The following is a 56417-nucleotide window of genomic DNA, read 5'->3' as shown; positions in this document are numbered from 1 at the left end:
TCAGCGAGATCAGGTCCTTGTTGGCGGCGGCGAAATCGCGCGCGGCGCTGCCGGTCAGGCCCGCGCCTTCGCCTGCCTTGCGCGCCGACTGCGGATCGATCCCGATCGCGGTCAGGTCGCGTTCGATCGCATCGGCTGTGCGCCCCTTCATGTCATAGCCCGGCCCCAGCGTCACGCCGCTGCCGGCCTTGGGCCAGTGCAGGCGGTTGCTGACACCGGCCTGCGCTTCATGGTCGTAGATGAAATCCATGCCGTTCTGCGACAGGCCGGACGCGGACGGGGCGTTGCCCTGCGTAGTGACGCCCTGCGCGGTGGCAGGGCGCGCCTGCGTCGGCGCCGCCGCTGCGGCCTCGCCGCCCAGCGTCAGCACCTGCCCGATCGACAACCTGTCGGGATTGGACAGGCCATTGGTCCGCGCCAGTTCCTCCACCGAATGGCCGGTCCGCGTCGCGATCGCGCCCAGCGTATCGCCTTTCTTGACGGTATAGCTTTCCGGCGCGACGGGGGCTTTCGCCCGCTCCTGCGGCGGGGCGAAACTGTCCAGCACGGACGGCGCAGCCAGCAGCCTGTCAAAATCGGACACCAGCCCGTCGATGCCCAGCTTTTCGGCAATGGCGCCCAAGCCTTCCTGAATGTCCTTACCCAGCGTTTCCAGCCAGTTCTGACCACCTGCATTCAGGTCGCTTCCGCTTTCGATCGTACCGGCCATGCCCATTCTCCTGCACCGTCTGTCGCAAAGAGATTAGGGCGGGGGGCGACGGGACGCGCTAAGCGATCCGACTATCCGCCTCAGCGATCCGATTAGGATCGGCGGCCGATACGGTGGCGACCATGCCGCGCGCGCGCAGCCGGGCCTCCAGTTCGTTCAGGCTTTCATGATGCGCGTCCCCCTGTCCGCCGATATCGACGGTCACGGACAGGCCGCCCGCCTGTTGGTCGATCATCACCTGATCGGCGCGCCACAGATCGCCGGGCAAGGCGAGGTGGGACAGCGCAGACGGCGGCAATCCGCTGTCGAGCCGCGCGACAAGCGTCGCAAAGGCGGCGACATCTATTGCAGGCGCGGCCGGAGGTAGGGCGGAAACGACGGTCGCATCACGGGGGGCTGGCGCCGACGATCCTGTCGCCCCCTCGGCGCATTCGTCCGACATATAGCCTTTGTCTTGCTTCGGCCGATCATGCGTCAACACAGGAACCAGGGAAGGCTGAGCGCCCGCCTGCGGCAGCGGCGACAGCCGATCCGCGCCAACGCGTTCCTCCTTCTCATCCTGCTTCGACGCCCCCGCCTTGCCGCTCTTGCGGTCCAGCGCCTCGCGAAACCGGTCCACCGTTTCCCGGTCGGGCTTCTCCTTTGGCCTGACGCCCTCCGTCGTCCGGGGCGCGGCCATTTCCGTCTGGGGAATGGGCGTCATCACGCGACGACCATCGGCATCGGTCGCAGGTCCGCATCGGCCCGGCGGCTCAACTGCCGCTTCCATTCGCGCACGGCACGATCCAGTTCGCCGACGATCGCGTCGTGACGCACCTGCGCCCGCATCCATTCGCGCTTCAGTCGATCGGCCAGCTTATGCGCTTCGTCCAGCGCCGCCCGCGCCTGCGCTCGCAACTGCCGCGCCGCCTCCGCCTTGGCCGCGCTCGCCCGGCAATGGAGCTGCACCAGCGGATCGCAGGGCTGGCGCGCTTGCTGCGCCATCGCCTTTTCGCTGGTCGCCAATGCGCGCGTGCAAGCCTGGGCCGCCGCGCTGGCCTCGGCTTCCGCCACCGCCATCTGCTGGCGCGCAGTTGCCACTTCGCGCTCATACCGGTCGAGGTCGCGACGGCGCAGGCGCACGATCGTCTTTAGCTGGTCGATCCTGTCGGTCATCCTTCAAATCCCCTCAATATCGTGCGCGTCATCAGCAACGGCTGCGCATCATGGGTGGGCTGCCGCAGAAACGCGGTCATTTCGTCCCGCCGGGCGATGGCGCGATCGGCCAGCGCATCCTGCCCCGGCTTATAATCGCCGACCTGCAACAGCAGTTCGATCTCGTCGAGCTTCGCCAGCATCGCGCGGAATGACAAGGCGGCGCGCCGCTCGCCATCCTCTACCAATTGCCCCATCAACCGGCTCTGGCTGGTGAGGATGTCGATCGCAGGATAATGGCCCCGCGCCGCCAGCTTACGCGACAGGATGACATGACCGTCGAGCAGCGATCGCACTTCCTCGCCCACCGGATCATCCTCCTCATCCTCCAGCAGCACGGTGTAGATGCCGGTAATCGCGCCTTGCGCGTCGCAGCCAGCCCGTTCGAACAGGCGTGGCAGTTCGGCGAAGACCGACGGCGGAAAGCCGCGCCGGACCGGAGGTTCACCCGCCGACAGGCCGATCTCCCGCAGGGCGCGGGCAAAGCGCGTCACCGAATCCATCAGCAGCAACACATGCTTGCCCTCGGCGCGGAACCCCTCCGCGATCGCGGTCGCCGCATGGGCGGCGCGCGCGCGTTCCAGCGCGGGCCGGTCGGATGTGGAGGCGATGACGACCGATCGCATAAGGCCGTCCGAGCCCAGATTATCCTCCACGAACTCGCGTACCTCGCGCCCGCGTTCGCCGATCAGGGCGATGACGATCACGTCCGCTTGCGCCTGCCGCGCGAGCGTACCTAGCAGCGTGCTCTTCCCGCCGCCCGCCGCCGCGAACACGCCGATGCGCTGTCCCCGGCCCAGCGGGATCAGGCCGTCGATCGCCCGAACCCCGGTTTCGACCTGGGTGTCGATCCGCTGGCGCTCCATCGGATTGGGCGCGGCGGCGTAGAGCGGCTGGGTCGATGGCGAATCCACCGGCGGCAATCCGTCCAGCGGCTGGAGCCGGGCGTCGAGAACCCGGCCGAGCAATGCGCCCGATACCGGCACGCGATCCTCGCCGACGCGCACCAGCACTTCCGTCTCGCTCGACAGGCCGCGCAGGTCGCCCAGCGGCGATAATATCGCCTCATGTTCCGACAGGCCGACCACTTCGGCCAGCAGCGAATGACGTCCCGCCGGACTGGCCAGTTCGCAGATATCGCCGATCCGCACGGTGACGCCACTCACGCGGATAGCGGTGCCGATCGCGCCGCGCACCTTGCCCCGCTGCTCGAAGGCCGGGCCGGCCTCCAGCGTATCGAACAGCGCGCCCAGCCGCGTTTCAACCCGCATCGCCCACCTCCCAGCGCCGCGCGAAGGACGCGATCTGCACGCCGACATCGGCCACGATCCGCCCGTCCGGCGCGGTCAGCCTGCACTGGTCGTCGGTCAGGCCCTCTTCGGCTCGCAGGCTTACCTCGACCGTCGATGGCCGATCGACAAAGGCCCGCTCGACATGGGGCAGCATGGCGGGCGACAGTTCCACCACCACCGGCCCACGCGCCCCTTGCGCCTCGACCGCGCGACGGGCCACGCCCGCCATCAATTCCTCATCGGGCAGGCCGCCGATCATCTGCCGCAGGGCCGCGAGCGCGAGCGCCGCGATGTCCGCGTCGCGCCGTTCGGCATCGGCCTGCGCCTGATCGGTGAGATCGGCGATGGCGGCGGCAAAGGCCGCGCGGCCTTCCTCCTCGCCAACTCGCCGCCCTTCGATCGCGGCCTGCGTCCGGGCCTGCGCCAGCGCCTGATCCTGCCGCTCATGCAGGTCGCGCACCGTGCCCAGCAGCGCCACCGCCTCTTCGATCGGGGGGCGCTCGCTCCCACGCAACCATGGCCGGTCGCTCGCCAGCAGGGCGCGCCCATCAGCGTGGATTAGATGGAAGGCCATGCGCCCATCTCCCGCAGCAGAGTTTCGGCGCGCATCAGCGCTGGCGCGCCATCGGCGCTGGCCAGCAGGACAGCCGCACGCTCCGGTAGCGCCTCTACCGATGGCAAGGGATCGCGCCCGCCATCCGCGCTCATCAATATCCGTTCGAGCACCGGCGCACCCACCCGTCCGGCATAGCCGCGCAGTTGCGTGCCATCGATGACCCGGCCCAGCGCAGATCGCCCGTTGATCAGCAGCGCGACCATCGCCACGCTTTGCTGTCCGTCGGCGTCCAGCACCGGCCAGCGCGGAAGGATATGGAGTGCGGCAAAACCGGGCCGCCCGCTGCGCCCCGCCATAAACCGCGCACCGCGCGATACCGCCCAGCCACCTTTGCGGGCGACGCGCGCCAGTTCATGTCGGGCCGCCGAACCGGTCATGACGACTCCCTCTGCGCTGGCAAGGCGATGGGCCTGCCCCGTCGCCAGAACAGCATGGCCAAGCCGCCGATCCCGGCCAGCGCCAAGACGATCCGGGTCGCCCAGCTATCGAAACTCGCCTCCAATATCGATGTTTCGGGCGGCGGCGCGGCCTGGCTCGGCACCATCACCACCGATACTTTTTCATAGGCCAGCCCTTCGATGCTGTTCGTCACCAGCGACTTGATCGCCCCGGTCTGGCCGCGCAGGTCGTAACCCGGCTGATATTTGACGAAGATCGCGGCGGAAGCAGGCTTCACCTTGTCCGACAGCGGATCGGCTTCGGGCATGGCGAGGTGGACCCGCGCCTGCACCACGCCGTCAATCTCGCTCACCGTATGGCTCAACTCCTGGCTCAGGCCATATATCAGCCGCGCCCGCTCCTCGGTGGGGGAGGAAACCAGCCCCTTCTTCTCGAACAAGGTGCCCAGATTGGCATAATCCTCGCGCGGCAGCCCCTTTGCGCGCAGCACTTGGATGGCCTTGGAGAAGCTGGCGGGTTCCACCGCCACGCTCCATTGCCCGTCCTTGTCCGACGATTTGCTGGCGTCGATCTGCGCGTCGCGCAGCGCGGCGATCATGTCGTTGGCCTGCGCTTCCTTCAGATGCCCGTAGATTTCCTGGCTGCCACAGCCTGCCAGCATCAGTGCCGCCAGCAGGCCGATCCCGGTCTTGCGCAATTTCGTCATTGTCGCTCTCCTTGTCGGCCGTTCCGTCAGCCCTGCTGACGGAACAGTTGCTGCACGCCTTCCGAACTGCGGTTGGCGATGTTGGACGTCAGCTGGCAGTGGAACATGAATTCCTGGCATTTCATGGTCAGCTGCACGATCTCGCCGGGCGTCATTTCACCGCCCGACGCCTGGACCGACTTGGCATAGTCGGCCACCGACTTCGCTTCGCCATTCACCTTGTCCAGCGTGCCGAGCATGTCGCGGACGGCAGGATTCATGTCCGCCCCGCCCATATGCTCGGTCGCGGCCGCCTTGAGCGACGCCTGAAATTCGGCGGCGCTGTCCTGTCCCACCTGCTGCGGCATGGCGGGATTGAGGTCGGTGAGGCGCGCAGGGGCGGCGGCGGTCGACGCCTGTGCCATGATGGATTCGATCATGTCACTGCTTCCGCGCCATGGTTTCGAGCGACTTGGACACGCTGTCGATCGAACTGTGCGAACTGTTCGACAGGAAGCTCATCTTCATCGCTTCGGCGGTCAGCATGGTGATCTGCGACGGATTGTCGCCGCCTTCATTGGCGATCATGTCGGACTTCTGCTCGATGCGCGCGGCCTGCTGGTCCAGTGCCTTGCCCCAGGCAGAAGCGAACGCCTCGAACCAGTTGCCCGATGTGTCATCCTGCCGCATCCGTGCGCCGGTCAGCGGGGTGTTGGCCAGCGTCGTCATGTTCGCGTTGGAAATGCTGTCGGTCATGTCAGTCTCCTTCTCTCTACAGTGACAGTTCAGGGGGCGATGCGTTCGGTGCGACCGTCCTTCTCGAAGGTTACGGCGCCCGGCTCCACGGACAGCAGATGATGCCCGGTCGGCAGGGTCGACCCGGGGAACCAGCGGGAGCCGTCGGCGGTCAGGATATGCGGCGGATCGGTGACGATCGTGGCGAGGCCAGCGCCGCTCTGGGTAAAGAAAGCCTGCAACGGGCTGGCGTCCAGGCTATCGTCCACCTTGAAACCCACCGATGCGACAGCGGGCAAGTCCTTGCGCAGTTCATCGCGCAGGTCCTCCTGCCGGTCGGCGGGCATATAGCCTGCACGCACTACCAAGGCGCCGGGTTGCGCCGGGGTCACGCGCGCCGACACGCCCTTCTGTTGCAACAGGTCGGTCGCCGCGTCGGCCAGTGCCGGGCCGGTCTGCGCATCGACGACAACATTGTCGCTGCGCTGCTGCGCCAGCGCACGCAGCCGCCCCAATTCGTCCTCATCCCGCACCACGCCGCTGAAAGTCAGCGCGCCATCCGCCGTCTTGTCCACCTTCACCGCGCCAAAACCGGCCTGCCGCACCTCGCGCGTCAGCTTGGCCGGATCGCTGCGATCGCCGATCACCAGTGTGCCGAGCGGCTGCGCCGCCGCCATACCGAGCAGGGCGACGCAGCCTGTGACGGCCACCAGTCGCACGGTGCGCCGATCGATCCGCCCCAGCTGCGTCCGGCCCATGTCCAGCAACCGGTCCACGATGCGCGGCGCCTGCAATGGGCCGACCGCCGTGCCGACGGGCGTATCGGCAATTGCGCCTGCATCCTCCCAGCGGGCCGACACTGGCGCGCCATGGGCGACCAGATATTCCCCCAACCGGATCGGCAGATAGGCAGGCAACACCGCCTGCTCGCCTGCCTCCAGCATTCGGCCGAGCAGTTCCACCTGTCCCTGCAACACGCGCAACTGCGCCGCATCGGGTGTCAGGTTCAGCTCCACCGCGCAGTCACGTGTTCCCGTCCCACGCAGCACCACGTCATTGGCCAGCCCATGGCCGATGCTCACCCGGTCCCGTCCGTCGAGCGGGAAGGCCTTTCCCGACAGGCGACCCGACAGGATCTTCAACACGCGCCGACTGACGACGGCGGTGCGCGGATTATCGACCATGGACAGGGTGGCGGCGTTCATTGCACGCTCTCCACGATGACTTGCGGCGGTTTAACCCGGGCGACGCCCAGTTTCGTGGGCGCGGGCGCTGGCGCACTGGGGGTGTCCAGGCGTGTGATGCGCGGCGAAATCAGGAACAGTCGCTCGGTATGCTGGCGGCGCTTGGAGCGCGTCTTGAACAATTCGCCCAATACGGGGATTTGCCCCAGCACGGGGATCGCGCTTTCCGCATCCATGTCGCTGTTGACGGTCAGACCGCCCAGCAACAGGCTTTCGCCTTCGGCGATCAGTGCCTGCGTATTGACGCTGGCCCGCTCGACCACTGGGATGCGGTCTACCGTGCCGTCCAGCAGCGCGCCGTCCTCGACATTCACGACCATGCGGATGCGCGGCTGGCCATTGTCGACCAGCACATGCGGATTGACGCGCAGGGTGGTGCCCGCCGTCACGTTGAACAAATCCACCTGCCGATCGCCTGCCACCCGGACATAGAAGGTGCGGGTGCGATCGAACACTGCCTCGACATTGGACAGGGTGACCAGCTGCGGACGGGACACGATCTTGGCCGCGCCCTTTTCCTCCAGCGCGTTGATCCGGCCGATAAACTGGTTGTTCGATCCGATGATACCGGACAGGGACAGGCCGCGATTGGCCTGGCCGCTGCCCGAAATCACTGCGTCAGTCAGCGGATTGCCGGTGCGGCGCACCACGTCGCCACCGAACAGCGCGCTGAAATCGCCATTGCCGATCCGCCAGTTGATCCCCAATTCCCTCAACTTGTCGACATTGATGTCGATGATCGTTGCTTCCAGCTCCACGATCTGCGGCGCGACGTCCAGCGACCGGACCAGCCCTTCATAAGCGGGCATATTTTCCGGCCGGTCGCGCACGATCACGGCGTTCAGCGACGGATCGGTGGTGATACGCGGCCCCGTCTGCGGCAGCGGCTGGGCCGCCTGCGCCGAACCACCACCCGGCGGCAGGCCCAGATAATCCTCTTCGTCATTATCATAGGGCGTCGATCGCGACGCATCGGGGCGCACGCTGTCCAGCCCCTTGCCCATCAGCCGCGGCACCGACTGCCGCACCTGCTGCTCGCCATAGCTGCCGCCGACCGTGCCGATCGGCATGCCGTCGCCCATGATCCGCGACACCGTGGTGCCCACGCCCGGCACCCGGACCTGCCGATCGCCGGTGCTGAGCGTCGTATCGTCCGCCCGCGCATAGCGCAGGTAGAAGACGCGCAATTCATAGGGGTCGATGCCACCCGGGGTCAGCGGCTGGGCCTGCCCCGGCGCGATGGCGACCGCACCCGGCTGCTCGCGCACCGCGGTGCGGGGCAAGGCGGTCGCGATCTGCTGCACCTGGTCCAGGAAGCGTGGCACGCCCGTCGCCAGCACCGCTTCGGCGGACGTAATCCGCACCCGGTTGTTGGCGTCGCTCAGCCGCCCCCGCGCCACTGCGCTCGACAGGTCGGATGCACGGCCCGGTGCGACGGTCATCGTCCGGCTTTCCACGTCGTTGGCGTTATACACGGTCACGACCACGCCGTCATAATAGGCGATCAGGTTGAAGGCGCTGGACACTTGTTGCCAAATGTCGGCGGGCACGCCGGAAAAGCGCCCGTTGATCTTGCCCGCGACCGATCCGTTGACCGCCACTTTCAGGCCGGATGCGGCGAAGAACTGGTTCAGGAAATCGGCGGCCGGCTGATCGCGCGCGCTGATATTCACCTTCTTGTCGCCAAAGGGCGGCTCGGCGGCGTGGAGCGGTGTCGTGGCAAGCGCCAGCGCCATCACGCCCAGGGACAGGGCGCGCTTCATGCGGCGGCCTCCATCGGCTGTTCCTCGATCGCGTCGGGGGTCCGGTCCAGCGTGCCGACGACATCCAGCGGCAAGGCGGGCGTCAATTCATTATAGCACAGCACCGGCAGGCCGAAGAGGTCGCCCGCCGTCAACTGGCGCAGCGGACGGCGCAGATCATAGGCGGTGACGATAGCGCGCGCACCGCATTTGCCGCATTCCTGGCGGATCATGTCGATCAGCGCGCGGGCATGGTCCGGTGCCATCGCCAGATGAGGCACGCCCTCGACAGATTGCAGGCTGTCGCGGAAGAAGCGCTCCAGCCGTCCACCCACGACCAGTACGGGGAAGCGGCCATCGGCCATATGCGGCGCGGAGATATAGCGGCGCAACGCAACGCGGGTCCGGTCGGCGATCGGCACGGCATTGCGTTCCGACTGGCCGATTTCGGCGATGGCTTCCAAGACGTCACGCATATTCCGCAAACAGACCTCCTCTTCGGCAAGCAATCTCAGCACTTCGGCGATACGGGGGCTGGACACCGCGCGGACGACTTCCTTGACCAGGTCGGGATAGTCCGCGCCCAGGCGGTTGAGCATCGCAGTGGTTTCCTGAAGCCCCAGGAAGCGCGCGGCGTGGCGGCGCAGCAACGCATCGACTGCGGTCGCCATGGCATCCTCCAGCGACCCGCCGCTTTCGACGATCCCCGATCCGACCGGCGCTTCGAAGGCGAACAGCGCCCAGCGCGCGGACTCGCCTTCGGGCAACAGCCGCGTCGTCATTTCGCCCGCAGGCATGGGCAGGCCCAGCCGATCCTGCACCTGCTCCAGCACGCCGGTGAAGCGCAGCCGCAACCGTTCGGCCATCTCCACGTCCATCGTCGGCGCAGCGATATCCAGCACCAGCGGGCGCACCGGGCGCGGCGCGGCGGGCGTGGCTGTCATCGCGGCGGGCAGGGGCTTTTCGCTCGTGTCGAACCGCGCGGTCTTGCCCAAAATCCAGGCCTTCGACACCGGATGCTGCCAGGCGGCCGATGCGCCCAGCGCAATGGCGATGCCGATGAACACGGCGGCGGGAAAGCCGGGGATCAGCGCCATCAACAGGCACAGGAAGGCGGCGGGGACCAGCACCTTGGGCTTGCTGCCGATCTGATGGACGATGGCGGGACCAAGGCTGCCGTCGCGGCTTTCATCGGTCGTGCGCGTCACCAGCAGGCCGGCCGCCATGGCGCTGAACAGAGCGGGAATCTGCGCGACCAATCCGTCGCCGATGGTCAGGATGGAAAAGACCTGCATGGCCTGCCCGGCTTCCATCCCATGGCTGAACACACCGACGGCCAGGCCGCCGATCAGGTTGATCAGCACGATGACGATAGAGGCGATGGCGTCGCCCTTCACGAACTTCATCGCGCCGTCCAGGCTGCCGTGCAGCTTGCTTTCCTGCTCCAGCACGCGGCGGCGCTCGCGCGCTTCGTCCTTGCCCACCAGCCCCGATCGCAGGTCGCTGTCGATCGACAATTGCTTGCCGGGCATCGCGTCCAGGCTGAACCGGGCGGCGACTTCGGCCACGCGTTCGGCGCCCTTGGATATGACGATGAACTGCACGACGGTAATGATCAGGAACACGACCAGCCCGACGATCAGATTGCCGCCCGCCACCATCTCGCCGAACTGCTGGATGATGTGGCCGCCTTCGGCCGTGGTCAGGATCATCCGCGTCGTCGCGATCGACAGCGACAGCCGGAACAGCGTCGTCAGCAACAGGACCGTCGGAAAAGTCGAAAAATCCAGCGGCTTGGAAATATGCAGCGTCGATAGCAGCAGCAGCAGGCCAATGGCGATATTGGTCGCGACCAACATGTCGATCACCAATGTCGGCAACGGCAGGATCAACAGTGCGACGATCGCGACGACGCCTGCGATCAGCATCAGGTCGGCTGGGCGGATCGCGGCCAGCGGCAGCCGGGCGAACAGGGTGCGGGCGGTCATGTTCAGATCCCCGGCGCGGCGCGCAGCGCGGCGTAGCGGTTCATGACCTTGACGACATAATCCTGCGTTTCGCGATAGGGTGGAATGGCGTTGCCATAGCGCGCCACGGCGCCTTCGCCCGCATTATAGGCGGCCAGGATCAGGTTGAAATCCTTGCCATAGCGCTTCTGGAGCGACTTGATCAGCCGCGCGCCAGTCTCGATATTGGTGGCTGGATCATAAAGGGCGTCCGTCGCGACGCCGAAACGCGCGCCGGTGCCCGGCATGATCTGCATCAGCCCGCGCGCGCCGACATGGGACACGGCGCTTGGCATATAGGTCGATTCCGTCCCGATGATCGCATGCAGGAACAGCGGATCGATCCGATGCGCCCGTGCGCTCGCCAGGATATGCGGGTCGAACGTGCTGACGGTCCGCCCGTTCATCCGGCCGATGCGGACGGGGCGGTCCAGCATCGCGCTGATCCGCACCGTGCCCGGCGGCGGCTCCGCCAGTTTGCCGTCACGGCTTTTGGCCCGCTTTTTGGGCTTGTCTTCCTTCACGCCGATGATGCGCGCCACATCGGGCGCCCCCTGTATCGGGGCGCGGGGCGCCACGACGATACGCGCTGCGCAGCCCTGCAACGCCATGGAATCGACCATGCTGCTGCCTTGCGCAACGCGCAGCGTGCTGTTGAGCGGGCAGGACTTGAAATCGATGTCCCGCCAGCTGACGCCTCCAGCAACGGCTGGATTCGCAATAGCAGTAGCTGCAAATAATATTGGTAAACTAACTATTATATTCGAACGGATACGCATGATGACGATCTCCCATCTGGTGACGTCCACACACCAAATTCTCGATTCGTCCTGGGCAGTACAGTTTCAAAGTAATATTTAGATATATTGCGAGTGCCGATCCGCAAGAAGGCGCATCGGCGGAGGCGTTGTTGCCGCGGAAATTTTCTCAAACCATCTTTGCGAGACGGATCGTGTCAGCAAGGCGACGAGGCGAGCCGAGATAAAATTTCTTATGGAACCGTGACATTTCCGTCATCACGAAATGACATTTTCATGAAAGTCCGTATCGACATCGTAACATCGCCTGATGCAAACGGTTCATCCCGATTCCGATCTGAAGGGTTGACGATGCGGGAATAGATCGGGACTTTTACTTCCGTCCACACACGTATTTCATAACTGTGCTTTGGCTCTTATTGCCAGCATTTATCGCCCAGTTTCAATCACATCATATCTGTCATCGACGGCCGCATGGCGGCCTGCGACCGTGTGGAGCGACATATGGCCGAAAAGAACGACGGCGGCGACAAGACCGAGAAGCCAACGCCCAAGCGACTGCGCGATGCCCGGCGCAAGGGCGACGTCGCACGATCAAAGGATGTCGGCCCCGCTGTCGGCATGATCCTGTGGTTCCTGTTGCTGCTATTTGCGGCAGGCTATGCCGGGAATCAGATCACGGCGCTGATGACCGACACGGTCGGCACCGCGACATCCATGCCGTTCGATCGCGCCGCGCCGATGCTCGGCTGGGCCGCGTTTCTGGTCCTGATAACGGTCAGTCTGCTGATCCTGGGTCCGGCCGCCATCATCGGTGTGCTCGCTGAATTTCTTCAGGTCGGCGCGGTGATGACGACCGAAAAGCTCAAGCCCTCGCTCGACAAGCTGAACCCGGTCGAAGGGTTCAAGAAGATGTTCAGCATCGACAATCTGGTCGAGCTGGCCAAGACGGTAGCGAAGGCCGCCCTCATCCTCATCATTGCGACGGTCATTCTCTGGCGATCGGCCGACGCTTTCATCAGCCTCATCCAGACCGCGGGCTGGTCCCCTGTGGCCCATCATGGCGACAAGGTCGCGGGCGCAATGCTGGAACTCATCCGCTCGCTGTCGATCCAGCTCTTCGCCTGGACCTGCGGGGTCTTCCTACTCGTCGCCGGGGTCGATCGCGCCTGGCAGCATCACCGCTTCATCAAGAAGCTGCGCATGAGCCGCCGCGACATCAAGCAGGAATATAAGGATAATGAGGGCGATCCCATGGTTCGCGCCCAACGCCGGCAGTTGCATGAGGAATGGGCGAACCAGAACGCCATCGGCGCGGCGGGCAAGGCCAATGTGCTGCTCACCAACCCGACCCATCTCGCCATCGCGCTCGATTATGATCCCGAAGACTGCCCCGTTCCGATGATCGCGGCAAAGGGGAAGGACCACTGGCCGCCGCGATGCGCGCCGAAGCCGAAGCGCAGGGCGTGCCGATCGTCCGCAACATCGGTCTGGCGCGCGGCATCTGGGCCGAAAGCGAAGTCGGCGGCCCCATCCCCCGCGACAGTTTCGACGCGATTGCGGAAATCATCCTGTGGGCGCGTCGCGCGCGCGACGGACTGGAAACGCCTTTGCGAGAGGATAGCATGACGGAGACTATGGCATGAACGCAGGCACTTTCTTCCTCAGCCTCCTGTCGGTGGTGCTGGCGCTGGCCGTGGTGCTGGGCCTGGCCTGGGTCGCGATCAAATTGCTGCGCCGCTGGAACGACCGCTTCCAGGGCGGCGAAGTGGGCGAACAGCCGATCCGCTTCCTGCGCGCCATGGCGGTGGGCCAGCGCGAACGCATCGCCCTGGTCGAAGTGCGCGGCGAAGTGATGCTGGTCGGCGTCACGGCAGGCGGCATCAGCCTGCTTGCCCGGTGGCCGGAAGGCAAGGCGCCCGCCAACCCGCTGGGTCACCCCCTGTCATGACCGCCCATACCAAGCCTCGCTTCCCCGCCATCTCGGTCGATGAAGCCCATCTGCGGCAGGCGCTGCCGATGGCGCTGTGCGGCCGGGTCGTTGATGGCGCAACCCTGATCGCCGCCTTTCCTGCTGATCCGGCAGGGGGCGGGGACTGGTTCCACTGCGACGAAGCCTTCGCCTTCCGCATCCTGCGCCTCGATGGCCGAGCCGTCCACATGGACGCTACGGACGGTCCGGCCATGGCCGATCTGCTCGACCGGGCCGATCCGCTGCTCAGCGCAATCGAGAGCGCGCTCGGTCTGACGCTCGTCCCGTCCGCCATGGGCGCGCGCGCCGATCCTGCCACGCTGGTGGCGCGGATAGACGCAGGCGCGACCGCGAGGATCGAACTGGCCTTGGCCCCTAATACCCCCTTTCTGCCGACGGCCGCGCCGCTCGCGCCCACGCTGGTGAGCCATATACCCTTACCGGTCCGCATGATCCTGGACGGCCCCCGCCTGTCACCCACCGATGCCGCCGCGCTGGCCCCCGGGGACCTTCTGCTGATCGGCGCCGCGCCTTTGTCCGCGAGCCTCATCCGGCCCGGCGCCCCACCGATGCGCGGCCGGATAAGCCCGCAGGACCGCCAATTCCGGTCCGATCACCGATCATCATCACAATAGAGGACGAAGCCATGGACAGCCTAGCCGACGCCCCGATTGCCGCACCATCCAACGCCCCCTTCGCGCAGGATGCCTTCGCCGTACCACTGCGCTTCGAACTGGACCCGGCGGACGTGCCGCTCGCCCGGCTTCAGGCGATGCAGGACGGCGCGTTCCTGCCGCTCCAGGATCGCGACGGCGCGCTCGCCGTCCGCATTCTGGCGGGCAACCGCGCCATCGCCACCGGGCAGATCGTGTCCGTGGGCGACAGCTATGGCGTCCTCATCGAAACCATCCTGAAGGAGGGTTAAGTCGCATGGACGTATCCGCCTTCACGCCTGGCAGCGCCCTTGTCGTCGTCGTTCTCATCGCGCTTGCGCCTTTTTTCGCGGTGATGGTGACCAGTTTCACCAAGATCGTCGTGGTCCTGAGCCTGCTGCGCAATGCGCTGGGCTTGCAACAGGTGCCGCCCAACGTCGTCCTGAACGGCATGGCGCTCGTTCTGTCCGTCTATGTCATGTATCCCACGATGCAGCAGATGGCGCAGGCATCGGGTCAGCAGACCATGCCGTCCCAGACCAGCGAAATCTTCTCCGCCGCCGACCGCGCGAAGGAGCCTTTGCGGGCCTTCCTCATCAAACATAGCGCGGCCGACGAGCGCGCCTTCTTCCTGCGCACGCAACAGCGCGTGTCGAAGCAGACTAACACGACCGCCGCCAGCGCCACCGACTTCATCGTCGTCGTCCCCGCCTTCATCGTGCGGGAACTGACTGTCGCCTTCCAGATCGGCTTCCTGATCTTCCTGCCGTTCCTGGTGATCGACCTCGTCATCTCCAACATATTGCTGGCGATGGGCATGATGATGCTGTCCCCCGTCACCATATCCCTGCCGTTCAAGATATTGTTGTTCGTGCTGATCGACGGCTGGGTGAAGCTGTCCCACGGTCTGGTGCTGTCTTATGTCTGACAGCATCGTGCGCATGACCATCGACGCGCTATGGCTCGTCCTGCTGATGTCCGCCCCGCCGATCGTCGCGGCGTCGGCGGTCGGCCTGCTCGTCGCGCTGGTGCAGGCGGCGACGCAGCTTCAGGAACAGACGCTGCAATATACGCTTAAATTCTTTGCGATCGTGGCGACCATCTTCCTGACCGCCTCGCTGCTCGCGGGCAGCCTCTATCGCTATGGCGACACCATCTTCACCAATTTTCCCGCGATGGTCCGGCAATAGTGGCCGCGGATATGCAGGGTGTACCGGGATGGATGGGCGAATTGCTGCTGGTCGGCATCGCGTCCGCCCGCTTCGGCTTCGCCTTCGCCATCATGCCGCTGTTCGCGCAATCGATCATCCCCGCGACCGTGCGCAACGGCATCATCCTGACCTTCGGCGGCGTCGCCTTCGCGCTCCAGCCCAATTTCATGGTGCAGAATATCGGCACCTTCGGCTGGGCGATGATGTTGTTTCGGGAGGCCGGGATCGGCATTGCCATCGGCTTCTTCTTCGGCACTGTCCTCTGGGCGATGGAGGCGGCGGGCGAGATCGTGGATGCGAAAGTCGGCGCGACTATCGGCCAGATCCTTGAGCCCAATGGCGGCACGCAAACTTCGCTCACCGGCGCGCTGATGCAGCGTCTCGCTCATGTGCTGTTCGCGGCGTCCGGCGGGCTGCTGCTGCTGGTCGGTACGATCATGGAAAGTTTCGCCATCTGGCCGATCGCACAGACATGGCCAAATCTGGACCCGCGCAGCCTGTTGCTGTTCGAAGGGGAGTTTGGCCGCCTGATGACCCTGGCGCTGGTCTTCGCCGCACCGATCCTGGTCATGCTCTATCTGGTGGACGCGGCGCTGGGCCTGCTCAATCGCTTCGCCCAGCAACTCAACGTCTTCTCCCTCTCGCTCTCGATCAAAAGCTGGGCGGCGACCGCGCTGCTCCTCGTGCTCGTGCCCTTGCTGGCGCAGGCGGTCATCATGGACCTTAGCACCCGCACCGATGTCGTGCGCGCGGTCGCAAGGACGCTGGCCCGATGACCGAGGAAGAAAGCGAAGAAGCCCGCCTGCGCGAACTGATGCGCCTGCTGCGGCAGGCGGACGCCCGCGCGGCTGACGAAGATGTGCCGGTCGGCGAATTTCGCATCCCGCGCTCGCGCGTGCCCGAACGGCATCTGGGCGGCGTCGGCACGCTGACGAAGACGGAAGTGGCGGTGATGCGCTTCCTGGGCTGGGGCCGGGCCAATGCCGACATCGCGACCTTGCTCGTCATCAGCGAAAATACGGTGCGCGTCCACCTCAACAATATGTGCCGCAAGCTGGAACTGGACGGGGTGCGCGAACTCAATGCGCTCGCTGGCTTGCTCTTTCATCCCCTTACCTAGTCGGATCGCTTAGCCGCTTAGTCGGATCGGTGAGGGCGGACGGCGCACGGACCGGTCATACAGGATGGCGACACGGCGGTCGGTTCCCGCGCCGCCGTCCCGAAAGCCCCGGCAGGGCCAGAGATTCACGACAGGAGAAATATGATGTTCGGTCTTGGTTCCTTCAATCCCGTTTCGCTCCTTGCCACCTCCATGCTCGGCCCGATCGGCGGCGTTGTGGCCCAACTGGCGCAGCAGGTTTTTTCGCAGATCGGCCAGCAGCTGATCCAGAATCTGGGCCAGAATCTGGGCCTGCCCCAGGGCGTCATCGATATGGCGCAGGCCTCTTTCGCCGGCTCGACCGGCGACTTCCAGAGCGCGTTCGGCAATGTCGACGAAGCCATCGACGCCTTTGGCCAGGCGACGGGCGCCAGCCCCGCCGACATTGGCAGCGCCCAAAGTGGCATTCAGGACATCCTGCGCAACTTCGTCGAGGACATGAGCCAGAGCGAAGAGTTCAAGGAAGCCAAAAATAGCGGCGGCAAGGGCAAGGGCGGCGCAGGCTCGACCGGCGCGCCGGGCTGGCTGATGGCGATGGCGCAGGCTCTGGGCGAGGAACTGGATCGCCTGGGCGAAGATATGCAGCAGCGCGCCGAATCGCTGAAGGGCGACGACGCCAGCGCATCGGCCGAATTTGGTGTCGTGTCGCAGCAGTTCAGCATGCTGATGAACGCCACCAACAATGCGATCAAGACGATCGGCGAAGCGATGGCGAACACCGCCCGCAAGCAGTAACCGCTCGCCCCGCAAAGCCAACGGATGGAGGCCCTTTCCTTGGAAGGGGCCTCCATCTGTTTTATCGGGGGGCACCGACGTGAGAGGAGGTCACCATGTACCGTACCGCACTGTTCGTTCTCGCTCTGGCGCTACCCGCCAGCGCCACCGCCCAGGATATCGCCCCGGTCATCAGTCCAGGCCAGGCTGCAGAAGGCATATTCCACCGTTCCGTGGCGGAAGGTCAGGCGAGACGTATCCGCGAAGGCCGCTCGACCGGCAGCAGCGGCTATGCCGTCCGCCCCGGCACCACCGCGCAACAGGCCCGCGCCTGCTACAGCCGCCCCAACCTGCGCGCTAAATATGGCGCGGATCATCCCAAGGTGCTGAAGCTAGACTCGCTCTGTGAGCAGGCGGGCTACTGACTTGGCGCTAATCGCATCGATTAGGCGCCTAGTCGGATAGCGGAGTGTGCACGCCCATTCCACGCTTCATTCTGTCGTCGATCATCGCGATACAGGAGAAGCGCCATGTCCCTCGGCTATCTGACCAACAAGATCGGCGACGCGGTTCCTTTGCTGGATCGCCCCTTCAATAGCATGGCCTGGTATCTGCCGCCCAAAAGCGCAGCGAACCGCACCGCCAACACCACCAGTCAGCAGATGGGACCGGGTATCTACGGCACCTTCGGCAGCGAGATCCATGGTGGCAGCGCAGCTTTCACCCGCATCGCCCGCCACTATGAAGCCGTGGGCGGTGCGCTCGCCGATCCGGAGGCCGCACCCAACCTGACCCTCACGCCGGGCGGTGGCCTCGCGAGCATCGATCTCAGCGCCGATTATAACCTGCTGCTCAATGGTGACACCGGCCGGATTCTGGTGGACCACCGTCCCAGCGACACGCAAACCCCGATATGGGGGCAACAAACGCCCCAGGGCGTCCCGCAATTATGGGAAGACAGCTGGTTCGGCCTGGACGATGGCACTGCGATCGCGATCGAAACCGCGCCAGCATCCGACCATGCCGACGCCTTCATCCCCGCCCGCATCGACCTCACTCGCGACGGACGGACCCTTACGCTCCAAGCCGCAGGACCGGACGCATGAAGCGTCTGCTATGCATGGCGTTAGCGCTGGTTCCTATCCCAGCGCATAGCCACGCCACGAACGCCGCGATCTTTGGACAGGTCAAAACAGGCAATAATTTCAACCCTGAGCAGCTACCCAGCATCACCCTCAATGCCCCACCCGGCAAGGGCGGCAACGCCACGCTGACCGCGACCTACAGCCCCGACCCCGCCGTCCGTCGCAAACTCGCCGACATCATGGCGGAAGCTGCGGCAAAGCAGGGACCGGGACCGGCCGCCGACATGCGCAGCCTCGTCCTGTCGGGCGAAGGCGTCGCCCAATATCGCAAGGTCGCGCCGATGCTCGGCTACAGCGCCAATGATGCGATCGACGCCCTGGCCTTCTACCTGCTCGCCCAATGGGGCGTCGCCAACGACCATCGCCCCGACATCACCCGCGCGCAGGCCGCAGGCGTGCGCCGCCAGGCCGCCAACGCCTTCGCCGCTGTCGCCAGTCAGGTCAACACGGACGCGCTGCGTCAGGAGTTTGGCGAAATGCTGATGATCCAGGGCGCGATCATGGCGGGCACCCACGAACATGCGGTGCGCAGTGGCGATACGGAAACCCTCGCCCGCTATGCGCAAATGGCGCGTGACGGCGGCCGTCCGCTGTTCCAGGCCGACCCCATCGACGTCATCCTGACAGACGATGGTTTCCGCCGCAGATAGCCGCGCTAGTCGATCCGACTAGCCGCCTAGTCGGATCGCGGAGCGCATCGCCACCCCCGATCTGCTCTTATGCTTTCAGACAAGGCGGCACCCCGCCGCCCCGGAAAAGAGACAGGCCATGACCATCGATCCCAGCATCAGCGGCGCCAGCCCCCTCGGCGCGATCGGCGCCACGGGCGCAGGCGAAGCGAGCGGCGCGGGCATCGCGGACGGCGTTCGTACCCTGGCCTGTCATGTCGTCTCGCAGGTCGCGGGCAGCTTCGGCCTGATCCCGCTCTCAGCGCCCGGGCAGGGCGATGTTTATGGCCTGCGCGCCATGGCCGACGGCATCGGTGCAGCCTTTGGTGGCGGGTCGGCCGCCGACATGGGGGCGCTGACCCGCGCGATAGAGGATTTCGCGGGCGCCGTCGCAACGGACATGGCCGCCTATGCCGACGGCCGCACGCTGGATCTGGTGGATGGTGCGATCGGCGCGTCCACATTGTCGAGCGCCCGGGACATTTCTGCCGTCATCGATGGCCTGGATCAGGCCCGAACAGCGCTGGAGGGCGCACGCCCGACATCATTGTCGGCCTGACACCGGCTTGCGACACAAGAGGGAACGGACATGACCACGATCATCAACAACACGTTCAATCTCAATTTCAATCCCGGCTTCAATGCTGCTGAGGCCAACTCGCTGATGGCCGGTGTTTCGACCCAGCTCGCCGCCGGGATCATGGCCAGCTATTTCCAGCCCCTGCTGGCCAGCGCCTTTGCCTCCGCCACCCTGCCGATGCTGTTCCAGATGCAGGGCGGCACGATGCAGCAGGCCACCGATAGCGCGACGTCCAGCTTCGTGCCTACCGATGGCGCGCAATGGAGCGCCTCCATGCAGAATGAGAGCGAGGGCTCGATCGATCTGGGTGATGGCTATTCGCTCGAACTGGACGAACGTAATTCGGAAATCCGCATCTACAACGACAATACGGGCGAAACGACCCGCATCTGGGGCGATCCCCATGTCGATATCGATGGGACCCATGCTTTCGATTTCTGGGGCAAGACGACATTCCAGCTGGAAAACGGCACGAAGATTACGATCGACACCGAACAGTTTGCCGAAAACCCCAATGAATATGTCGCAAGCCAGCTGACGATTACGAAGGGCGATCAGGCGATCGTCGTCGATGGCATCAGCCAGAACCGGATCGGCGATCTCAACATCGCCATGTCGAACGATGGCCAGATGCTCGATGCGCTGAAAGGTGATGGCTTCGTATTACAGGAAAATGCGACCGGCGCTGGCTGGCGGTCGGAACTGACCGGCGACATCGCGACGCAGGCGGACCTCAACATGACCCGCGTCGGCGCGATCTACGGTCCCGGCAGCGACACGCCTAGCCTGGGCGAGGTCAGCCAGCAGGTCAGCAGCTTCCTGCTGTTCGGCTTCGTCAACGCACTCACCAATGCGGCGTTCGCTCAAGGCCTTTCGGCCTGACGTCGCATGGGGCGGCCGATCCCCCAATTCCCCGCCGGTCGCCCCATCCCCAATCACCAGGTATCGAGGGTGTAGATCATGGGTACGCAAGCTGCAGACAGCATAGGCCAGGGCTCGTCGGCCACAGGCTCGAACACGTCCACTTCGAACAATGTCGCCGCCGACATGGTGAACGAGCATCGCACCGCTGGCACCCTCGATACAACCGCGCTGGCGGCCGATGTGCAATCCCGCGCGGCGGGCGACCCGCAGGCGCAGGCCGCGCTCGCCGCCGCTGTCGAGGCGCAGATGACGCCGGTCGAACGGGGTCAGTTCACTGCCGCGATGCAGGCCGCGAACGACAATGCCGCCTTTGGCGCGACGATCGAGGGGCAGGAATTTGCCGTCGGCGATTTCCCCGATGCGCCCGCGGTCGCAACATGGGGTACGCAGCCCGCTGGCCTTGGCTACAAGGAAGCATGGGACGCCACCGCCGCGCGGCTCGGCACCACCGATCCCGCTGCCATCACGGCAGAGATCGAAGCGCAACTAACGCCGCCGACGCAATTGGAAACGATCACCGTCACGGGCAATGCGCCGTCCACCACGCCAGCCGAACCGACACAGAAGGCGTCGGAAGAGGGTGTGGGGTCTTTCTTCGAAGGCTTGGTGAAGGGCGATTTCGCTGACAATGACAGCTGGTCCGCCACGGCGGGACAGGTCGTCGGCGGCTTCATCCCCTTCGTCGGCCAGGCGGCTGACGCCCGCGACACCGTCGCCGCGATCGGTGGCGTGATAGAAGGCAAGGACGGCGCCTGGGGCAATCTGGGCCTTACCGCGATCGGCTGGGTGCCGGGCATCGGCGATCTGGCAAAGGGTGCGCTGCGGGGCGGCGAAAAGGTCGTGGATGCAGGCACCGATATCGCCAGCCAGGCCACCCGCCATGCCGACGATGTCGCCGACGCCGCGCGACCGCGCATAGAGATGGACGGCGGCAGCAAGGGCGACTGGTCTCCCGAGCTTAACGCCCGCAATCTCAAACCGGACGCCGACTATGTGGTCAACGGTTACACCTATCGCACCGATGGGCAGGGGCGCGTCACCGATGTGGAGGGGCAACTGGACCTCAAGACCGCCGATCGCAACAGCTATCAGCAGGGCGTGTCGGGCCGGGAGGATCGTCTGTCCGACGATCAGGGCGGCCATCTGATCGCGTCGATCTTCAATGGTCCCGGCGACCGGGTGAACATGGTCCCCATGAATGGCAACTTCAACATGGGCGCGTGGCGCGACATGGAGAAGACCTTCCAGACCGCCCTGAACGAAGGCAAGACGGTTGATGTCAAAATCGAGGTGAAATATGGATCGGACGGGCAACGCCCCGACAATTTCCGTGTAACCTATGAAATTGACGGCGTGCCGCGCACGCGCATGTTCGACAACGTGCCCGGAGGGAAGAAGTGACCGTGACCGACGCCGATCCGAACCTGACCATCGCGCGCCATCTGGTGCAGGCGGCCCCCGCCGGATGGCAGAAGCTGTGGACCGAAGGCGAGGTGGGCGATGGCTATAGCGATCTGCTCTTCGCCTATGCGTCCCCCGGTAAGGCCCGCAATTATTTCACGCCTTCTTACGAGGATAATGAGGCGATCCATGCCGGTCTGGTGGCGCTGCGCAATCGGATGCAGCAGGACGGCAAGGGCAAATGGTCCCGCTGCGTCTTCACCCTGCAACCCGACGGCAAGTTCAACCTGCACGTGGAATATGACGACTGACGTACCGCGTCTGTCCTACCGATCCGCCCCTTGATATTTTCAGCTATCGAACCGCAGCCGCGCAATATCCTGCAGGGTAGCTGCTGGGTGACATGATGTTGGAAATATAATGTCCGACTTTTGACCGTAAATGTCGCAATGCGCGGGAAATGTGTGAAGTTAAGCGCGCGGTTTCCAACAGTGGTATGGCTGCTATCCGGCCCGGCACCGGCATAATCGGTCGGATCGACTATCCTTGTTAATCGATCCGTGGAGCCACCGATCGCATAATACCAAGATGCATTTATAGGAACTTATAGCCAGTTGTTCCCCGGCGAAGGCCGGGGCCCAGTCCCGCGCCCAGAACTGGACCCCGGCCTTCGCCGGGGAGCTGCCCTATGGGTCAGCATCATCGCATCTGGTATAAACTCTCCAACACCGTTAACAATGGAGCGCCCGTCATGACCGATCCCGTCGGCGATGCCGTCAACACCGTTCATGAAAAGCTCGATACGTCGGGCTGGTTCGATACCGTCACCAATGGCGAGACCAAGGACATTGTCGGCGCGCTGACGGCGCTGCCCGCCGATCAGGCCGATCAGGTGGTCGATCGTCTCCAGCAGTCGGGCGAACTGGACCAGGTCGCGCATGAGGTGATGGACGGCGACTGGTTCTGCAATGGCGGCCTGTCGGGCGATGAGCGCCGTGCCTTCTTCGCCGACATGGCAGGCAAGCTGGACGGTCAGAGCCTCGCTGCGCTCAGCGACAGCTTCCCGGCCAGTGGCACGCAGGAGGATCCCGCCCGCAGTCATCTGATGGAGCGCGTGCGCGCGGCGAACGCGGTTCGCCACTATATCCATGTACAGGTGCTGGGGCGGGCCACCTGCGCGCTAATGGGGCATCAGTTGACCCTTCTCCATTCTGCACCAGCCCGACCTATTGCGCGCTCGCCAAGCGCTTGGCGAATGAGGGCTCGTTATCGAACAGCCCATGCGGGAGGCGACATCTCTAGAATGCGCCTATAATCTGTAAGTACGATGATAATGCTTACATTGAGCCGAACTGCTTGAACAGGAAAGAGCGGCCACGCTCGATCGGCTCAGGCGGCTGGTAGCGAATTTGCGTAGCGAGGAAATGTCGGCGTGCACGGGCCGCGTCGCCGAATTCCTGGTCTTGGCCGAGCGCAGGCTAGCCTACGCGCGATGGCGCTTTCGGCTGATGGTGTCGAGCAGCGTTCAGGAAAGCAAGCGGTTCGGCGACGATGATTATCATGGAGAAGCTTTCGCCACCATAGTCGCTGGGCTATAGGGTTTCGTTGACGCGCTTTATTCAGCAGCTAATCCATAAGATCGAGCATGTCGCTAATCGGCACGAAGGAAAAGGCCACCGAACTGTCGGCAATACCGTAAGGCAGGAAGATATTGGCGCCGTGCCGCATCGCGCCGCAGGTATAGACGACGTTGGGAACATAGCCCTCGCGCTCGTCGCCGGAGGCGGTCAGAACAGGCTCGCGCGAACGCGCGATGACCTTGCGGGGGTCGTCCTTATCGAGCAGGACCGCGCCGATGGAATATTGCCGCATGGCGCCGACGCCATGAGTGAGGAGCAGCCAACCTTCATCGATTTCGATGGGCGCGCCGCAATTGCCGATCTGCACCAATTCCCACGGATAGCGCGGGGTCAGGAGCAATTCGCCTTCATCCCAGTGGGTCAGGCTGTCTGAGCTGATCAGGAACAGGTTTTCGCCATCCTGCCGACCGATCATCATATATTGGCCGCCGACCTTGCGCGGAAACAGCGCCATGCCCTTGTTGCGAGCGGCGCTGCCCCCCATCGGCACGAGGTCGAACGTGCGGAAGTCGCGCGTGCGCATCAGTTCGGACTGAATTGCTCGGCCATTATAGGCGGTGTAGGTGCCGAGCCACTCCGGCGCCGCATCGTCATGATGAAATTTGACGAGCCTTAGATCCTCCAGTCCATTGGCCTGCGCTTCCGTGATCGGAAAGATGACCGTGCCCGACAATGTGCTGTCGGGGTGCCGAAAGATGGTGACCGCGCCGTCGACCGGATGATCCTCATCGCGATGCGCGTCGGCTGCGGTCGCGAAGGGCGGTTCGGGCGCCAGATATAATTCGCCGCTATGGGTTATGATGCCCTCGCGAAAGGCGATGGAGCTGATATGACCTTCGCCGACGGCGCGCAGCGAAATGAGGATACGACAATTATCGGGACTCATGCCCGACTGGTCGGGATGCGGCACGACGCTGGGGTTCATCAGCGCGGCGGCGCAATAGCTATATTCGTGGCAAAAATAGGCGCCAAGCAACTGCCGCCGCGCTTCGCTCAGGCCTGTGCAATCCAGGTCCAGCAGGCCCACAATTTCGTCATAACGGGTCATGAACACGCGGCGGGTGTGCCAATGCCGCATCTCGAAATCGCGCAACACCGACCTCAGCTGTCGCTCGACGGAAATCTCATCCATCGCCAGCACGGCGTCGACGATACGTCGGGTTCGACTGGGTGCGCCGCCTTGCGATTGCCAGGCAAGATGGAATGGCCGGACGACCACCCGAGCTGGGTTGGCCGTCAGGTGGAGCGGCAATACGTCGATTTCAGACAAGAACGCTCTATCCCATGTTGCGATAATCAGGCCGAGAGCATCTCTATATCGGCATTCGTCCCTTTTGGAACGATAGACTCTCGCTTGGACAGGGCATTCATCGCGCAGGATGCCAGTTGCAGCGCCAATATCGATTCAGCGCCCTGATTTTCGTTCACACCATGGGGTGTCAGGCCATCATAACAGCCGCCATCGCTCACCGTAGCCAACGGCACATGATTGTCATTCTGCCCCAGGAACCAACGATAGGCATTTTCCGCAACGCCACGCCAATGCGAATCACCGGTGACTGTATAAGCCGCCGTGGCAGCATCGACGCTGGCCTGCGCTTCGAGCGGTTGCTGATCGAAAGGGAGCGGATGGCCGAAGGGGCGGCCGAAGCTTTCGGTGCCAACCGCGCGAAAATGCCCCTCCGGCGCGGTTTGCTTGGCCGTCAACCATTCGAGCGTCGCCAGGCCGCGATCGATCAGGCGCCGGTCGCCCAGATGCTGCCCCGCCAGCAGCAGGGCTTGTGGCAGGCGGGCATTGTCATAGGCAAGCACATCCTCAAACCATGTCCATTCCGAACGGGTGGCGTGCAGCGCCATCAAGTCAGCCGACAGGGTTTCGATCATGCCGCGCGCCAGATCATGGCCAGGCAGCGCATCCAGCAAAGCGCTCGCACCCAGGATCAGGAAAGCCTTCGCGCGCGGCGACTCGATCGCGGCGTGCGCGCCTGCGGTCTGTTCGAACAGGGAGATCGCCCAACGCCGGTGCTTTTCGAATTGCGCATCGCGCGCGGTGACGCCCAGCGACCAGATGGCGCGCCCGCCGCTGTCTTCCGATCCCTTATCTTCGCACCAGCTGCGGTCGAAAGCCATGAAGTTACGGAAGCGGCTCCGGTCCGGGTTCCAGGCATATTGGACGAACGCGGCGTAGGTCGTCATCCATCGGTCGCGTTCCGCATCTTCCAGGGTCGGCATTTGACTCAGGAGGATGAGGGCGCGGGCATTGTCATCGATGCAATAACCATGGCGACGGTCCGGCACGGACAGGATACTGTGCTGGAACATGCCTGTCGAATCGCTCATGCGCAGGACGGCGGTCATGTCGGGCGCGAGTATGTCGTAGCTTCGGCGCGGCACCAGGCGCGCGGGCTGCATGGCGCGTGCTTCGCTCAGCAGCCGTTCGACATTGCGGGCCAGTTCGCTCCAGATCATGGTGCGGCCATAGGCATAGGCGCGACTGGCGTGCGTCTCGCTCAGCACCTTGTCGTCAAGCAGTGCATTGAGGGCATGCGCCATCGCCTGCGGGTCGCGAAAGGGGACCAGGCAGCCGACGTCGCCGCCCAGCACTTCGCGTGCCTGGACATAAGGCGTGGAAACGATCGGCTTGCCCATGCCCACCGCGTAGCTAAGCGTTCCCGATGTCACCTGCGCTGGATTGATGTAAGGGGTGACGTAAATGTCGGCGGCCTGAAGCTGATCGAGCAACTCCTCCTGCTCGACATAGCGATCGACGAAGGCGACGTTGCGTTCGACGCCGAGCGCACTGGCAAGCGCCTTCAGTTCGTTACGCAGCACCTCACCGCCCTGTTCACGCACGATATTGGGATGGGTCGCGCCCAACACGACATAAAGCGCATCGGGATGGCGATCGACCACGTCCGGCATGGCGCGGATCATGACGTCGATGCCCTTGTCCGGGGCGAGCAGGCCGAAGGTCAAGATGACGGGGCGGTCCTGCCAGCCAAGGGGGGCCTTCATCGTGGCCGGGTCGACATGCGGTCGGTCCGGCACGCCATGGGGGATCACGGCGATCTTGCTGTCTGGCACATCATAGTGGGACAACAGGATATCGCGACCGCGCTGTGCCATGACCATGATCTGGCTGGAACGGGCGATAAGCGCCTCGGCGACGCGGCGTTCCTGAGGGTTGGGGTTTTCCAAAATGGTGTGGAACGTGCTGACGAGCGGCAAGCCGGTGCGCTCGATCAGGCTCAGGATCATATCGCCGGCAGGGCCGCCGAAAATCCCGAATTCATGCTGGAGCCAGATGGTCTCCGCGCCGCTCTCTTCGATGCGTCGCGCCGCTTCGGAATAGGCGATCGGATCGAACTGGGGCACACGGATGACATCGGCAGGATAGTCGATCGCGCCTTGTCCGTCATCCATGGCATAATGATCGACGATGAGATCAGGGAAAGCCTCTGCCATGGCGTCGCGGCAATGAGTCGTGAAAGTCGCTATGCCGCAGCGCCTGGGCATCGAATTGCCGATCAGCGCAATATGGCGAAGGGGCGCAGGCACAATTTCCTTGTTGAAAGGCTTATGCAACATGGGCGATCTTTCTGAGGAGGTAACGATCTTCCTGATGCCTGTAACAGCCAGAAAGGCGCGGTACCGCTGAATGTAAAAACTCAACGTGCGAACAGGTAAAAAGTTGCTGCTCTATTACACGTAATGAAATTTCGCGATCTGTGTAATACCGCGCAACTTCGCGAGCAGCGGAGGATTACAGCGACACGCCTGCAACGATGAGGACGCCGCATGACAGATATAGCCGACGCCCATACCGATCAGCCGAAACTTTCCGGCAAACGCGCGATCATCACCGGCGGCACCACAGGCATCGGCCGCGCCATCGCGGTTCTATTGGCGAGCGAGGGTGTGGATATATTCATCTGCGGCCGCACGCCTGAGCATCTGGACGATGCGCTCGCGCGCATCCGGGAAGTGGGAAAAGGCGATGGCATCGCGATCGACCTTGCCGACGAAGGCGCGGTGCGCAAGTTCATGGCGGCAGCGCGGGACTATCTGGGCGGGGCGGACATTGTCGTCATCAACGCCGCCGTCCCGGCGCAAGGCTTGAGCGATATGAGCGAGGCGGACCTGCGTTACGCGCTGGCGGTCGATTTTACTGCCTATGTCATGAGCGCGCATGCGACCATGGAGGCTTTAGGCGACGAAGGCGACATCGTACTGATCGGATCGATGAGCGCCCATGTGTTGGGGCCGGGGTCGACGGTCTATGCCGGGATCAAGGCAGGCATCGCCGGTTTTTCCGAAGCCTTGCGACGCGAGCTTGGTCCCAAGGGCATCAGGGTATCGCTGGTCGAACCGGGGAAGACCGGCGCCGATTTCCAATATCCCGACATCCCTGCTGACAAGCAGCGCGCAATGATCGCCGAGGAAACGATGCTGCGCGCCGAGGATATCGCGGTCGGCGTCCATTATCTGTTGAGCCAGCCGCGCCGCGTCGTCGTCCAGCAACTGACCATCGTGCCGCGCATGCTGGATCAGGAATGAGCCACGCAATCGATAAACTGGTCTTCGTGCCCGACGACGTCGATCTGGCGCGGTCGCCGATGGCGGGCAAGGTCGACGCGAAAACCTATGTTCTGGGCGCGTTCAATCCTGGACTGACGCGGCTCGCCAGCGGCAACCTCCTGTTGATGGTTCGCGTGGCGGAAGCGCTGCGCACGCCGGTCTGGGATGGCCATATCCACGCGATACGGTGGGAAGATGGACGCTATCATCTCGATGCCTGGCCGTTGCACCAGGTTGAAACTTCCGATCCTCGCACCTTCTCGGTCAAGGGGCAGGGATGGGATGTCCTGGCGCTGACCTCTCTGTCCTGGCTGTTGCCGGTGGAACTAACGCCCGACGGCCTGTCCGTCGTTGCGGTCCATTATGATCGCGCGATCGCACCGGAGCATGATTTCCAATGCTACGGCATCGAAGACCCGCGTATCAGCCGGGTGGGGGACGAATGGCTCATGACGACCTGCTCGGTCAGTCCGGAGCGACATTGCACGACGCTTTATGTGTCGGACAACGGACTGGACTGGCGGTTCGAGGATATCGTCCTGGATCACCAGAATAAGGATATGCTCATCTTCGAAGGGACCATCGACGGGCGCTACTGGGCGCAGACGCGGCCCCTGGGCGATCTCTACTTTGCCTATCCCCCCGGCAATGCATGGCGGGCGGGACCGTCGATCAATCTGGCCACCTCGCCCGACGGGCGCTTCTGGAAGCCCTATCGCAAGCCGGGCATCCGCCCCCAGGCCGCAACCACCGCAACGGTTAGAATAGGGGGTGGGGCACCACCGATCCTGACCGACGAAGGCTGGCTGACCTTGTGGCACGGCGTGGAACCGGGCGGAATCGCCGGGATATACCGGACCTATTGGTCATTGCTCGACCGTGACGATCCCGCAATCGTGCTGCGGACCCATTACAAACCGCTGCTGGAAGCGAATGCTAAGCTGACGGAGCCGCTGGAGCATCAACTTTACTTGCGCGACATCGTATTTACCACGGGCATTGTCGCTGCGGGCGATCATTATATAGTGGCGTCTGGAGAGGCTGATCTGGCCTGCAGAATAACGCTTATAAACAAGCGCATATTTTAGCATTCGACAAACAGCTGAACCGCCAGGCCCTTCGCACGCCTATCGCTCGAGGGATGTCAGACGGTGCCGACCCATCGGACCGTGGCCTTCACGTCAGGATCAGGATTCCGGCCCGATGCGTATCGCGTTCATCGGGAAACCGCATGGCGCGACGGGCGCGCGAAACCTACCCGAACGGCGATTTGTATCCTTAGTAAACATTTCGCTGGATGCGCGGCTTCGCCAAATGTAAAAGGCGACAGAGCCGGTTCAATTCGGTCGTAAAAACAGGGAGAAAGAGGATGCCGAAATTGCGGAAGCATATGCGCCTGTCTGCGTCTGTCATGGCGCTCGCCATGGCGCATCCGGCGCTGGCCCAGGACAATGGCAGCACCGACAAGGGCTATGACGAAATCATTGTAACGGCACAAAAGCGCGCCCAGTCGTTGCAGGATGTCAGCGTCGCGGTGTCGGCGGTCAGCGCCGATGCGCTGGTCAATGCCGGGATCAGCAACCTGCAGGACATGCAGCAACTGGTGCCCGCCGTCACGTTCGGCAACGACTTCAACCAGGCGAAGATCTTCATCCGCGGCGTCGGCGCCAACACCTCCACGACCGGCAGCAGCACCGGCGTCGCCCTGCATGTCGACGGCGCCTATGTCGCACGGGCCGAAGCGCAATTGACGTCGCTGTTCGATGTCGAGCGGGTCGAAGTGCTGCGCGGGCCGCAGGGCAGCCTGTACGGTCGTAACGCCGTGGGCGGCTCGATCAACATCATCACGGCCAAACCCACCGAAAGGCTGAGCGGCTATGTCCGCTTGGGCTATGGCAATTATCAGGCGCTCAACGCCGAAGCCGCCGTGGCCGGCCCGATCGCCGACTGGCTGCGTCTGCGCATCGCGGCGAAGAGCGAACTGCGCAACGGCTATGGCAAAGACCCGTTCAACGGCTGGGACGTCGACGACCTCAATCGCAAGATGGTGCGCGGCCAGGCGCAGATACTCTTCTCCGAAAAGGCCGATCTGCTCCTTTCGGCGGAATATTTCCGTCAGGACGACAATAGCGGCGCAGTCCATTATTATGGGGACGCCTTTCCCGGCGTTAGACGCCTCGCGCCCCTCGGCCCGGCCGGCATCGCCCGGAAGCCCCGCGACCTGGGCAGCGATGAGCCGCCTTCGGTCAATAGCAAGAGCCAGTCCTACACGGCGACCTTCAACTGGGAATTGAGCGACGCCTTCTCCATCACCAACGTCGCCAATTACCGCGATTTCAAGACCCAGTTGATCCAGGATCTCGATATTTCGGCGGTGGTGAACCAACTGCCGACCGCGACCACGGTGCAGACGCGCACCATCAATTCCAAGCAGTGGAGCAACGAATTTCAGGTCAAATATGACAGCGACATCCTGAACGGCGTCGTCGGCCTCTATTATTTCGGCGAGCATCAACGCCCGCGCGACCAGGTCGGCCTGACATCGTCCAGGGGCATGGCCAGCAACATCGGCTTCCTCGCGACCCGGCCTACCATCATCAATGGCAGGGCAGTGGCGCCCGGCTCGATCAGCCTGGCCTATGCCGACTATCTGTGCGATTTTCCGACCGGCGTCTCGCCCAACCGCGTCTGCCTGCGCTCGCGGCTCAACACCGAAGCCTGGGCGGCGTTCGGCCAGCTCAATTTCGATCTCGAAAAGGCGATGGGACTGAATAATTTCACGCTCAAGCTGGGCGGGCGTTTCAGCCATGAAAAAGTATCGACCGCCAATATGTCGGTCGTCCTGACAGCCAATGCCAATCCGGCCGCCGGGTCGGTGCTGGCCTTCAACGATGCGCCCTTTGCGCAGGGCGGCACCTACCGGCAGAAGACGTTCAAGGACTTCACTCCGGAAATCGGCCTGAACTGGCAGCCGAATGGCAACACCTTGCTCTATTACACCTATTCGGAGGGCTTCAAGGCCGGGTCGGGTGAGAATGCGGCGGGCAGTTCGACGATCGTGAAGCCCGAAAAGATGAAGAACCATGAAATCGGCGCGAAACTCGACCTGTTCGATCGTGCGCTGACCCTCAACCTCGCGGGCTATTGGTACAAGCTCAAGGATCTTCAGATCAACAAGACGATCGGCGGCGGTCCCACCGGCTATACCACGATCTTCGAAAACGCCGCCCGGACGGAGGCGAAGGGCATCGAACTGGAATGGATGCTCCGGCCGATGCAGCGGGTTCGCCTGTCGGGCGGCGTCTCCTATACCGACAGTAAATATAAGGATTTCCTGACGCTCGATCCGCTCGACCCGCGCAACGTCGCACAGCCGGGGCAACCGGCGTACAATCCCGTCACCAATCCCGATCCCACCGCCTTCGGCGCGCCCTGCGTCGATGGTCGTCCCAATGTGGGCGGCTGCCAGATTCAGTTGGCAGGCTTCCGCACCCGCAACTCGCCCAAATGGTCGTACAACGTCCATGGCGAACTGGATCTGGTGGATCGCAGCGCTATCGGCACCGTCACCCTGTCGGGCGACATGTCCGGCAAGAGCACCATCTACTTCACGGAGTTCAATCGCCTGAGCGAGGGGGCCAAATCCTTCACGCTGTTCGACGCGGCGCTGCGCTGGACCTCCAGCAAGGAGGATCTGACCGCCTCATTCTGGATCAAGAATATCGCCGATACGCTCCGGGCCAGCTCGACCTTCGCGATTTCCACGGGCCGCGTCATCGGCGCGACCTGGCTGCCGCCGCGGACCTACGGATTCACGATCGGCTATCGCTACTGACGATATCGGGGGCGGACGAAAGGGAGTGGGACCGAGTGCCCGCTCCCTTTTTCAGTCCATGTCCCATACGGGTGGTGTCGCAAAAGCCGGAAGCCACAATAGGGAAAACAGAGGGTTAACAAAAGACTGCCCGGCTCCGACGGCTTCCGGAATGACTTGCGCCCGCGTCCTCAGCCGCTAGGGTCGGCGGCGACGGGGGTAGGCAGCGATGGCCGGACCAGGACCAATGTCGGACGAACAACTGGCGGCCGCGCATAGCGCGCTGCGGGCGGGCGGCGACGTGCAGTTCGACATGATGCCCGCCCCGGGCCGCCAGCCGCCGCCCGCCTGGCTGAAGGCGCTGGGCGAATGGCTGGAAAAGATACTCGAACCGGTCGGCCGTTTCCTGCGTTGGATCGGCGGCTTCATGCCCGACGCACCCTATGCCCGCATCTTCCTATGGACGATGATCGCGCTGCTGGCGGCGCTCATCCTGTGGATCGTGGTCGATCGCGTGCGCCATGGCGTGTGGCGGCTGCCGCGCTGGCGTCGCCGCCGCACGGCCACGCCGGTCGAAGGCGGGGAAGAGGATTGGACGCCCGACGCCGCGCCCGCCCGCGCCTGGCTGGAGGAAGCCGACGCGCTGGCCGGGCAGGGGCGCTATGCGGAGGCCGTGCATCATCTCCTGCTGCGCAGCGTGGAGGATCTCGCCCGCCGCCGCCCGCAGATCGTCCGGCCCGCGCTCACCAGCCGCGACTTGGCCAGCGCCGACGCGATCCCGTCCGCACCGCGCCGCCTGTTTGCCGAAATCGCCGCTACGGTCGAACGCAGCCTGTTCGGCGGCCGCCCGATCGATGCGGACGAATGGGGGCGCTGTCGCCTCGCCTATGCCGATTTTGCGCAGACGCGGAGCTGGGCGGCATGAGCGATATCGGCGTAGCGCGCCAACCCAATGATGGCGGCCTGTTCCGGGCGCGCACCGTCGCGCTGATGCTGGCGATCGGCATTGCCGGTTTCGTCGGCATGCTGGTGCTGGGCGCCTATGCGCCGGATCTGCGATCGGGCCGCAATGGCGGCGCGCATGCGCTGTCCAATGCGGTCACCGGCTATGCGGGCCTGGTGAAACTGGCCGATGCGACCGGTCGCAACCCCCGGATCGTGCGCAATGCACAGGCCTTCGATACGGAGGATCTGCTGGTCGTCACGCCGGAAAGCGGCGCGACCGATATCAGCACGGCGCTGATCGAACGGTCGACGCGGCCGACCCTGTTCGTCCTGCCCAAATGGCGCACCGTGCCCGACGAAGACCATGCCGGCTGGGCGCGCTATCAGGGGTTGCTGCCACTCTACGAGCCGGTCGGCGTTCTCGCGCCCGGCGTTCGCTTCATCATGCGCCAGTATCGCAGCGGCGGCGGCCTGCTTCGGTCGCACGCTGTGCCGGGCCTCTTCTGGGCGCCACGCCCGATCCAGGTCATCACCGGCATCGATCCCGACAACAAGCGGCAGCAGGATCGCTGGCGCAAGCTCACGCCGCTGCTTACCGACGGCAGGGGCGGCATCATATTGGCGCAGGTGGGGGAAGGGCCGCTCTATGTGCTGGCCGATCCCGACCTGCTCAACAATCGCGGGATGAAGGATCTGTCGCAGGCCCGCGCCGCCTTGGCCCTGCTCGACTGGATGAACAGCACCGACGCCGAAGGCATCGCCTTTGATGTATCGTTCAACGGCCTCGGCCATTCGCGCAGCCCGTTGAAACTACTGTTCGAACCGCCCTTCCTGGCGATGACCCTGGCGATCGTCGCGACGCTGCTGCTGGCGGGCTTCCACGCATTCGGTCGCTTCGGCCCGCCGCGCGCGCGGACCCGCGCCGTGGCCTTCGGCAAGACCGCACTGGTCGACAATAGCGCGCTGCTGATCCGCAAGGCACGGCGTGAATCGCGGCTCGGGGGGCGCTATGCTGTCGCCATGCGCGATCGTGCGGCGCGCGCCTTCGGCGTGCCTGCGCGTCTGAAAGACGAGGCGCTCGACCACTATCTCGATAGTTTGAAGGGCGCCCGCCGCTTCACCGACCTCGCACAGGCGGCGCAAACGGCGGACAACCGGCATAGCCTGCTCGACGCAGCGCAGGCCCTCCATGATTGGCAAGGGGACAAAGCCCGATGAATGTAGAAACGGTTCAGGCCCTGGGCCAGGCCATCAAGCAACAGGTCGCCCGCGCGGTCGTGGGGCAGGGGACGACCATCGACCTGATGCTCGTCGCGCTCTTTTCGGGCGGGCATATCCTGCTGGAAGGCCCGCCGGGCACCGCCAAGACGCTGATCGCGCACAGCTTCGCCCGCGCGCTCGGCCTCGACTTCGGCCGCATCCAGTTCACCCCCGACCTGATGCCCGGCGACATCATCGGCGCGAACCTCTTCAATTTCCAGACCAGCCAGTTCACCCTGACGCGCGGTCCGATCTTCACCGAATTGCTGCTGGCCGATGAAATCAACCGCACCCCGCCCAAGACGCAGGCGGCGTTGCTGGAAGCGATGCAGGAACGCACCGTCACCATCGACGGCGAAAGCCTGGCCTTGAGCGACCGCTTCATGGTCGTCGCCACCCAGAACCCGATCGAGCAGCAGGGCGTCTATCCCCTGCCCGAAGCCCAGCTCGACCGCTTCCTCTTCAAGCAGAGCGTCGATTATCCGAGCGCCGTGGAAGAACGCAAGATCGTCGCCACCCATGGCGCGCGCACCCATGCGATGACGCCCGAGGCATGGGGCGTGACCCCCGTCGCCGACGCCGCCCGCATCGCGGAGGCGATCGAGGTCGTGAACGGCGTACGGCTGGTGGACGAGGTGATCGACTATATCCTCGCCCTCATTCGCGGCACCCGCGGCGTCGCCGACCTGGAAAGCGGCGCATCCCCGCGCGCCGGTGCGATGCTGGCAGGCGCGGCCCGGGCGCGCGCCGCGCTCGACGGGCGCGACTTCGTCATCCCCGACGACGTCAAGGCGCTGGCCCCGGCCTTGCTGCGCCATCGCCTGATCCTGTCCCCCGCCGCCGAAATCGACGGCCGCCGGGTCGAGGATGTCGTGACCGGCATCATCGACACGATCGAGGCCCCACGCTGAGCGATCGGGCATGATCTATCCCACCCGCACCGCGATCTGGACGGCGGCAGCCGGCGTGCCCGTGACCTTGCTGGTCGCGTTGCTGCTGCCCGGCCGCTGGTACGCCGCGCTCGCCTGGCCGGTCGCGGTGTTGCTTGCATGTCTGGTCGACGCGTTGCAGGGACCGCGCCCCGGCCAGGCACGACTACGCCTTGACTTGCCAAAAAGCGCCAGCGTCGGCGCGACGGTCGAGGGCAGGGCGACGATCGGCGTTTCCGGCATCCCGCGCGCGCAACTGATGCTCGATGTCGGTGCGCTGCTGGCGCAGGACGAAGAGGGCCTCTGGATCGATCTCATGGACGGCAAGGGGACAGCGGCGATCCCGCTGCGCACCACCCGCCGCGGCACGGCGCGGATCGCGCGCGGCTGGCTGCGCTGGAAGGGGGCGCTGCGCCTCGTCTGGAAACAGCATAGCCTTCCCCTCGACGCGACGATGGCGATCCTGCCCGACATCCGTCCGGTGCGCGATCGCGGCGCGCAGATTTTCCAGCGCCACGCGCTGCAAGGCTTGATGGCGCAGGTCGATCGCGGCGACGGCGCGGATTTCGACGCGCTGGTGGAATTTCGTTCCGGCATGGACCGGCGCGCGATCGACTGGAAACAGTCCGCCCGCCATAGCAAGCTTCACGCCAAGGAATTCCGCTCCGAACGCAACAATCAGATCGTCTTCGCGATCGACGCCGGCCGCCAGATGAGCGAGCCGGTGGCCGGTCTCAGCCGCCTCGATCGCGTCGTGTCGGCGATGCTGCTGACCGCCTGGGTCGCGCTCAAGCTGGGGGACAGGGTGTCGCTCCACGCTTTCGATTCGCGCCCGCGCATCGCCAGTGGCCTCGTGTCGGGTGCGGCGGCCTTCGGCGAACTTCAGCGGCTCGCCGCGCAGATCGACTATAGCGGCGAGGAAAGCAATTATACCCACGCCCTGACCACGCTCGCCACCCGGCTGACGCGCCGGTCGATGATCGTCCTCTTCACCGAATTTACCGACCTCACCTCCGCCGAATTTCTGGTCCGCGCGGCAGGCCGCCTGGTCGAAACCCATCTGCTGCTGGTCGTCGTCCTGCGTGACGAGGAACTGGAATCGATCCTCGACCGCCGCCCGCAAAGCGCCGACGATGTGACCCGCGCGGTCACCGCCGCCGCGTTACTCAAGGATCGATTGATGGTGCTCACCCGCCTGCGGCATCTGGGCGCCCATGTCATAGAGGCGGAGCATGATCGCGTCGCCGACCGCCTCGTCCAGACCTATGTCGATCTCAAGCGGAGGAACCTGCTATGAGCGCCCACGTCCAGGGCGGCGCAAGCCCCCCGCTCGTCAACGCCAGCCGCTTCCGCGCCGCGCATGAAGGCGAATGGGACCGGCTCGACCAGCTTGTCACCCGCATGGAAAAACGCTCGGTCCGCGCCCTGTCGGAAGACGATATCCTCGCCCTGCCGCTGCTCTACCGCTCGGCCCTGTCCTCTCTGTCGGTGGCCCGCGAAACCTCGCTCGACCGCGCGCTTGTCACTTATCTCGAACAGCTCTGCACGCGCGCCTATTTTCAGCTCTACGGCGTCCCCGACACTGCCGCGCGTCAGCTTGGCAACTTCCTCGCGCGCGACTGGCCGCTCGCGGTACAGGGCCTGTGGCGCGAAACCCTTGCCTGCCTCGTCCTCACCCTCGTCGGAGTCATCGCGGGCTGGTGGCTCGTAGCCACCGACCCTGTCTGGTATTACAGCATCATTCCCGATGCGATGGCGGGCGGGCGCGATCCCGCCGCCAGCGCAGCGACATTGCGCGCCACCATCTACGGATCGAAAGAGGGGGGTGGCCTCGCCACCTTCGCCGCCTATCTCTTCACCCATAACAGCCAGGTCGCGATCTTCGCCTTCGCGCTCGGTTTCGCCTTCACCGTGCCCACCGTGTTGCTGCTCGTCTATAATGGCCTGTCGCTCGGCGCGATGCTGTGCCTGTTCGCCAGTAAGGGGCTGGGCCTCAATTTCCTGGGCTGGCTCACAATCCACGGTTCGACCGAGATGTTCGCCATCATCCTGGCGGGCGCAGCGGGCATGAAGATCGGCACGGCGGTCGCCTTCCCCGGCCGCTATGAGCGGACCGAAGCCGCCGTCATCGCCGGGCGCAGCGCCGCCATCGCCATGGCGGGCGTCGTCCTCATGCTGCTGGTCGCGGGCCTGCTCGAAGGGATCGGGCGGCAGACGGTGCAGTCGGACGCCATGCGCTACGGCATCGGCCTCGCCGCGCTGGTCGGCTGGCTGACCTACTATTACCTCCCTCGCCGGGAGGATCGCGATGCGCTGGCGGCCTGACCGCACCCCCAACGCGCCCGCCTCGCTGCGGCGCAGCTTCGTCACGCCCGAAGGCGTCGATCTGCGCCTTGAACTTGCGAGCGCCGGATCGCGGGCCGGGGCCTTCCTGCTCGACATCCTGATCCTCTTCCTCAGCCTCATGACGATCGGCATCGGCCTGCTCGGCATCGCGAAGGCGCGGGCCGAAATCTTCATGATCCTCTGGCTGATCGGCGCCTTCATCCTGCGCAACGGATGGTTCATCCTGTTCGAAATGAGTGGGCGCGGCGCGACGCCGGGCAAGCGGCTGCTCGGCCTGCGGGTCGTGGCGCGCGACGGCGGGCGGCTGACCGGCGGCGCGGTGATCGCCCGCAACGCCCTGCGAGAGATCGAGATATTCCTGCCGCTCTCCTTTCTGGGCATGCAGGCGTCGCAGGGCGCGGCGGACGGCTTCCTCACCCTCTTCGCCTTCTGCTGGACCGGCATCTTCCTCTTCTTCCCGCTGTTCAACCGCGACCGGCTGCGGGTGGGGGATCTGCTGGCGGGCACCTGGGTCGTGAACACTGTTCGGGCCAAGCTCGGCACGGATCTGGTCGCCGCCCGCGCGCAGCAGCCCCGCCGCGTCTTCACCGACGCCGCGCTCGATCTCTACGGCATCTATGAACTGCAGATGCTGGAAAATGTGCTGCGGGGCGATCAGTGGGATGCGATCGTCACCGTCGCCGCGACGATCCGGCACAAGGCGGGCCTGGCCGACGACGGCGACGACCATGGCTTCCTTCACGATTATTATGCCGCGCTTTGCGCCCGGCTGGAACGCGGCATGCTGGTCGGCCGCCGCCGCGCGGACAAGCATGCGACGGTGCGACGTTAATATGGATTATCCTGCCAGCCCGATCATCGAAATCTGCCGTCCATAATCGGGCTCGCCTCTGTGGCAGGACCGGCGATAGCTGTAGAAGCGCTCGGGCTGGCTATAGGTGTCCTCGTCCAGCATCGCGATCCGCCCGACCCCCGCACCCGCCAGCCGCGCCGCGACATAGGCGACGATGTCGAACTGATGATGACCCGGCTTCCCGGGCGTGAAGAACCGCTCATTGGCCGCATCGTCATCAGCGAAGCGCGCGGCGAAATCGTCCCCCACCTCATAGGAGGCGCGCCCGATGCAGGGTCCGATGGCGCAGGCGATCTGCGTGCGATCGGCGCCCAGCGCCACCATCGCGTCGATCGTCCGGTCGGTGACGCCGCCGATCGCGCCCTTCCACCCGGCATGGGCCGCGCCCACGACGCCCGCAGCCCTGTCGGCGAACAGCACCGGCACGCAGTCGGCGGTCAATATGCCCAGCACCAGCCCCGGCCGATCCGTCACCAGCGCATCGGCCGCCGGGCGATCCGCCTCTGCGATTGCATTGGTCACGGTCACGACATCGGGCGAATGCACCTGCCGCACCGTTACCAGAGTCGCGCCCGGCAGCAGCGCATCGCGCGCCAGATCGCGATTGCGCAGCACCGCGTCGCGATCATCGTCCGATCCCAGCCCGACATTCAATCCCGCATGCACGCCCGTCGACACTCCGCCGCGCCGCCCGGCGAAGCCATGGGGCACGCCGTCCAGCCCCTGCGCGCGCAGCAATTCGATCATCGGGTCGGTTCCTTGTCGGGTCCATATCGGTACGCGCCGCTAAAGCATTTTCGAAGCAGACGGAAACGTCTGCTGGCTTGGAAAATGCGAAAACGAAAGACACGTAGCGCATGATCTGATCCAACGTGATCGGATTATGCGCTAGTGGACGAGAATGTCGCATGAACGCAACATACTTGCGCATGGCGGATTAGACGATAGTCTCCCGTTCAATAGCTCAAGGGGGGCGGCGTTCGCGCTGCCCGGGCAAAACAAATGAGTGTGAAGGGCATCATGCATGATTTTCGGGCGCGTTAAGCCTCTCGACGCCATTTTGGCGACCGCAGAGAAGAAATCGCTGCACCGGTCGCTGGGCGCGTTCCAGCTGACCATGTTGGGTATCGGCGCCGTCATCGGCACCGGCATCTTTGTATTGACGGCGGAGGCCGCGCAAAAGGCGGGACCGGGCATGATGCTCGCCTTCGTCATTGCCGGTTTCGTCTGCGCGGTCGCCGCGCTCTGCTACGCGGAAATGGCGGCCATGGTGCCGGTGTCCGGCTCCGCTTACACCTATAGCTATGCGGTCATGGGCGAACTCATCGCCTGGATGGTCGGCTGGGCGCTGATCCTGGAATATGCGGTCGCGGCGGGCGCGGTGTCGGTCGGCTGGTCCGGCTATGTCGTGGGCCTCATCGAACATACGTTCCATCTCGACATACCGGACCTTTTGACGCGCGGGCCATTCGATGGCGGCATGATCAACCTGCCCGCGATGCTGATCGCCGCGCTCGTCACCTGGTTGCTGGTCATCGGGACGAAGGAGAGCGCGACCGTCAACGCCGTGCTGGTCCTGATCAAGGTCGCCGCGCTCACCCTGTTCATCGTCCTGGCCCTGCCGGTCATCAATATGGAGAAGTTCACGCCCTTCGCCCCGCTCGGCTTTTCGGGCATTTCGGCGGCGGCCGCCTCGATCTTCTTCGCCTATGTCGGCTTCGACGCGGTTTCGACCGCGGCTGAAGAAACCAAGAACCCGCAACGCAACATGCCGATCGGCCTCATCGGTTCGCTCGGCATCTGCACCATCTTCTATATGCTGGTCGCCGCAGGTGTCATCGGCACCGTGGGCGCGCAGCCGGTCGCGGGTCCGGCTGGCGAAGTGCTGGCGCCTGGCTCCACCGCCCTGTCGCAGCAATGCGTTGCGCTGGCCGCCGCCGGCACCGAAGCCGTCACCTGCTCGAAGGAAGCGCTGGCCTGGACCCTGCGCGAAATCGGCTGGCCCCAGATTGGCAACCTGCTCGGCCTCGCCGCCGGCCTGGCGCTGCCCTCGGTCATCCTGATGATGATGTTCGGCCAGACCCGCATCTTCTTCGTCATGAGCCGCGACGGCCTGCTTCCCGCGATGTTCTCGAAGGTGCATCCGACCTACAAGACGCCCTATGTCATCACCATCCTGACCGGCATCTTCGTGGCCCTGTTCGCCGCCTTCTTCCCGGTCGGCATCCTCGCGGACATCTCCAACTCGGGCACGCTCTTCGCCTTCGCCGCCGTGTCGATCGCGGTGATGCGCCTGCGCAAGACCGATCCCAGCCGCAAGCGTCCCTTCCGCACACCGGCGATCATGGTGACGGCGCCGATCGCGATCGCGGGCTGCGTCTATCTCTTCTGGAGCCTGGGCGTCGAGACCAAGCTGATGTTCGTCGGCTGGGCGGCGATCGGCCTGTTGGTCTATTTCGGTTATAGCCGCAGCCGCAGCCATGTCGGCCGGGGTGTGGTGGACGTGGGGGAAGATGACGTCGGCATCCCGCCGCAGCCGGTGCCGCCCTTCCCGGGCGCACCGACGCCGGGCGGCAAGGACGCCTGACACGACACACAAAAAAGGGGGCGGTCATCCGCCCCCTTTTTACGACCCTTTCACCGTTCGTGCTGCGCCTGTCGAGGCCCCCCGCTTCTCTTCCGATCAGTGAAAATCGACCTCGACATCCCGCAGAGCGCCATGATGGGGCCGGGTGAACAGCTTGCCGCGCTCGGCCCAGATCACGATCAGGAACGATCCGATGCCGAACACTAGCAGTCCGATGGTGAAGGGCAGGGTGGTGCCGTTGAAAGCGCGCCCCACGATGCTGCCCAGCGCGCTCGACAAGGCGGTCGTCAGGAACGCCTGAAAGGAGGAGGCGACCCCCGCGCCCTTGTGGAACGGCTCCATCGAAATCGCGCTGAAATTGGATGCGGTGAAGGACACGGTCAGCATCGTCATCGCCTGCAACACCATGAACGTGACCAGCGTCTCCAGGCCCGTCAGGATCACTGCCAGGTGGACCGCCGCGATCAGGATGAAGGCGACCAGCGCGCTCTGACTCATCCGCCGCGCGCCGAATCGCTGGACCAGCCTGCTGTTGATCAGGCTGCCGATGCCCATGCATCCTGCGATCACCGCAAAACCGATCGGGAAAAAGGCCTGCGCATCGAACACGTCGAAGAAAATCTGCTGGACCGACAGGATGAACCCGATCAGCCCACCCATCACCACGCCGCTCGCCAGCATATAGCCGATCGAACTGCGCGTGCGTATGACCATGGCGACCGTCTGCCACAGCGACCGGGCCGTGATCCGCATCCGGTTCTCCACCGCCAGCGTCTCGGGCAGGCGCACCAGCATCCATGTCAGGATCATGCTCGCCAAAATCACCAGCACCCAGAATATCCAGCGCCACGGTGCGACCAGCAGGATCGCCTGGCCGAAACTGGGCGCGACGACGGGGATCAGCATGAAAACGGCGAAGATCAGCGACATGACCCGCGCCATGGCGTCGCCGCGAAACCGGTCGCGCACGATGCCGACGGTGATGACGCGGCTTGCCCCCGCAAAGAATCCGGCGCAGCCCCGGCCTGCCAGCATCATGACAAAGCTCTGCGCGCTGGCGCAGGCCACCGACGACAGGATGAACAGCGCCATCGCCCAGCCCAGCACGCGTTTGCGGCCATATCGGTCGGACAACACGCCGAACAGCAGCGACCCGAAGCCCAGTCCCAGGAAATAGACGCTGATGATCAGCTGGCGGTCGTTGGGATGCGGGATGGCCAGGTCACGACCGATCTCCGGCAGTGCAGGCAGCATCGGGTCGATCGACAGCGCGTTCATCGCCATCAGGCACGCGCACAGCAGCACGAATTCGCGAAAGTGGATGTCCTTGCGCGCGGGAACCGGCGAAACGGGGGGACGTGACTCATGCCGGGCGCTATGCGGGCATCGGCCCGGTGATGCCAGTCCCAATCCGCCACTGGTCGCAGGAAGTCGTGCCAGCGATCGGTCGAGAACAGGGCAAGCGCACTTCAAGTCCGGCACATATAGCAAAAACGACGTTAACCATTTTTTATCGCTTCCCGGTCAAACCTGCTGTTCGTGGAAAAGGGGGTCCAGATCCATTGAATTAGATTGAGGAACAGGGGAAATCACATGGGCAACAGCATCAAGAGCGCAGAATTTTTAATGGAAGCCCGCCTGTCGCGGGGGGCATATGCATCGGCGGAAGATTGCTTTGACCTGGGCGTGGCCTATAGCTGCGGCACGGGCGACCTGCCGATTGATCTGGTCGAAGCGCATAAGTGGTTCAACCTCGCCGCATCGCGCGGCAGCGAACAGGGTCAATCCATGCGCGCCGAAATCGCCGAGGAAATGACCGCGCGCGAAATCGCCGAGGCGCAGCGCCAGGCCCGTGCCGTCATCGCCGCCAGCCAGTTGCGCGCCGCCTGATCAGTCGCCTTTTTTGAACGGCGTCCGTTCGGCCAGCCACATCCGGTCCTGCTGCACGCCTGCGCGTTCGGCCGTCAGGAAATCGGCGACAGCCCTGCGGAACCCTGCATCGGGCAGATAATGCGCGGAAAAGGTCGGCTCGGGCGCATAGCCCCGCGCCAGCTTGTGTCCGCCCTGTGCGCCCGCCTCCACCTTGTGGAGGCCGCGCGCGATCGCCGCGTCGATCGCCTGATAATAGCATAGTTCGAAATGCAGGTTGGGCACGTCCTGCGTGCAACCCCAATAACGGCCGTATAGCGTATCCCCGCCGATCAGGTTGAGCGCGCCCGCGATCGGCTGTCCGTCGCGCAGCGCCAGGATCAACAGCACCCTGTCGGCCATCGTTTCGCCCAATATCGAGAAGAAAGCGCGGGTGAGATAAGGCTGCCCCCATTTGCGCGCGCCCGTATCCTGATAGAATTGCCAGAAAATATCCCAATGCGCCTCGGTCAGGTCGCTGCCCGTCAGGTGGACGATCTCCAGCCCCTCGACCGCGCGGGCGCGTTCCTTGCGGATATTCTTGCGCTTCTCGCTCGACAGGTCGGCCAGAAAGTCCGTGAAACTGCCATAGCCCCTGTTGGTCCAGTGGAACTGGCTGTCCTCCCGGATCAGCCACCCCGCCGCCTCGAAAAGAGACACCTCCGCCGGGTCGATGAAGGTCGCATGGGCTGACGACAGGTCGTGGCGCTCCACCAGCATTTCGATCCCGACGATCAGCGCGGGCGCCTGGGCCACATCGCGTAGCAACAGACGGGGACCGGGTACGGGGGAGAAAGGCGCGGCGATCTGGATCTTGGGATAATAGCGCCGACCCGCCCGTTCCCACGCATCGGCCCAGCTGTGGTCGAACACATATTCGCCTTGGCTGTGACTCTTGCCATAGGCAGGCGCGGCCGCCGCGATCCGCCCGTCCGGCCCGTCGATCACGATCGGCAGTGGCTGCCAGCCCGTTCCGTCGCCCACGCTGCCGGATCGCTCCAGTGCAACCAGAAAATCCCAGTTTATAAATGGGTTAGCTGAACAAGCGCAGGCGTTCCACTGGTCGCGATCGAAGTCTGCGACCCCCGATCCGATGCGCGCCACCACGTCAGTCATGGCTGATCTCGAAGATGATCTGGTCGGCATGGATCGCCGCCCGCGCGCGATCGGCGGCGCTGCGCACGGTCCATGTCAGCACGGGGCGCCCTTGCATGCGGGCGCGGCGGGACAGGCGGGATGGCAGGTCGCGAATATCACAGGCCAGAAAATCGGGTGCCGACAGCCAAAGTGCAAGGGCGCGTTCGATCGCGCCGCCTATTCTACCCTTGCCTTGCTGGGTCACGACAAGCCCGCGATACTGTCCAACTCGCTGTCTCACGAACCAGCGTATCGCCCATGGATTGAACGACATGACCGCCACCGGCGCATCGGGCCAGCCCGCCAGGTCGCGCGCCACGGCGGCGCAAACAGGATCGACGTCGCGACCCTCGGTCTTGATCTCGACCAACAAAGGCACGCGCCCGCCGCATCGCGCCAGCAGGGCCGAAAGGCGCGGCACCACGCCGCCATCGGGCAGCATCATGCCGTCCAGCGCCGTCGCATCCAGGGCCGCGAGAGCCTCGTCGCTTGCCCCCATCCGTCCCAATGTCGCATCGTGAAAGACGAAGGCGACGCCATCGCGGCTCGCCCGGACATCGCATTCGATGCCATATCCGGCGGCGATGGCGGCATCGAACGCCGCCATCCCGTTCTCGCTCGCCCGCACCCCATGCAACCCACGATGGGCGAAGGGGCGGTCGATCGGAAAATCAGGCCTCGGGCCGGACAAGCACGACCGCATCGATTTCGACCACTGCGCCGAGCGGCAACACCGGTACGCCCACCGCGCTGCGCGCATGCTTGCCCGCCTCGCCGAAGACCTCGACCATCAGTTCCGACGCGCCGTTGGCGACCTTGGGCTGGTCGGTGAAGGACGGGGCGCTGGCGATGAACGCGCCCAGCTTCACGACGCGCTCGACCCGGTCCAGCGATCCCAATGCCGCCTTCATCTGCGCGATGAGGTTGAGGCCGCACACCCGCGCGGCGGCGACGCCATAGTCCAGGTCGCGGTCCTCGCCCAACCGGCCGGTCATCAGCCCGTCGGGGGCGAGTGCGATCTGCCCGCTGATGTGTAGCAGGCCATTGGCCTCGACCCCCGCGACATAGGCGGCGACCGGGGCGGCGGCCTGGGGCAGGGTGATACCCAGTTCGGTCAGGCGGGCTTCGATGCTCATGAAAGGACTCCGTGGGTTGTGGGAATGTCGATCGGGGCTGGCCCCTGCGCCAGCCTGTCGGTGATCCATGTTTCGGCGGCCGCCCAGTCGTCGATCCGGGCATGGGCATGGGGGGCGTCGGCCACATGGGCGGCGATTTCCGGTTCGCCCACCATGTGCAGCCGCCAGACATGGGGCGCATGCGCTGCAACGGACCGATGATGTTCGGCCAGATCGTCGATGAACAGGACAGCGCCGGGCTGGCGCTCCGCCACGATCTTCGCGAGCGGCGGTCCCTTGCCACCCTGATTCCAATAGACCGGCGCGGTCAGGCCATGGGACGCCAGTTGCTCCGCCCGCGCCTGCTGGTGCCGTTCCGTGATATTGGTCAGCACCACGATATCGGCGACTTGCGCCAGCCGCGCCAGCGCTTCCATCGCGCCGCTGATCGGCATCTGCCGGTGCATCTCCGTCTCGAAAAAACCCAGCAGCAATTCCCAAACCCGTTCGCGTTCCACCACTAGGCCGCTATCCTTGTGGCGCAGCGCTTCGGCAAAGCCGCGGTCGCGCATGTCGAAATGCACGGCGTGCGTCTCGTCCAGCCACTGGCGGAACGGGACGACCATGTGCAGCAGCACCTCGTCGCAGTCGGTGACGATCAGGGGGCGGGTCATCGGTTCAATCTCTCCTGCGCCGCGATCAGCGCGGCGGGGCTGGTGTCGATCGCCTCGGCGCAGGCGATCAGGTCCGGCTCATGATCCGCCAGGAACGCCAGCACCGCGCCCAATATCGCGGGATTGTCGATCCCCGCGCGCAACGCATTGGCGTCCAGGCCCGTCAGCGACAGCAGCCGATCGGCCCGCCCGCCATCGCTCAGCGTCCATCCCAGCGCCATCAGCGCCAGCGTCGCGGCATCCGGACTGCTATCCTGCTTGCCATTCTCTGTGTCGGGTCGCATGATTGGTTCTCGGGGTGGGGGCGGCTATAGGCGCGCTCCAAAGGCATTTTTGGACCGCGGGTGACTGGTGGCAAAGCGCGTGCTCGTTGTCGAGGACAACGAACTCAATCTCAAACTTTTTTGCGACCTGCTGCGCGCGCACGGGCATGAGGTGTTGCCGCTGCGCGACGGGCGCGACGTTCTGGCGCAGGCGCGCGACTTCCTGCCCGACCTCGTCATTACCGACATTCACCTGCCCCATGTCAGCGGCCTCGACCTCATCGTGTCGCTCAAGGCCGACGATCGCCTGTCCGCCGTCCCGATCATGGCCGTCACCGCCTATGCCGGCCATGGCGACGAGGACCGGATTCGCGCCGCCGGAGCGCAGGCCTATGTGTCGAAGCCGATCTCTGTCCTGCGTTTCGTGGAGCAGGTGAACGCCCTGCTGTAACCGGACTGCAACAGGCTTCACGCGATCGTCATCATCCTTTCACGCGGCCTACATCAATCAGCCCTCCGCCCGTCATTCTTCTCTGCCAACCCCCGTTTCGCAAGGGCGCGACCGCCGGTCGACAGCCTGACACTGCACAGGGGTAATTCCACCATGTCTCATCTGACCGACGAAGCGCGCGCGCCCTATCGCGATGCGCAGCCCACCATCGATATGGGCGACCAGAGCCTGGAAGCCATCATCGCCGCCAATCCCGGCCGCCGTTCCGTCCTGAAGAACGGTCTGCTCGGCCTCGCCACCCTGCCGATGCTGGGCGCGCTGGGCGCTTGCGGCGACGACAATGATTCGGATGGCGGCACCCCGACACCCACGCCGACCCCAACCCCGACGCCCGCGCCCAGCTTCGGCATCAATTTCGCGTCGGTGGCGATCAACGGCAACGATACCGTCACCGTGCCTGCGGGCTACACCGTGGACGTGCTGCTCAAGGCCGGCGACCTGGTCGAAGCGGGCACCGCCTTCGTCAACGGCACCTTCCCCACCAGCGTCACGCAGACGGCGGCCTGGGCCGGCGGCAACCATGACGGCATGGAATTTTTCGAACTGTCGGGCACCAACCCCAACAGCGGCGGCCTGCTCGCCATCAACTTCGAACTGCCCGACTATAATATCCTGTTCGCCAGCGGCAGCTACAACGCCGCGACCGCCACGACCGCGCAAAAGGAAATCGCGCTGTCGGCCGTCGGCATCGCCGTGGTCGAAGTCGCCAAGGGCACGGACGGCAAGTTCGCGGTGAAGGCCGGTTCGCGCTTCAACAAGCGCTACAGCGGCAACACCGACTATCGTGTCGGCGGCCCGGCCGCAGGCGTGATCGGCAGCACCGTGCGCGGCATGCTGAACAACTGCTCCAGCGGTCGCACGCCCTGGGGCACCTACCTCACCTGCGAAGAAACCACGAACAACTATATCGACACGACCCGCCCCAACAACCATTATGGCTGGGTGGTCGAAATCGACCCCTATCAGGAACTCGCGCCCGCGACCAAGCGCACCGCGCTCGGCCGTTTCAGCCACGAAAACACGGCCTATATGAACGACGCCAACAACCGCGTCGCCTTCTACATGGGTGACGATTCGACGCCGGGCTGCATCTACAAATTCGTGCCCGATCAGGCCTACAGCACCACCAATCGCGCCGCGAACACCAACCTGCTCGACTATGGTACGCTCTATGTCGCGCGCTTCAACGCGAACGGCACGGGCGAATGGCGCGCGCTGGTCCAAGGGCAGAACGGCCTGGTCCCCGGCGCGTCCGATCCGGGCAATGTCAGCCAGTCGACCACGCCCGCCGCGCCGACCGTCGTCAATTTCGCGACCCAGTCCGACGTTCTCATCAACACCGCATCGGCCGCGCGCGTGGCGGGCGGTACGATCATGGACCGTCCGGAATGGATCACGGTCGCGCCCAACCGCCAGTCGATCTTCGTGACGCTGACCAACAATAGCGGCCGCCGCGTCACCGACAATCCCAACCCGCGCGTCACCAACCTGCACGGCCACATCCTCAAATTCCGGGAAAATGGCGACTCGCCGCTGGCGACCGCCTTCACTTGGGAAGTGTTCCTGCTGGCCGGCAATCCTTCGCTCGCCGAAGCCAATCTCAAGGGCAACATCAACGGCGATTATTTCTCCAGCCCCGATGGCCTGCGCATCGACCCGCAGGGTCGCCTGTGGGTTCAGACCGATCATAATCTGACCGGCAATGCGGGCACGCTGAACGGTGCGGCGGTCAACATGGTCCAGGCGTTCGGCAACAATTCGATGTATTATGTCGATCAGGCGACCAAGGCGTCGAAGCGCTTCCTGGTCGGCCCCGTGGGCTGCGAAATCACCGGCATCGCCTATACGCCGGACCTCAGCAGCTTCTTCATCAACATCCAGCATCCGACTGGCAACTGGCCGGTATCGGGTCAGCAGCCGCGCTCCTCGACCATCGTGGTGCGCCGCACGGACGGCCAGCCCGTCGGCAACTAAACATCTTCTTCAGGAGAGGGTTGGGGAGGGGGCGTTCCGAAAGGAGCGCCCCCTCTCGTTCAGCGCTGCACTGTTCCCCGGCGCAGGCCGGGGCCCAGTCCCGCACGCGCATTTGCAGCAACCATCAGGGACAACAGGAAAAGGCCCGCTCCCACAAAGGGACGGGCCTTCCTGTTCGACAGAACGAAGATCAAGCGCGCGGGCGCAAAGCCCGCAACGGCTTACTTGATCTTGGCTTCCTTGAACTCGACATGCTTGCGCACGACCGGGTCATACTTGTTGAAGCTGAACTTCTCGGTCTTGGTACGCGGGTTCTTCTTCGTGACGTAGAAGAAACCCGTGTCAGCCGTGCTGACGAGACGGATCTTGACGGTTGCCGGCTTGGCCATGGCCCTATTCCCTGGTCGTAAAAAGCGTAAAAAGAAAAGCGGCCCACAGCGGACCGCCCCGTTTCAGCCGTGGCCCATGGGGCAGATTCGGTTTGCTGTCAAGACTTGGCGCGCCAGGACGCAGGGGTGTCAGGCAGGCTTTACGCGCCTTTAACCCCATTGCATGCATGATCCGTTCGGGGCGAAAAACGGGGGACTTTCCCATGCGACATGATCCGATGCTGGCCATATTGACCGACCTGATGCGCCGGGTGGAGGGGCTGGCGATCCAGCGCGGCCATATGTCCGTGCCCCGCCTCCAGGACGAACTCGACCAGATTCGCCATATCGCCCGCGCCTTTCATCTCGACACGGTCGAAGGCTTGGCCGGTACGCTCGAATCGGCGTTGTCGCTCCATGGCCTGGGTCCGATCGTGCTGTCCTATCTCGACCTGATGCGTGATGCGATCGCGCAGGAGGCGACGGGGGCCGTGGTCGTTCCGTTCGTCCCGCGCATGCCCGCCGCGCCCGTCAACGCTTTGCGCGCCTGATTCGCGCCGCCTGTGGACGCCCTGCTCCTCGCCCTGCTCGGCTGCCTGCTGGGCGAGATCGGCGACAAGGGCCAATGGCTCGTCCTGGCGCTCGCGACCCGCTATGATCGCAATGGCGCGATCATCGCCGGGATCATCCTGGCCGCCATCGCCAATGCTGCCATCTCGGCTTTTGCCGGGGCATGGATCGGGCCGATGCTGGGGGCGGACGCCCGGCTGCTCTTCATGGCGCTCTCTGTCCTCTTCCTTGGCGCAGGCCTGTTCTGGCCCGTCTCCGCGCCCGATCCGCTGGCGGGATGGCCGACGGGCGCCTTTCTGACCACTACCCTGGGCCTGCTCATCCTGGGCTTTGGCGACGGTCCGCAATTTCTGGTGCTGGGTATTGCGACCCGCACCGCCGATCCGTTGCTAGCAGGCGTGGGCGGCGCGATCGGCGTCATCGCGGCGCTCGTGCCCGTCGTGCTGCTGCGCGGCCGCATCCTGTCGGTGCTGCCGCTACGGGCGATCCGCTGGATCGGCGGCGCGCTCTTGCTGCTCAGCGGCGCGATCATGGCGCTGTCCGCGACCAGCCTGCTCTGATCGATACGATCCATCAGCCTGATCGGGAATTTACGTCGGCGGATATGGCACCATATGCGCAGCGGATCATTATATGTCCGAAATCATTTCTGCGAACAGGAGGACATTGCATGACCGCCCCCGATCTCAAGACCCCGACCGACCTCAAGAGCAACGCGACCAAGTCCGTGGCCGACGCGCTCAACGGCGCATTGGCGGACAGCTATGCCCTGTATCTGAAGACCAAGAATTTCCATTGGCATGTGTCAGGCCCGCATTTTCGCGACTACCACCTGATGTTCGATGAACAGGCGACCGAAATCCTCGGCACCACCGACCTCATCGCCGAACGCGTACGCAAGACCGGCAACACCAGCCTCCGCTCGATCGGCGACATTTCTCGTCATCAAACGATCAAGGACAATGACGCGGAATTCGTCAGCCCCGCCGACATGCTCAAGGAACTGCGCGACGACAATCTGTCGCTGGTCGAAACCTTCCGCGCGGTAAAGGCCGCCGCGACTGAGGCAGGCGATAACGCCACTGAAGGCATCGTCGACGACTGGACCGACCAAGCCGAACAGCGCGCCTGGTTCCTGTTCGAGGCCGCGCGCGGGGCGTAAACGAATTCAATCGTGCGGAGGCGCGGAGACGCGGAGGGGTTACGCAACCTCTCTACGTCTTCGCGCCTCCGCACGATTCAAAAAAGGCTCAGTGCCGACAGACAGACGTAAAACATAACTCGGCGTCCTCTGCGCCTCTGCGCGCAAAATAATAAGGCTGCTAGCCGGTTCGAGAACCGGGCCCGAATGGCGAGATATTATACCTCGCCAACCGCTGCGATAGCCACAATCTCCACCGCGTCCTTCTTCCCGGAGAAATCCACCGTCTCGCCGACCTCCGCATCCATCATCGCGCGGGCGAGGGGGAGGAAAAGCTGATCCGCCCCTCATTGGGGTTCGCTTCATCGTCACCAACCAGCGCCACCGTCTTTTCATGGCCTTTCAGCCGATAGGTCACGCGCGTCCCGAACGCGACCACGTCACCCGCCGCCTCGGCCTTCAACTCCGCCGTCGCCAGCCGCGTGCGCCAATAGCGCAGTACGCGCTTATGCTTCTTGGCCGCCTCTTCCTCTTGTGTCTCGGTATCGACGGCTTCCAGCGCCGCGACCTGCGTCCGGATCAGCCGTAGCCCCCGCGCCGTCACCCAGTTGGGACCGGGCGGGATCGGCAGCTCGAACTTCGGCTCCATATGCTCGTCATCGCTCTCGCGACGAAAGGCGACGCTCATGTCATCACTCTCCCGAAATTCATGTGCCGTTCCCCGGCGAAGGCCGGGGTCCAGTGCGACGCTGGAGCTTGGACCCCGGCCTTCGCCGGGGAACAGCCAGTCGTCTCAATCCTCGTCGAACAACCCGGCCAGCTGCTCGACCATCGTGCCGCCCAATTGCTCGGCATCCATGATCGTCACCGCCCGCCTGTAATAGCGCGTCACGTCATGGCCGATGCCGATCGCGACCAGCTGCACCGGCGACTTGTTCTCGATCCAGTCGATCACCTGGCGCAGATGCCGCTCCAGATAGGTGCCGCTGTTCACCGACAGCGTCGAATCGTCCACCGGCGCGCCGTCGGAAATCACCATCAATATGCGGCGTTCCTCCTGCCGCGCGATCAGGCGGCTATGCGCCCACAGCAGCGCCTCGCCGTCGATATTCTCCTTCAGCAGCCCTTCGCGCATCATCAGGCCCAGATTTTTGCGCGCCCGCCGCCACGGATCGTCCGCTTTCTTGTAGACGATGTGGCGCAGGTCATTGAGCCGGCCCGGCATCGGCGGCCGCCCGGCGGCCAGCCATTCCTCGCGGCTCTGCCCGCCCTTCCATGCGCGCGTGGTAAAGCCCAATATCTCGGTCTTGACCCCGCACCGCTCCAGCGTGCGCGCCATGATGTCGGCGCTGATCGCCGCGATGCTGATCGGCCGTCCGCGCATCGATCCGCTATTGTCGATCAGCAGCGTGACCACCGTGTCGCGAAACTCGGTATCCCGCTCGATCTTGTAGGACAGCGAATGGGTGGGATCGATCACGATCCGCGCCAGCCGCGCCGCGTCCAGCATCCCCTCTTCCTGATCGAAGTCCCACGACCGCGACTGCTGCGCCATCAAGCGCCGCTGCAAGCGGTTGGCGAGCTTCGTCACCGCCCCCTGCAAACTGACGAGCTGCTGGTCCAGGAAGCCGCGCAGCCGCACCAGTTCATCCTCGTCGCACAGTTCTTCCGGACTGACGACCTCGTCATATTTCAGCGTATAGGCTTTATAGTCGAAGCCCGGCGGCAGGTCGGACATCGGCCGGTTGGGCCGGACCGGCATCATGCCTTCCTCGCCCATATCGTCCGCGCCTTCATCGCTGTCGGCGTCGAACTCGTCGCTATAGTCGGTGTCGCCCTCTTCGGTGTCGCCGCCCTGGTCCTCGGCGCGCGCCTCGGCGTTCATGTCGCTGTCGCCGGACTCGTCCTCGCCGCTGTCGCCTTCGTCCTGCTGCTCTTCCTCGTCCTCGCCCTCATCCTGGGATTCGGGTTCGTCGGTATCGGGCGGCACGTCGGCGTCGATCAGTTGCAGATGCTCCAGCATCGCCGTGGTCAGCCGCTGGAACGCGCGCTGGTCGTCGATCGCCATCGCCAGCGCGTCGAGATCGCTGCCCGCCTTGTCCTCGATCCACTGGTCGACCATGGCGACGCCCGCCGCCACATCCTTGGGGATCGCCTGGCCCGTCAGCCGCTCGCGCACCTTGAGCGCCAACGCGGTCGACAAGGGCACCTCATCGGCCGACCGCGCCCGGCGGATGGCATCGGACTTCAACCGCAGGTCCAGCGCATGGTTGAGGTTGGCGCGCACGCCTTCCATCGCCCGCGACCCGATCGCCTCGATCCGCGCCTGCTCGACCGCGTCGAACACCGCCCGCGCGACCGCTTCGCCCGGCGCGGAGGACGCGTGAATCCTGGGGTTATGATGCCGCAGCTTGAGCGCGGACGAATCCGCAAAGCCACGCGCCAGCGCGACCTGATCGGCGGGCAGGGCGCGGCTGGGCGTCGGCACCTTGATCGCCTTGCCGGCCAGATGGGGGGTGTCGGCGGTAAAGCCGACCTCCACCTCCGCATCGCGCGTGACCGCGCGCGCCACGCCGGACAGCACATCCTTGAAGGCGTCGAGAGGGGAACGGTCGGTCATGATTCCAGCAACGCCTCGCGCAGGACCGCGCGCGCTGATGCATCGACGCCCAGTGCCTGTTCCAAATAGCCCTCGATCCCGCCATAGCTGGCGTTCAGTTCGGCCATCAGGCTGTCGAGATAGGCCGTATCGGCGCGCAGCAACGGGGCGATGGCGTCTCCCATGTCGCGCCGCGCGCGCGCCAGGGGACTGTCGTCCCGCGCCAGCAGCCGATCCCAGTCGGCCTGGCTGTTGGTCAGCAGATAATCCTCCACGATCGACGCATGGGGCACGCCGATCGCGGCCAGGATCAACATGGCCCCGACGCCGGTGCGGTCCTTGCCCGCCGCGCAGTTGATCAGGATCGGCACCCGCCCCGCAATGATCTGCGCGAACATCATACGATAGGATTCGGCGTGGTTCGCCGCTATGGTGCGATAGACGGCGATGATGGCGTCGCGCATTTCCGCCGCCGTCACCGCCGGGCTATGAATGAGCGCGCTCAGGATACCACTCGTCTCTTCATAGTCGCGGCAGATATAGGCGGTATCCGCGCCATGCCAGGATGTCGGTTCGGCGACCCGTTCCTTTTCCCGCCGAAAATCGCAGATCGCCCGGATGCCAAGCGAGCGCATATGGGCGGCGGCGTCCTCGCTCAGCAGCGCCATCGTGCCCGACCGGTACAGCACCCCCCGCCGCACCCTGCGGCCGTCGGTCGTAACCTGACCGCCGAAGTCGCGCAGGTTGAACGCGCTGTCCAGCGGCCATGTCGTGCGATCCAGTGTTATGGCTGTCATGGGCGCTCCGGTTCGCCCGTACGGGGCACGGCGATCGTCTCGATCTGCGTTTCGACTTCGCTCATCAACTTGTGGATCGGGCATTTGGCGGCGACGGCGATCAGCCTGTCATGCTGCTCGTCGGTCATCGGTCCCGTCACTGCGATGCGCGTCGTCAGCTTGTAGATGCCCTTGCGCTCCTGGCTCGCATCGCGAACCACGCCGACATGGATGTCCTCCACCGGAATAGCGTTGCGCTGCGCATACCAGAGCATGGTCATCGCCTTGCAGGCCCCAAGCGCCGCGTCATAGAGGTCATGCGGGTCCGCCCCGGCGTCATGGCCGTCGGGCGCAGACATGTCCGCGACGATCTCATGCCCCCGAATGCTGATCCGGTGCGCCGTGCCGCCTGCTGGGTCGATCCGTTCGACGACGATCATGGGAAACTCCCGCCTAAAAGGCCGACGCGAACGGTCAGTTCGCCCGGCTCGCCACGCTTTCGGGCAAGTCCTTGCCGAACACGCGCTGATAATATTCGGCGACCAGCGCCCGTTCGGCCTCGTCGCATTTGTTGAGGAAGGACAGGCGGAAGGCGAAGCCGACATTCTTGAAGATCAACGCATTCTGCGCCCAGCTGATGACGGTGCGGGGCGACATGACGGTCGAAATATCGCCGTTGATGAAGCCCTGCCGCGTCAGCTCGGCGACCTTGATCATATTCTCGACTTCCTTGCGGCCGCCTTCATGATCATATTCGCCCGACTTGGCCAGCACCACCTGCGCCTCGGTCGCGGCGGGCAGGTAATTCAGCGCCACCACCAGATTCCACCGGTCCATCTGTCCCTGGTTGATCTGCTGCGTGCCGTGATACAGGCCCGTCGTGTCGCCCAGACCCACCGTATTGGCGGTCGCGAACAGGCGGAAATGCGGGTTGGGGCGGATCACGCGATTCTGGTCGAGCAGGGTCATCTTCCCGTCCGTCTCCAGCACGCGCTGGATCACGAACATCACGTCGGGGCGACCGGCGTCATATTCATCGAACACCAGCGCGACAGGCCGCTGTAACGCCCAGGGGAGCAGGCCTTCCTTGAACTGCGTCACCTGCTGCCCGTCCTGCAACACAATCGCGTCGCGCCCGACCAGGTCGATACGGCTGATATGCGCGTCCAGGTTGATGCGGATGCACGGCCATTTCAGGCGCGCGGCGATCTGTTCGATATGGCTCGACTTGCCGGTGCCATGATAGCCCTGCACCATGACGCGGCGGTTGTACGCAAAGCCCGCCAGGATCGCCAGCGTGGTGTCGGGATCGAACACATAGGCGGGGTCGAGGTCGGGCACGCGCTCGTCGGCCTGGCTGAACGCCGGGATCTTCATATCGACGTCGATGCCGAAAATGTCGCGCGCATCCACTTCGCGGTCGGGCGCTTCCAGCAGCGTTTCGGCGCGGGTGTCGGGCTGCACGTTGGAAATATCAGTCATCGGGTCATCATCTTCCTGCGAGTCACTCTAGCCCCTAACCGATCCACAAAGGGCCTGTCGATAGAGTGGGGTAACGCGCGATGGCGATCAAGCGGCCCATTCGGCCAGATTGGCTTCCTCGCCGATCAGCGCCAGCCCATGGGCGATCGACGTCAGCTCACCGCCTGTCGCCAGCCTGTCCTGCCCGAAACGCTGGCGAAAAATATCGCGGATCGCTGGGATCAGCGACGATCCGCCGGTCAGGAACACGCGGTCGATGGCGTCGGGCGCGACATTGGCCTTGGCGAGCGCTTTGTCCACCGTCGCCTCGATTTGGGCGATGTCGGGCGCGATCCATCCTTCGAAATCGGCGCGCGTGACCGGCTGCTCGATATCCAGCCCGCCCCCGAAAAGCGGAAGGTCGCCGCCTCCTGCTGCGACAGCGCGCGCTTGAGCGCGCCGACCGCATCATAGAGTGGATAGCCCAGTTCCTTCTCGATCACGGTCATCATCCGCCCGATCGCCGCCGGCTCCTTCGCCGTTTTTTGCAACCGCGCCAGTTCGTCCATCGTGCGCCGGTTGCGCATCAGGGCAAGGCGCGACCAGTCGGCGAAATCGGCGAAATAGCTGCGCGGTATCTCCAATTCCTTGCCGAAACTCTGATAGCTGCCGCCCTTGCCCAGCATCGGCAGCACCAGATTGTCGAGGATGCGATAGTCGAACCGATCGCCCGCCAACCCGATACCGGTCGATCCCAGCGGAACGCAGCGCCGCGCCGCGCCCGGCGCTTCGACCCGGACCAGCGAAAAGTCGCTGGTGCCGCCGCCGAAATCCGCGACCAATATGGTCGCCGCCTCGGTCAACCGGCTGGCATAGCTGAACGCCGCGCCCAGCGGCTCATAGACATAATGAACTTCCGTGCCGAACCCCTCGAACATCGCGTCATAGCGTTTGCGGGCCAGCGCTTCATCGGGCCGCGATCCGGCATATTCGACCGGCCGCCCGACGACGATCCGCTCCGGCCTCCTGTCCAGTGCGCCGCCCGCATGACCGATCATCCGCTTCAGGAACATCTGTCCCAGTTCCTCGAAACGGAACCGCTTCTCGAACACATTGGCCGTCTCGAAAATCGGGCTGGCCGCCACCGACTTGAACGATTGC

At 64.6% G+C, this 56417-nt stretch carries 58 protein-coding genes and 4 pseudogenes (2 of these 62 cut by a window edge); 33 read left to right on the top strand and 29 right to left on the bottom strand.

What is annotated here, in order from left to right; all coding sequences use genetic code 11:
* The 13 genes in view from U5A82_RS19535 to U5A82_RS19475 are tightly spaced (at most 58 nt apart) and all read right to left on the bottom strand, a layout consistent with a single transcriptional unit that may run on beyond the window.
* Window positions 1–709, bottom strand: the start of a protein-coding gene (locus U5A82_RS19535; protein WP_326292524.1) for a glycoside hydrolase family protein. The gene continues 971 nt to the left of window position 1, outside the view; 709 of the gene's 1680 nt are visible here — the first part of the coding sequence; the start codon lies at window positions 707–709; the stop codon falls past the left edge of the window.
* A 58-nt stretch (window positions 710–767) separates the two neighbouring features.
* Window positions 768–1412: a hypothetical protein gene (locus U5A82_RS19530; RefSeq protein ID WP_326292523.1), complete on the bottom strand. Its 645-nt coding sequence runs from the start codon at window positions 1410–1412 to the stop codon at window positions 768–770.
* Entirely contained in the window at window positions 1412–1864 is a 453-nt protein-coding gene (locus U5A82_RS19525; protein WP_326292522.1) for a hypothetical protein, read from the bottom strand. Before U5A82_RS19525 ends, U5A82_RS19530 begins: the two co-directional genes overlap by 1 nt.
* Window positions 1861–3174 (bottom strand): FliI/YscN family ATPase, encoded by a 1314-nt coding sequence (locus tag U5A82_RS19520; RefSeq protein WP_326292521.1) that lies wholly within the window; start codon window positions 3172–3174, stop codon window positions 1861–1863. Before U5A82_RS19520 ends, U5A82_RS19525 begins: the two co-directional genes overlap by 4 nt.
* Complete coding sequence (locus U5A82_RS19515; RefSeq protein WP_326292520.1) at window positions 3164–3769, bottom strand: FliH/SctL family protein; 606 nt, start codon at window positions 3767–3769, stop codon at window positions 3164–3166. Before U5A82_RS19515 ends, U5A82_RS19520 begins: the two co-directional genes overlap by 11 nt.
* Window positions 3754–4188 carry a hypothetical protein gene (locus tag U5A82_RS19510; RefSeq protein WP_326292519.1) on the bottom strand — a complete coding sequence of 145 codons (435 nt, stop codon included), beginning with the start codon at window positions 4186–4188 and terminating at the stop codon, window positions 3754–3756. The genes U5A82_RS19515 and U5A82_RS19510 overlap by 16 nt, the downstream gene beginning before the upstream one ends.
* A complete protein-coding gene (sctJ, locus tag U5A82_RS19505; protein ID WP_326292518.1) occupies window positions 4185–4916 on the bottom strand; it encodes a type III secretion system inner membrane ring lipoprotein SctJ in 732 nt (243 codons plus the stop codon). Before sctJ ends, U5A82_RS19510 begins: the two co-directional genes overlap by 4 nt.
* Before the next feature lie 26 nt (window positions 4917–4942).
* A complete protein-coding gene (locus tag U5A82_RS19500; RefSeq protein ID WP_326292517.1) occupies window positions 4943–5335 on the bottom strand; it encodes a hypothetical protein in 393 nt (130 codons plus the stop codon).
* Window position 5336: 1 nt separating this feature from the next.
* Window positions 5337–5651: a hypothetical protein gene (locus tag U5A82_RS19495; protein ID WP_326292516.1), complete on the bottom strand. Its 315-nt coding sequence runs from the start codon at window positions 5649–5651 to the stop codon at window positions 5337–5339.
* 29 nt (window positions 5652–5680) lie between these two features.
* Window positions 5681–6835 carry a hypothetical protein gene (locus U5A82_RS19490; protein WP_326292515.1) on the bottom strand — a complete coding sequence of 385 codons (1155 nt, stop codon included), beginning with the start codon at window positions 6833–6835 and terminating at the stop codon, window positions 5681–5683.
* Window positions 6832–8637: a type III secretion system outer membrane ring subunit SctC gene (sctC, locus tag U5A82_RS19485; RefSeq protein WP_326292514.1), complete on the bottom strand. Its 1806-nt coding sequence runs from the start codon at window positions 8635–8637 to the stop codon at window positions 6832–6834. The genes U5A82_RS19490 and sctC overlap by 4 nt, the downstream gene beginning before the upstream one ends.
* Window positions 8634–10604, bottom strand: coding sequence for a flagellar biosynthesis protein FlhA (locus tag U5A82_RS19480; RefSeq protein ID WP_326292513.1), 1971 nt, complete (start codon window positions 10602–10604; stop codon window positions 8634–8636). The genes sctC and U5A82_RS19480 overlap by 4 nt, the downstream gene beginning before the upstream one ends.
* 2 nt (window positions 10605–10606) lie before the next feature.
* Window positions 10607–11245 carry a lytic transglycosylase domain-containing protein gene (locus tag U5A82_RS19475; RefSeq protein WP_326292512.1) on the bottom strand — a complete coding sequence of 213 codons (639 nt, stop codon included), beginning with the start codon at window positions 11243–11245 and terminating at the stop codon, window positions 10607–10609.
* A gap of 609 nt (window positions 11246–11854) precedes the next feature.
* Here U5A82_RS19475 and U5A82_RS19470 point away from each other — a divergent pair.
* The 17 genes and pseudogenes from U5A82_RS19470 to U5A82_RS19390 all read left to right on the top strand — a co-directional run bounded on the left by U5A82_RS19470 (window position 11855) and on the right by U5A82_RS19390 (window position 23122).
* Window positions 11855–13026, top strand: a pseudogene (locus U5A82_RS19470) (EscU/YscU/HrcU family type III secretion system export apparatus switch protein).
* Complete coding sequence (gene fliO, locus U5A82_RS19465; protein ID WP_326292510.1) at window positions 13023–13331, top strand: flagellar biosynthetic protein FliO; 309 nt, start codon at window positions 13023–13025, stop codon at window positions 13329–13331. Before U5A82_RS19470 ends, fliO begins: the two are co-directional and overlap by 4 nt.
* Entirely contained in the window at window positions 13328–13987 is a 660-nt protein-coding gene (locus tag U5A82_RS19460) for a hypothetical protein (protein WP_326292509.1), read from the top strand. The genes fliO and U5A82_RS19460 overlap by 4 nt, the downstream gene beginning before the upstream one ends.
* Window positions 13988–13998: 11 nt before the next feature.
* On the top strand, window positions 13999–14277 hold the full coding sequence (locus tag U5A82_RS19455) for a FliM/FliN family flagellar motor C-terminal domain-containing protein (protein WP_326292508.1): 279 nt from the start codon (window positions 13999–14001) through the stop codon (window positions 14275–14277).
* A gap of 5 nt (window positions 14278–14282) precedes the next feature.
* Window positions 14283–14933, top strand: coding sequence for a type III secretion system export apparatus subunit SctR (gene sctR, locus U5A82_RS19450; RefSeq protein WP_326292507.1), 651 nt, complete (start codon window positions 14283–14285; stop codon window positions 14931–14933).
* Entirely contained in the window at window positions 14926–15195 is a 270-nt protein-coding gene (gene sctS / locus U5A82_RS19445; RefSeq protein WP_326292506.1) for a type III secretion system export apparatus subunit SctS, read from the top strand. The genes sctR and sctS overlap by 8 nt, the downstream gene beginning before the upstream one ends.
* Before the next feature lie 11 nt (window positions 15196–15206).
* A complete protein-coding gene (sctT, locus tag U5A82_RS19440; protein WP_326292505.1) occupies window positions 15207–15992 on the top strand; it encodes a type III secretion system export apparatus subunit SctT in 786 nt (261 codons plus the stop codon).
* A complete protein-coding gene (locus tag U5A82_RS19435; protein WP_326292504.1) occupies window positions 15989–16336 on the top strand; it encodes a helix-turn-helix domain-containing protein in 348 nt (115 codons plus the stop codon). The genes sctT and U5A82_RS19435 overlap by 4 nt, the downstream gene beginning before the upstream one ends.
* Before the next feature lie 141 nt (window positions 16337–16477).
* Window positions 16478–17110: a hypothetical protein gene (locus U5A82_RS19430; protein ID WP_326292503.1), complete on the top strand. Its 633-nt coding sequence runs from the start codon at window positions 16478–16480 to the stop codon at window positions 17108–17110.
* Window positions 17111–17205: 95 nt separating this feature from the next.
* Entirely contained in the window at window positions 17206–17514 is a 309-nt protein-coding gene (locus U5A82_RS19425; protein WP_326292502.1) for a hypothetical protein, read from the top strand.
* A gap of 105 nt (window positions 17515–17619) precedes the next feature.
* The gene (locus U5A82_RS19420; RefSeq protein WP_326292501.1) at window positions 17620–18195 is read left to right on the top strand and encodes a hypothetical protein; all 576 of its coding nucleotides are present in this window, start codon (window positions 17620–17622) and stop codon (window positions 18193–18195) included.
* Window positions 18192–18884: a DUF6683 family protein gene (locus U5A82_RS19415; RefSeq protein WP_326292500.1), complete on the top strand. Its 693-nt coding sequence runs from the start codon at window positions 18192–18194 to the stop codon at window positions 18882–18884. Before U5A82_RS19420 ends, U5A82_RS19415 begins: the two co-directional genes overlap by 4 nt.
* A 118-nt stretch (window positions 18885–19002) precedes the next feature.
* Window positions 19003–19461 carry a hypothetical protein gene (locus U5A82_RS19410; protein ID WP_326292499.1) on the top strand — a complete coding sequence of 153 codons (459 nt, stop codon included), beginning with the start codon at window positions 19003–19005 and terminating at the stop codon, window positions 19459–19461.
* Window positions 19462–19491: 30 nt separating this feature from the next.
* Complete coding sequence (locus U5A82_RS19405) at window positions 19492–20364, top strand: DUF1521 domain-containing protein (RefSeq protein WP_326292498.1); 873 nt, start codon at window positions 19492–19494, stop codon at window positions 20362–20364.
* A gap of 78 nt (window positions 20365–20442) precedes the next feature.
* Window positions 20443–21699: pseudogene (locus tag U5A82_RS19400) on the top strand (DNA/RNA non-specific endonuclease); the annotation flags it as partial.
* A gap of 104 nt (window positions 21700–21803) precedes the next feature.
* Window positions 21804–22118: an immunity protein YezG family protein gene (locus U5A82_RS19395; protein WP_326292496.1), complete on the top strand. Its 315-nt coding sequence runs from the start codon at window positions 21804–21806 to the stop codon at window positions 22116–22118.
* A gap of 440 nt (window positions 22119–22558) precedes the next feature.
* Window positions 22559–23122, top strand: coding sequence for a hypothetical protein (locus U5A82_RS19390; protein ID WP_326292495.1), 564 nt, complete (start codon window positions 22559–22561; stop codon window positions 23120–23122).
* Window positions 23123–23433: 311 nt separating this feature from the next.
* Here U5A82_RS19390 and U5A82_RS19385 read toward each other — a convergent pair whose 3' ends face one another.
* Window positions 23434–24717, bottom strand: coding sequence for a glycoside hydrolase family 130 protein (locus U5A82_RS19385; RefSeq protein ID WP_326292494.1), 1284 nt, complete (start codon window positions 24715–24717; stop codon window positions 23434–23436).
* A gap of 26 nt (window positions 24718–24743) precedes the next feature.
* Window positions 24744–27035, bottom strand: a complete 2292-nt coding sequence (locus tag U5A82_RS19380) for a glycosyltransferase family 4 protein (protein ID WP_326292493.1) — start codon at window positions 27033–27035, stop codon at window positions 24744–24746.
* Window positions 27036–27245: 210 nt separating this feature from the next.
* Here U5A82_RS19380 and U5A82_RS19375 point away from each other — a divergent pair, with 210 nt between their 5' ends.
* The 9 genes from U5A82_RS19375 to U5A82_RS19335 all read left to right on the top strand — a co-directional run bounded on the left by U5A82_RS19375 (window position 27246) and on the right by U5A82_RS19335 (window position 38151).
* Window positions 27246–28004: an SDR family oxidoreductase gene (locus U5A82_RS19375; protein WP_326292492.1), complete on the top strand. Its 759-nt coding sequence runs from the start codon at window positions 27246–27248 to the stop codon at window positions 28002–28004.
* Window positions 28001–29113, top strand: a complete 1113-nt coding sequence (locus U5A82_RS19370; RefSeq protein WP_326292491.1) for a glycoside hydrolase family 130 protein — start codon at window positions 28001–28003, stop codon at window positions 29111–29113. The genes U5A82_RS19375 and U5A82_RS19370 overlap by 4 nt, the downstream gene beginning before the upstream one ends.
* A 281-nt stretch (window positions 29114–29394) precedes the next feature.
* On the top strand, window positions 29395–31860 hold the full coding sequence (locus tag U5A82_RS19365) for a TonB-dependent receptor (RefSeq protein WP_326292490.1): 2466 nt from the start codon (window positions 29395–29397) through the stop codon (window positions 31858–31860).
* Window positions 31861–32086: 226 nt separating this feature from the next.
* A complete protein-coding gene (locus U5A82_RS19360) occupies window positions 32087–32764 on the top strand; it encodes a DUF4129 domain-containing protein (protein ID WP_326292489.1) in 678 nt (225 codons plus the stop codon).
* On the top strand, window positions 32761–34002 hold the full coding sequence (locus tag U5A82_RS19355) for a hypothetical protein (protein WP_326292488.1): 1242 nt from the start codon (window positions 32761–32763) through the stop codon (window positions 34000–34002). The genes U5A82_RS19360 and U5A82_RS19355 overlap by 4 nt, the downstream gene beginning before the upstream one ends.
* Window positions 33999–34955 (top strand): AAA family ATPase, encoded by a 957-nt coding sequence (locus U5A82_RS19350; protein ID WP_326292487.1) that lies wholly within the window; start codon window positions 33999–34001, stop codon window positions 34953–34955. The genes U5A82_RS19355 and U5A82_RS19350 overlap by 4 nt, the downstream gene beginning before the upstream one ends.
* Before the next feature lie 10 nt (window positions 34956–34965).
* Window positions 34966–36270, top strand: a complete 1305-nt coding sequence (locus U5A82_RS19345) for a DUF58 domain-containing protein (protein WP_326292486.1) — start codon at window positions 34966–34968, stop codon at window positions 36268–36270.
* Window positions 36267–37298, top strand: coding sequence for a stage II sporulation protein M (locus U5A82_RS19340; RefSeq protein ID WP_326292485.1), 1032 nt, complete (start codon window positions 36267–36269; stop codon window positions 37296–37298). The genes U5A82_RS19345 and U5A82_RS19340 overlap by 4 nt, the downstream gene beginning before the upstream one ends.
* Window positions 37282–38151, top strand: coding sequence for an RDD family protein (locus U5A82_RS19335; protein ID WP_326292484.1), 870 nt, complete (start codon window positions 37282–37284; stop codon window positions 38149–38151). The genes U5A82_RS19340 and U5A82_RS19335 overlap by 17 nt, the downstream gene beginning before the upstream one ends.
* Before the next feature lie 6 nt (window positions 38152–38157).
* Here U5A82_RS19335 and pgeF read toward each other — a convergent pair whose 3' ends face one another.
* On the bottom strand, window positions 38158–38919 hold the full coding sequence (pgeF, locus tag U5A82_RS19330) for a peptidoglycan editing factor PgeF (RefSeq protein ID WP_326292483.1): 762 nt from the start codon (window positions 38917–38919) through the stop codon (window positions 38158–38160).
* 277 nt (window positions 38920–39196) lie between these two features.
* Between pgeF and U5A82_RS19325 the strand changes: the two genes are divergently transcribed.
* Window positions 39197–40759, top strand: coding sequence for an amino acid permease (locus U5A82_RS19325; RefSeq protein WP_326292482.1), 1563 nt, complete (start codon window positions 39197–39199; stop codon window positions 40757–40759).
* A 96-nt stretch (window positions 40760–40855) separates the two neighbouring features.
* Here the strand turns inward: U5A82_RS19325 and U5A82_RS19320 are convergent, their stop codons facing one another.
* The gene (locus U5A82_RS19320; protein WP_326292481.1) at window positions 40856–42043 is read right to left on the bottom strand and encodes a multidrug effflux MFS transporter; all 1188 of its coding nucleotides are present in this window, start codon (window positions 42041–42043) and stop codon (window positions 40856–40858) included.
* 309 nt (window positions 42044–42352) lie between these two features.
* Here U5A82_RS19320 and U5A82_RS19315 point away from each other — a divergent pair, with 309 nt between their 5' ends.
* Complete coding sequence (locus tag U5A82_RS19315) at window positions 42353–42649, top strand: hypothetical protein (RefSeq protein WP_326292480.1); 297 nt, start codon at window positions 42353–42355, stop codon at window positions 42647–42649.
* Here U5A82_RS19315 and U5A82_RS19310 read toward each other — a convergent pair whose 3' ends face one another.
* The 5 genes from U5A82_RS19310 to U5A82_RS19290 are packed head-to-tail and all read right to left on the bottom strand — an operon-like array spanning window position 42650 to window position 45877.
* Window positions 42650–43783: a GNAT family N-acetyltransferase gene (locus U5A82_RS19310; protein ID WP_326292479.1), complete on the bottom strand. Its 1134-nt coding sequence runs from the start codon at window positions 43781–43783 to the stop codon at window positions 42650–42652. It abuts the gene before it with no gap.
* Window positions 43776–44495 (bottom strand): glycerophosphodiester phosphodiesterase family protein, encoded by a 720-nt coding sequence (locus tag U5A82_RS19305; RefSeq protein ID WP_326292478.1) that lies wholly within the window; start codon window positions 44493–44495, stop codon window positions 43776–43778. The genes U5A82_RS19310 and U5A82_RS19305 overlap by 8 nt, the downstream gene beginning before the upstream one ends.
* A complete protein-coding gene (locus U5A82_RS19300) occupies window positions 44476–44940 on the bottom strand; it encodes a RidA family protein (protein ID WP_326292477.1) in 465 nt (154 codons plus the stop codon). The genes U5A82_RS19305 and U5A82_RS19300 overlap by 20 nt, the downstream gene beginning before the upstream one ends.
* Window positions 44937–45593, bottom strand: a complete 657-nt coding sequence (locus U5A82_RS19295; RefSeq protein WP_326292476.1) for an HAD family hydrolase — start codon at window positions 45591–45593, stop codon at window positions 44937–44939. The genes U5A82_RS19300 and U5A82_RS19295 overlap by 4 nt, the downstream gene beginning before the upstream one ends.
* Complete coding sequence (locus U5A82_RS19290) at window positions 45590–45877, bottom strand: DUF3572 domain-containing protein (RefSeq protein ID WP_326292475.1); 288 nt, start codon at window positions 45875–45877, stop codon at window positions 45590–45592. The genes U5A82_RS19295 and U5A82_RS19290 overlap by 4 nt, the downstream gene beginning before the upstream one ends.
* A gap of 67 nt (window positions 45878–45944) precedes the next feature.
* On the opposite strand from U5A82_RS19290, the gene U5A82_RS19285 reads away from it, so the two are divergent.
* Together U5A82_RS19285 and U5A82_RS19280 are read left to right on the top strand one after the other, a co-directional pair.
* Window positions 45945–46307 (top strand): response regulator, encoded by a 363-nt coding sequence (locus U5A82_RS19285; RefSeq protein ID WP_326292474.1) that lies wholly within the window; start codon window positions 45945–45947, stop codon window positions 46305–46307.
* A 153-nt stretch (window positions 46308–46460) separates the two neighbouring features.
* A complete protein-coding gene (locus U5A82_RS19280; RefSeq protein ID WP_326292473.1) occupies window positions 46461–48341 on the top strand; it encodes a PhoX family protein in 1881 nt (626 codons plus the stop codon).
* Between the two features lie 221 nt (window positions 48342–48562).
* Here U5A82_RS19280 and rpmG read toward each other — a convergent pair whose 3' ends face one another.
* Window positions 48563–48730 (bottom strand): 50S ribosomal protein L33, encoded by a 168-nt coding sequence (rpmG, locus tag U5A82_RS19275; RefSeq protein WP_043154839.1) that lies wholly within the window; start codon window positions 48728–48730, stop codon window positions 48563–48565.
* Between the two features lie 203 nt (window positions 48731–48933).
* Here rpmG and U5A82_RS19270 point away from each other — a divergent pair, with 203 nt between their 5' ends.
* The 3 genes from U5A82_RS19270 (at window position 48934) to U5A82_RS19260 (ending at window position 50441) form a co-directional block, all read left to right on the top strand.
* Window positions 48934–49260 (top strand): hypothetical protein, encoded by a 327-nt coding sequence (locus U5A82_RS19270; protein WP_326292472.1) that lies wholly within the window; start codon window positions 48934–48936, stop codon window positions 49258–49260.
* 12 nt (window positions 49261–49272) lie between these two features.
* Window positions 49273–49839, top strand: coding sequence for a TMEM165/GDT1 family protein (locus U5A82_RS19265; protein WP_326292471.1), 567 nt, complete (start codon window positions 49273–49275; stop codon window positions 49837–49839).
* Window positions 49840–49949: 110 nt separating this feature from the next.
* Window positions 49950–50441 (top strand): Dps family protein, encoded by a 492-nt coding sequence (locus tag U5A82_RS19260; protein ID WP_088183447.1) that lies wholly within the window; start codon window positions 49950–49952, stop codon window positions 50439–50441.
* A 197-nt stretch (window positions 50442–50638) separates the two neighbouring features.
* Here the strand turns inward: U5A82_RS19260 and U5A82_RS19255 are convergent.
* The 6 genes and pseudogenes from U5A82_RS19255 to U5A82_RS19230 form a co-directional block, all read right to left on the bottom strand.
* Window positions 50639–51108, bottom strand: a pseudogene (locus tag U5A82_RS19255) (GreA/GreB family elongation factor).
* A gap of 105 nt (window positions 51109–51213) precedes the next feature.
* Entirely contained in the window at window positions 51214–53040 is a 1827-nt protein-coding gene (gene cobT, locus U5A82_RS19250; RefSeq protein ID WP_326292470.1) for a cobaltochelatase subunit CobT, read from the bottom strand.
* Complete coding sequence (locus tag U5A82_RS19245) at window positions 53037–53816, bottom strand: tyrosine-protein phosphatase (RefSeq protein ID WP_326292469.1); 780 nt, start codon at window positions 53814–53816, stop codon at window positions 53037–53039. The genes cobT and U5A82_RS19245 overlap by 4 nt, the downstream gene beginning before the upstream one ends.
* On the bottom strand, window positions 53813–54235 hold the full coding sequence (locus U5A82_RS19240; RefSeq protein WP_326292468.1) for an OsmC family protein: 423 nt from the start codon (window positions 54233–54235) through the stop codon (window positions 53813–53815). The genes U5A82_RS19245 and U5A82_RS19240 overlap by 4 nt, the downstream gene beginning before the upstream one ends.
* Window positions 54236–54269: 34 nt before the next feature.
* The gene (gene cobS / locus U5A82_RS19235) at window positions 54270–55277 is read right to left on the bottom strand and encodes a cobaltochelatase subunit CobS (protein ID WP_326292467.1); all 1008 of its coding nucleotides are present in this window, start codon (window positions 55275–55277) and stop codon (window positions 54270–54272) included.
* 87 nt (window positions 55278–55364) lie between these two features.
* A pseudogene (locus U5A82_RS19230) lies at window positions 55365–56417 on the bottom strand (Hsp70 family protein); it runs 239 nt beyond the window's last position.

This window comes from Sphingobium sp. CR2-8, from assembly GCF_035818615.1.
GTDB lineage: Bacteria > Pseudomonadota > Alphaproteobacteria > Sphingomonadales > Sphingomonadaceae > Sphingobium.
This window is presented reverse-complemented; position numbering and strand designations above follow the sequence as displayed.

Coding starts and splice junctions, on each gene's coding strand:
- U5A82_RS19310 (WP_326292479.1), bottom strand. CDS start 43,783: ATGACTGACGTGGTGGCGCGCATCGGATCGGGGGTCGCAGACTTCGAT.
- U5A82_RS19415 (WP_326292500.1), top strand. CDS start 18,192: ATGAAGCGTCTGCTATGCATGGCGTTAGCGCTGGTTCCTATCCCAGCG.
- U5A82_RS19480 (WP_326292513.1), bottom strand. CDS start 10,604: ATGACCGCCCGCACCCTGTTCGCCCGGCTGCCGCTGGCCGCGATCCGC.
- U5A82_RS19245 (WP_326292469.1), bottom strand. CDS start 53,816: ATGACAGCCATAACACTGGATCGCACGACATGGCCGCTGGACAGCGCG.
- sctS (WP_326292506.1), top strand. CDS start 14,926: ATGTCTGACAGCATCGTGCGCATGACCATCGACGCGCTATGGCTCGTC.
- U5A82_RS19380 (WP_326292493.1), bottom strand. CDS start 27,035: ATGTTGCATAAGCCTTTCAACAAGGAAATTGTGCCTGCGCCCCTTCGC.
- U5A82_RS19405 (WP_326292498.1), top strand. CDS start 19,492: ATGACCACGATCATCAACAACACGTTCAATCTCAATTTCAATCCCGGC.
- U5A82_RS19495 (WP_326292516.1), bottom strand. CDS start 5,651: ATGACCGACAGCATTTCCAACGCGAACATGACGACGCTGGCCAACACC.
- U5A82_RS19300 (WP_326292477.1), bottom strand. CDS start 44,940: ATGAGCATCGAAGCCCGCCTGACCGAACTGGGTATCACCCTGCCCCAG.
- U5A82_RS19260 (WP_088183447.1), top strand. CDS start 49,950: ATGACCGCCCCCGATCTCAAGACCCCGACCGACCTCAAGAGCAACGCG.
- U5A82_RS19280 (WP_326292473.1), top strand. CDS start 46,461: ATGTCTCATCTGACCGACGAAGCGCGCGCGCCCTATCGCGATGCGCAG.
- U5A82_RS19520 (WP_326292521.1), bottom strand. CDS start 3,174: ATGCGGGTTGAAACGCGGCTGGGCGCGCTGTTCGATACGCTGGAGGCC.
- U5A82_RS19375 (WP_326292492.1), top strand. CDS start 27,246: ATGACAGATATAGCCGACGCCCATACCGATCAGCCGAAACTTTCCGGC.
- U5A82_RS19365 (WP_326292490.1), top strand. CDS start 29,395: ATGCCGAAATTGCGGAAGCATATGCGCCTGTCTGCGTCTGTCATGGCG.
- U5A82_RS19515 (WP_326292520.1), bottom strand. CDS start 3,769: ATGGCCTTCCATCTAATCCACGCTGATGGGCGCGCCCTGCTGGCGAGC.
- U5A82_RS19340 (WP_326292485.1), top strand. CDS start 36,267: ATGAGCGCCCACGTCCAGGGCGGCGCAAGCCCCCCGCTCGTCAACGCC.
- U5A82_RS19295 (WP_326292476.1), bottom strand. CDS start 45,593: ATGACCCGCCCCCTGATCGTCACCGACTGCGACGAGGTGCTGCTGCAC.
- U5A82_RS19390 (WP_326292495.1), top strand. CDS start 22,559: ATGACCGATCCCGTCGGCGATGCCGTCAACACCGTTCATGAAAAGCTC.
- U5A82_RS19455 (WP_326292508.1), top strand. CDS start 13,999: ATGGACAGCCTAGCCGACGCCCCGATTGCCGCACCATCCAACGCCCCC.
- U5A82_RS19345 (WP_326292486.1), top strand. CDS start 34,966: ATGATCTATCCCACCCGCACCGCGATCTGGACGGCGGCAGCCGGCGTG.
- U5A82_RS19320 (WP_326292481.1), bottom strand. CDS start 42,043: ATGGCGATGAACGCGCTGTCGATCGACCCGATGCTGCCTGCACTGCCG.
- U5A82_RS19490 (WP_326292515.1), bottom strand. CDS start 6,835: ATGAACGCCGCCACCCTGTCCATGGTCGATAATCCGCGCACCGCCGTC.
- U5A82_RS19290 (WP_326292475.1), bottom strand. CDS start 45,877: ATGCGACCCGACACAGAGAATGGCAAGCAGGATAGCAGTCCGGATGCC.
- U5A82_RS19460 (WP_326292509.1), top strand. CDS start 13,328: ATGACCGCCCATACCAAGCCTCGCTTCCCCGCCATCTCGGTCGATGAA.
- sctR (WP_326292507.1), top strand. CDS start 14,283: ATGGACGTATCCGCCTTCACGCCTGGCAGCGCCCTTGTCGTCGTCGTT.
- U5A82_RS19370 (WP_326292491.1), top strand. CDS start 28,001: ATGAGCCACGCAATCGATAAACTGGTCTTCGTGCCCGACGACGTCGAT.
- rpmG (WP_043154839.1), bottom strand. CDS start 48,730: ATGGCCAAGCCGGCAACCGTCAAGATCCGTCTCGTCAGCACGGCTGAC.
- pgeF (WP_326292483.1), bottom strand. CDS start 38,919: ATGATCGAATTGCTGCGCGCGCAGGGGCTGGACGGCGTGCCCCATGGC.
- U5A82_RS19240 (WP_326292468.1), bottom strand. CDS start 54,235: ATGATCGTCGTCGAACGGATCGACCCAGCAGGCGGCACGGCGCACCGG.
- U5A82_RS19335 (WP_326292484.1), top strand. CDS start 37,282: ATGCGCTGGCGGCCTGACCGCACCCCCAACGCGCCCGCCTCGCTGCGG.
- U5A82_RS19410 (WP_326292499.1), top strand. CDS start 19,003: ATGACCATCGATCCCAGCATCAGCGGCGCCAGCCCCCTCGGCGCGATC.
- U5A82_RS19315 (WP_326292480.1), top strand. CDS start 42,353: ATGGGCAACAGCATCAAGAGCGCAGAATTTTTAATGGAAGCCCGCCTG.
- U5A82_RS19530 (WP_326292523.1), bottom strand. CDS start 1,412: ATGACGCCCATTCCCCAGACGGAAATGGCCGCGCCCCGGACGACGGAG.
- U5A82_RS19430 (WP_326292503.1), top strand. CDS start 16,478: ATGATGTTCGGTCTTGGTTCCTTCAATCCCGTTTCGCTCCTTGCCACC.
- U5A82_RS19325 (WP_326292482.1), top strand. CDS start 39,197: ATGATTTTCGGGCGCGTTAAGCCTCTCGACGCCATTTTGGCGACCGCA.
- U5A82_RS19270 (WP_326292472.1), top strand. CDS start 48,934: ATGCGACATGATCCGATGCTGGCCATATTGACCGACCTGATGCGCCGG.
- U5A82_RS19435 (WP_326292504.1), top strand. CDS start 15,989: ATGACCGAGGAAGAAAGCGAAGAAGCCCGCCTGCGCGAACTGATGCGC.
- U5A82_RS19360 (WP_326292489.1), top strand. CDS start 32,087: ATGTCGGACGAACAACTGGCGGCCGCGCATAGCGCGCTGCGGGCGGGC.
- U5A82_RS19500 (WP_326292517.1), bottom strand. CDS start 5,335: ATGATCGAATCCATCATGGCACAGGCGTCGACCGCCGCCGCCCCTGCG.
- U5A82_RS19510 (WP_326292519.1), bottom strand. CDS start 4,188: ATGACCGGTTCGGCGGCCCGACATGAACTGGCGCGCGTCGCCCGCAAA.
- fliO (WP_326292510.1), top strand. CDS start 13,023: ATGAACGCAGGCACTTTCTTCCTCAGCCTCCTGTCGGTGGTGCTGGCG.
- U5A82_RS19420 (WP_326292501.1), top strand. CDS start 17,620: ATGTCCCTCGGCTATCTGACCAACAAGATCGGCGACGCGGTTCCTTTG.
- U5A82_RS19475 (WP_326292512.1), bottom strand. CDS start 11,245: ATGGTCGATTCCATGGCGTTGCAGGGCTGCGCAGCGCGTATCGTCGTG.
- U5A82_RS19350 (WP_326292487.1), top strand. CDS start 33,999: ATGAATGTAGAAACGGTTCAGGCCCTGGGCCAGGCCATCAAGCAACAG.
- cobT (WP_326292470.1), bottom strand. CDS start 53,040: ATGACCGACCGTTCCCCTCTCGACGCCTTCAAGGATGTGCTGTCCGGC.
- U5A82_RS19355 (WP_326292488.1), top strand. CDS start 32,761: ATGAGCGATATCGGCGTAGCGCGCCAACCCAATGATGGCGGCCTGTTC.
- cobS (WP_326292467.1), bottom strand. CDS start 55,277: ATGACTGATATTTCCAACGTGCAGCCCGACACCCGCGCCGAAACGCTG.
- U5A82_RS19425 (WP_326292502.1), top strand. CDS start 17,206: ATGTACCGTACCGCACTGTTCGTTCTCGCTCTGGCGCTACCCGCCAGC.
- sctJ (WP_326292518.1), bottom strand. CDS start 4,916: ATGACGAAATTGCGCAAGACCGGGATCGGCCTGCTGGCGGCACTGATG.
- U5A82_RS19525 (WP_326292522.1), bottom strand. CDS start 1,864: ATGACCGACAGGATCGACCAGCTAAAGACGATCGTGCGCCTGCGCCGT.
- sctT (WP_326292505.1), top strand. CDS start 15,207: ATGCAGGGTGTACCGGGATGGATGGGCGAATTGCTGCTGGTCGGCATC.
- sctC (WP_326292514.1), bottom strand. CDS start 8,637: ATGAAGCGCGCCCTGTCCCTGGGCGTGATGGCGCTGGCGCTTGCCACG.